This is a genomic window from Burkholderia sp. RF2-non_BP3, assembly GCF_001522185.1.
Classification (GTDB): domain Bacteria; phylum Pseudomonadota; class Gammaproteobacteria; order Burkholderiales; family Burkholderiaceae; genus Burkholderia; species Burkholderia diffusa.
Map to the genome: position 1 here is coordinate 1 of NZ_LOSU01000010.1, position 55177 is coordinate 55177.

55 protein-coding genes and 1 pseudogene (1 of these 56 cut by a window edge) are annotated in these 55177 nt (G+C 67.3%); 34 read left to right on the plus strand and 22 right to left on the minus strand.

The window, feature by feature from the left end; translation table 11 throughout:
- On the plus strand, positions 1-687 hold a 687-nt coding region (locus WS45_RS03590), incomplete at its 5' end, for an AAA-associated domain-containing protein (RefSeq protein ID WP_179950350.1).
- Positions 688-714: 27 nt separating this feature from the next.
- Here the strand turns inward: WS45_RS03590 and WS45_RS03595 are convergent.
- Entirely contained in the window at positions 715-1593 is an 879-nt protein-coding gene (locus tag WS45_RS03595; protein ID WP_059526560.1) for a MurR/RpiR family transcriptional regulator, read from the minus strand.
- 343 nt (positions 1594-1936) lie between these two features.
- Here WS45_RS03595 and ggt point away from each other — a divergent pair, with 343 nt between their 5' ends.
- Together ggt and WS45_RS03605 are read left to right on the plus strand one after the other, a co-directional pair.
- The gene (gene ggt, locus WS45_RS03600) at positions 1937-3688 is read left to right on the plus strand and encodes a gamma-glutamyltransferase (RefSeq protein ID WP_059698241.1); all 1752 of its coding nucleotides are present in this window, start codon (positions 1937-1939) and stop codon (positions 3686-3688) included.
- A 230-nt stretch (positions 3689-3918) separates the two neighbouring features.
- Positions 3919-5247, plus strand: coding sequence for a dicarboxylate/amino acid:cation symporter (locus WS45_RS03605; RefSeq protein ID WP_059526554.1), 1329 nt, complete (start codon positions 3919-3921; stop codon positions 5245-5247).
- Here WS45_RS03605 and WS45_RS03610 read toward each other — a convergent pair.
- Both WS45_RS03610 and WS45_RS03615 read right to left on the minus strand, forming a co-directional pair.
- Positions 5244-5633, minus strand: a complete 390-nt coding sequence (locus WS45_RS03610) for a DUF3331 domain-containing protein (protein WP_059526553.1) — start codon at positions 5631-5633, stop codon at positions 5244-5246. The genes WS45_RS03605 and WS45_RS03610 overlap by 4 nt on opposite strands.
- A 44-nt stretch (positions 5634-5677) precedes the next feature.
- On the minus strand, positions 5678-6970 hold the full coding sequence (locus tag WS45_RS03615) for an NAD(P)/FAD-dependent oxidoreductase (RefSeq protein ID WP_059698245.1): 1293 nt from the start codon (positions 6968-6970) through the stop codon (positions 5678-5680).
- A 148-nt stretch (positions 6971-7118) separates the two neighbouring features.
- Between WS45_RS03615 and WS45_RS03620 the strand changes: the two genes are divergently transcribed.
- The gene (locus tag WS45_RS03620; protein ID WP_059698452.1) at positions 7119-7772 is read left to right on the plus strand and encodes a TetR/AcrR family transcriptional regulator; all 654 of its coding nucleotides are present in this window, start codon (positions 7119-7121) and stop codon (positions 7770-7772) included.
- 22 nt (positions 7773-7794) lie between these two features.
- Here WS45_RS03620 and WS45_RS36010 read toward each other — a convergent pair.
- Positions 7795-7923, minus strand: a pseudogene (locus WS45_RS36010) (LysR family transcriptional regulator); the annotation flags it as partial.
- Complete coding sequence (gene soxR, locus WS45_RS03625) at positions 7919-8395, minus strand: redox-sensitive transcriptional activator SoxR (RefSeq protein WP_059526547.1); 477 nt, start codon at positions 8393-8395, stop codon at positions 7919-7921. The gene soxR and the pseudogene WS45_RS36010, both read right to left, overlap by 5 nt.
- A gap of 79 nt (positions 8396-8474) precedes the next feature.
- Here soxR and WS45_RS03630 point away from each other — a divergent pair, with 79 nt between their 5' ends.
- The 4 genes from WS45_RS03630 (at position 8475) to WS45_RS03645 (ending at position 16190) form a co-directional block, all read left to right on the plus strand.
- Positions 8475-9671, plus strand: coding sequence for an efflux RND transporter periplasmic adaptor subunit (locus WS45_RS03630; RefSeq protein ID WP_059698247.1), 1197 nt, complete (start codon positions 8475-8477; stop codon positions 9669-9671).
- Positions 9672-9684: 13 nt separating this feature from the next.
- Complete coding sequence (locus tag WS45_RS03635; RefSeq protein ID WP_059698249.1) at positions 9685-12858, plus strand: efflux RND transporter permease subunit; 3174 nt, start codon at positions 9685-9687, stop codon at positions 12856-12858.
- The gene (locus tag WS45_RS03640) at positions 12855-14351 is read left to right on the plus strand and encodes an efflux transporter outer membrane subunit (protein WP_059698252.1); all 1497 of its coding nucleotides are present in this window, start codon (positions 12855-12857) and stop codon (positions 14349-14351) included. Before WS45_RS03635 ends, WS45_RS03640 begins: the two co-directional genes overlap by 4 nt.
- Positions 14352-14672: 321 nt before the next feature.
- Positions 14673-16190 carry a purine-cytosine permease family protein gene (locus WS45_RS03645; RefSeq protein ID WP_257140270.1) on the plus strand — a complete coding sequence of 506 codons (1518 nt, stop codon included), beginning with the start codon at positions 14673-14675 and terminating at the stop codon, positions 16188-16190.
- Between the two features lie 138 nt (positions 16191-16328).
- On the opposite strand, the gene WS45_RS03650 is transcribed toward WS45_RS03645, so the two are convergent.
- Positions 16329-17084: a glucose 1-dehydrogenase gene (locus WS45_RS03650; protein ID WP_059698256.1), complete on the minus strand. Its 756-nt coding sequence runs from the start codon at positions 17082-17084 to the stop codon at positions 16329-16331.
- 40 nt (positions 17085-17124) lie between these two features.
- On the minus strand, positions 17125-17658 hold the full coding sequence (locus WS45_RS03655) for a VOC family protein (protein ID WP_059698258.1): 534 nt from the start codon (positions 17656-17658) through the stop codon (positions 17125-17127).
- A 153-nt stretch (positions 17659-17811) separates the two neighbouring features.
- Between WS45_RS03655 and WS45_RS34705 the strand changes: the two genes are divergently transcribed.
- Together WS45_RS34705 and WS45_RS03660 are read left to right on the plus strand one after the other, a co-directional pair.
- Positions 17812-17973: a hypothetical protein gene (locus WS45_RS34705; RefSeq protein ID WP_156437026.1), complete on the plus strand. Its 162-nt coding sequence runs from the start codon at positions 17812-17814 to the stop codon at positions 17971-17973.
- Between the two features lie 233 nt (positions 17974-18206).
- Positions 18207-18818 carry a cysteine hydrolase family protein gene (locus tag WS45_RS03660; RefSeq protein ID WP_059698261.1) on the plus strand — a complete coding sequence of 204 codons (612 nt, stop codon included), beginning with the start codon at positions 18207-18209 and terminating at the stop codon, positions 18816-18818.
- 161 nt (positions 18819-18979) lie between these two features.
- Here the strand turns inward: WS45_RS03660 and WS45_RS03665 are convergent, their stop codons facing one another.
- Positions 18980-19456 carry a nuclear transport factor 2 family protein gene (locus tag WS45_RS03665; RefSeq protein ID WP_059526523.1) on the minus strand — a complete coding sequence of 159 codons (477 nt, stop codon included), beginning with the start codon at positions 19454-19456 and terminating at the stop codon, positions 18980-18982.
- Between the two features lie 253 nt (positions 19457-19709).
- Here WS45_RS03665 and WS45_RS03670 point away from each other — a divergent pair, with 253 nt between their 5' ends.
- Entirely contained in the window at positions 19710-20096 is a 387-nt protein-coding gene (locus WS45_RS03670; RefSeq protein ID WP_059698263.1) for a winged helix-turn-helix transcriptional regulator, read from the plus strand.
- Between the two features lie 265 nt (positions 20097-20361).
- On the opposite strand, the gene WS45_RS33020 is transcribed toward WS45_RS03670, so the two are convergent.
- Positions 20362-20736 carry a YXWGXW repeat-containing protein gene (locus WS45_RS33020; protein ID WP_082721829.1) on the minus strand — a complete coding sequence of 125 codons (375 nt, stop codon included), beginning with the start codon at positions 20734-20736 and terminating at the stop codon, positions 20362-20364.
- Between the two features lie 614 nt (positions 20737-21350).
- On the opposite strand from WS45_RS33020, the gene WS45_RS03675 reads away from it, so the two are divergent.
- A complete protein-coding gene (locus WS45_RS03675; RefSeq protein ID WP_059698265.1) occupies positions 21351-22433 on the plus strand; it encodes a porin in 1083 nt (360 codons plus the stop codon).
- A 175-nt stretch (positions 22434-22608) separates the two neighbouring features.
- Here WS45_RS03675 and WS45_RS03680 read toward each other — a convergent pair whose 3' ends face one another.
- On the minus strand, positions 22609-23007 hold the full coding sequence (locus tag WS45_RS03680) for a GreA/GreB family elongation factor (protein WP_059698267.1): 399 nt from the start codon (positions 23005-23007) through the stop codon (positions 22609-22611).
- Between the two features lie 513 nt (positions 23008-23520).
- Here WS45_RS03680 and WS45_RS03685 point away from each other — a divergent pair.
- Complete coding sequence (locus WS45_RS03685; RefSeq protein WP_059698269.1) at positions 23521-23850, plus strand: DUF4148 domain-containing protein; 330 nt, start codon at positions 23521-23523, stop codon at positions 23848-23850.
- Positions 23851-24003: 153 nt separating this feature from the next.
- Here WS45_RS03685 and WS45_RS03690 read toward each other — a convergent pair whose 3' ends face one another.
- Positions 24004-24465, minus strand: coding sequence for a CBS domain-containing protein (locus WS45_RS03690; protein ID WP_059468448.1), 462 nt, complete (start codon positions 24463-24465; stop codon positions 24004-24006).
- A 177-nt stretch (positions 24466-24642) separates the two neighbouring features.
- Between WS45_RS03690 and ribA the strand changes: the two genes are divergently transcribed.
- Together ribA and WS45_RS03700 are read left to right on the plus strand one after the other, a co-directional pair.
- Complete coding sequence (gene ribA, locus WS45_RS03695; protein WP_059698271.1) at positions 24643-25293, plus strand: GTP cyclohydrolase II; 651 nt, start codon at positions 24643-24645, stop codon at positions 25291-25293.
- 263 nt (positions 25294-25556) lie between these two features.
- A complete protein-coding gene (locus tag WS45_RS03700) occupies positions 25557-26126 on the plus strand; it encodes a GNAT family N-acetyltransferase (protein ID WP_257140275.1) in 570 nt (189 codons plus the stop codon).
- Between the two features lie 21 nt (positions 26127-26147).
- On the opposite strand, the gene WS45_RS35575 is transcribed toward WS45_RS03700, so the two are convergent.
- The 4 genes from WS45_RS35575 to WS45_RS03715 all read right to left on the minus strand — a co-directional run bounded on the left by WS45_RS35575 (position 26148) and on the right by WS45_RS03715 (position 28803).
- Positions 26148-26360 (minus strand): hypothetical protein, encoded by a 213-nt coding sequence (locus WS45_RS35575; RefSeq protein ID WP_156443173.1) that lies wholly within the window; start codon positions 26358-26360, stop codon positions 26148-26150.
- Positions 26361-26727: 367 nt separating this feature from the next.
- A complete protein-coding gene (locus WS45_RS03705) occupies positions 26728-27489 on the minus strand; it encodes a hypothetical protein (protein WP_179950351.1) in 762 nt (253 codons plus the stop codon).
- A gap of 52 nt (positions 27490-27541) precedes the next feature.
- Positions 27542-28150 (minus strand): acyl-homoserine-lactone synthase, encoded by a 609-nt coding sequence (locus WS45_RS03710; RefSeq protein ID WP_059526508.1) that lies wholly within the window; start codon positions 28148-28150, stop codon positions 27542-27544.
- Positions 28151-28359: 209 nt separating this feature from the next.
- On the minus strand, positions 28360-28803 hold the full coding sequence (locus WS45_RS03715) for a DUF4902 domain-containing protein (RefSeq protein WP_059698277.1): 444 nt from the start codon (positions 28801-28803) through the stop codon (positions 28360-28362).
- A gap of 73 nt (positions 28804-28876) precedes the next feature.
- Between WS45_RS03715 and WS45_RS03720 the strand changes: the two genes are divergently transcribed.
- On the plus strand, positions 28877-29596 hold the full coding sequence (locus tag WS45_RS03720; protein ID WP_059526503.1) for an autoinducer binding domain-containing protein: 720 nt from the start codon (positions 28877-28879) through the stop codon (positions 29594-29596).
- 45 nt (positions 29597-29641) lie between these two features.
- Here the strand turns inward: WS45_RS03720 and WS45_RS03725 are convergent, their stop codons facing one another.
- From WS45_RS03725 to WS45_RS03745, 5 genes are all read right to left on the minus strand, one after another.
- Entirely contained in the window at positions 29642-30349 is a 708-nt protein-coding gene (locus tag WS45_RS03725) for an MgtC/SapB family protein (RefSeq protein ID WP_059526501.1), read from the minus strand.
- 331 nt (positions 30350-30680) lie between these two features.
- A complete protein-coding gene (locus WS45_RS03730) occupies positions 30681-32228 on the minus strand; it encodes a TolC family protein (RefSeq protein ID WP_059698279.1) in 1548 nt (515 codons plus the stop codon).
- Positions 32215-34284, minus strand: coding sequence for an FUSC family protein (locus tag WS45_RS03735; protein ID WP_059698281.1), 2070 nt, complete (start codon positions 34282-34284; stop codon positions 32215-32217). The genes WS45_RS03730 and WS45_RS03735 overlap by 14 nt, the downstream gene beginning before the upstream one ends.
- A complete protein-coding gene (mdtN, locus tag WS45_RS03740; protein ID WP_059526486.1) occupies positions 34265-35314 on the minus strand; it encodes a multidrug transporter subunit MdtN in 1050 nt (349 codons plus the stop codon). The genes WS45_RS03735 and mdtN overlap by 20 nt, the downstream gene beginning before the upstream one ends.
- On the minus strand, positions 35311-35601 hold the full coding sequence (locus WS45_RS03745; RefSeq protein ID WP_059698283.1) for a hypothetical protein: 291 nt from the start codon (positions 35599-35601) through the stop codon (positions 35311-35313). The genes mdtN and WS45_RS03745 overlap by 4 nt, the downstream gene beginning before the upstream one ends.
- A gap of 502 nt (positions 35602-36103) precedes the next feature.
- On the opposite strand from WS45_RS03745, the gene WS45_RS03750 reads away from it, so the two are divergent.
- Positions 36104-37252, plus strand: a complete 1149-nt coding sequence (locus WS45_RS03750) for a metallophosphoesterase (protein WP_059691860.1) — start codon at positions 36104-36106, stop codon at positions 37250-37252.
- A gap of 6 nt (positions 37253-37258) precedes the next feature.
- Here the strand turns inward: WS45_RS03750 and WS45_RS03755 are convergent, their stop codons facing one another.
- Positions 37259-37843 (minus strand): malonic semialdehyde reductase, encoded by a 585-nt coding sequence (locus WS45_RS03755; protein ID WP_059526477.1) that lies wholly within the window; start codon positions 37841-37843, stop codon positions 37259-37261.
- A 252-nt stretch (positions 37844-38095) separates the two neighbouring features.
- Here WS45_RS03755 and WS45_RS03765 point away from each other — a divergent pair, with 252 nt between their 5' ends.
- The 3 genes from WS45_RS03765 (at position 38096) to WS45_RS03775 (ending at position 40565) form a co-directional block, all read left to right on the plus strand.
- The gene (locus WS45_RS03765; protein ID WP_059698288.1) at positions 38096-38701 is read left to right on the plus strand and encodes an alpha-ketoglutarate-dependent dioxygenase AlkB family protein; all 606 of its coding nucleotides are present in this window, start codon (positions 38096-38098) and stop codon (positions 38699-38701) included.
- 317 nt (positions 38702-39018) lie between these two features.
- Positions 39019-39225 (plus strand): hypothetical protein, encoded by a 207-nt coding sequence (locus WS45_RS03770; protein ID WP_044843168.1) that lies wholly within the window; start codon positions 39019-39021, stop codon positions 39223-39225.
- Positions 39226-39620: 395 nt separating this feature from the next.
- Positions 39621-40565, plus strand: a complete 945-nt coding sequence (locus tag WS45_RS03775; RefSeq protein ID WP_059698290.1) for an IclR family transcriptional regulator — start codon at positions 39621-39623, stop codon at positions 40563-40565.
- Between the two features lie 113 nt (positions 40566-40678).
- Here WS45_RS03775 and WS45_RS03780 read toward each other — a convergent pair whose 3' ends face one another.
- Positions 40679-41758: a porin gene (locus WS45_RS03780; RefSeq protein ID WP_059698292.1), complete on the minus strand. Its 1080-nt coding sequence runs from the start codon at positions 41756-41758 to the stop codon at positions 40679-40681.
- A gap of 449 nt (positions 41759-42207) precedes the next feature.
- On the opposite strand from WS45_RS03780, the gene WS45_RS03785 reads away from it, so the two are divergent.
- The 14 genes from WS45_RS03785 to WS45_RS03850 all read left to right on the plus strand — a co-directional run.
- A complete protein-coding gene (locus WS45_RS03785) occupies positions 42208-42525 on the plus strand; it encodes a non-heme iron oxygenase ferredoxin subunit (protein WP_006758060.1) in 318 nt (105 codons plus the stop codon).
- A gap of 1 nt (position 42526) precedes the next feature.
- On the plus strand, positions 42527-42838 hold the full coding sequence (locus WS45_RS03790; RefSeq protein ID WP_059526461.1) for a recombinase-like helix-turn-helix domain-containing protein: 312 nt from the start codon (positions 42527-42529) through the stop codon (positions 42836-42838).
- 54 nt (positions 42839-42892) lie between these two features.
- The gene (locus tag WS45_RS03795; protein WP_059691865.1) at positions 42893-43963 is read left to right on the plus strand and encodes an aromatic ring-hydroxylating dioxygenase subunit alpha; all 1071 of its coding nucleotides are present in this window, start codon (positions 42893-42895) and stop codon (positions 43961-43963) included.
- Entirely contained in the window at positions 43956-44726 is a 771-nt protein-coding gene (locus WS45_RS03800; RefSeq protein ID WP_059698294.1) for an SDR family oxidoreductase, read from the plus strand. Before WS45_RS03795 ends, WS45_RS03800 begins: the two co-directional genes overlap by 8 nt.
- A 34-nt stretch (positions 44727-44760) precedes the next feature.
- Complete coding sequence (locus WS45_RS03805; protein WP_059526452.1) at positions 44761-45288, plus strand: cupin domain-containing protein; 528 nt, start codon at positions 44761-44763, stop codon at positions 45286-45288.
- An 18-nt stretch (positions 45289-45306) separates the two neighbouring features.
- Positions 45307-46203, plus strand: a complete 897-nt coding sequence (locus tag WS45_RS03810; RefSeq protein WP_059698296.1) for an alpha/beta fold hydrolase — start codon at positions 45307-45309, stop codon at positions 46201-46203.
- Positions 46200-47057, plus strand: a complete 858-nt coding sequence (locus tag WS45_RS03815) for an IclR family transcriptional regulator (protein ID WP_059698298.1) — start codon at positions 46200-46202, stop codon at positions 47055-47057. The genes WS45_RS03810 and WS45_RS03815 overlap by 4 nt, the downstream gene beginning before the upstream one ends.
- On the plus strand, positions 47054-47851 hold the full coding sequence (locus WS45_RS03820) for an SDR family oxidoreductase (RefSeq protein WP_059526445.1): 798 nt from the start codon (positions 47054-47056) through the stop codon (positions 47849-47851). Before WS45_RS03815 ends, WS45_RS03820 begins: the two co-directional genes overlap by 4 nt.
- On the plus strand, positions 47844-49514 hold the full coding sequence (locus WS45_RS03825; protein ID WP_059526441.1) for a thiamine pyrophosphate-binding protein: 1671 nt from the start codon (positions 47844-47846) through the stop codon (positions 49512-49514). The genes WS45_RS03820 and WS45_RS03825 overlap by 8 nt, the downstream gene beginning before the upstream one ends.
- Entirely contained in the window at positions 49507-50334 is an 828-nt protein-coding gene (locus WS45_RS03830; protein ID WP_059698300.1) for an aspartate dehydrogenase, read from the plus strand. The genes WS45_RS03825 and WS45_RS03830 overlap by 8 nt, the downstream gene beginning before the upstream one ends.
- Positions 50335-50423: 89 nt before the next feature.
- Positions 50424-51914: an aldehyde dehydrogenase gene (locus WS45_RS03835; protein WP_059526435.1), complete on the plus strand. Its 1491-nt coding sequence runs from the start codon at positions 50424-50426 to the stop codon at positions 51912-51914.
- An 18-nt stretch (positions 51915-51932) separates the two neighbouring features.
- Positions 51933-52895 carry a VOC family protein gene (locus WS45_RS03840; protein WP_059698302.1) on the plus strand — a complete coding sequence of 321 codons (963 nt, stop codon included), beginning with the start codon at positions 51933-51935 and terminating at the stop codon, positions 52893-52895.
- On the plus strand, positions 52892-54136 hold the full coding sequence (locus WS45_RS03845) for an NAD(P)/FAD-dependent oxidoreductase (RefSeq protein ID WP_059698304.1): 1245 nt from the start codon (positions 52892-52894) through the stop codon (positions 54134-54136). The genes WS45_RS03840 and WS45_RS03845 overlap by 4 nt, the downstream gene beginning before the upstream one ends.
- 28 nt (positions 54137-54164) lie before the next feature.
- Positions 54165-55177: the 5' portion of an MFS transporter gene (locus tag WS45_RS03850; protein WP_059698306.1), read on the plus strand. It continues 388 nt past the right edge of the window; the window shows 1013 of its 1401 coding nt (coding positions 1-1013); it begins with the start codon at positions 54165-54167; its stop codon lies off the right edge, out of view.

The window sequence follows — 55177 nt, forward strand, 5'->3', positions numbered from 1 at the left end:
ATCGAGGAAGCGGTGTTCATGTGCGACCGGATTCTCGTGCTGTCGTCGAACCCGGGCCGCGTGATCGCCGAAATCAAGGTGCCGTTCAAGCATCCGCGTAACCGGCTGGATCCCGATTTCCGCAAGCTCGTCGACGACATCTACGCGAAGATGACCGCACGCCAGACCGGCGAGGCGACGAAGAAGGGGCTTGAGCTCGGCAGCTGGATGCCGCGCGTGTCGACCAACCTGATGGCTGGCCTGATCGAGACGCTCGCGATGGCGCCGTATCACGGTCGCGCCGACATGCCGGAAATCGCGCGCACGCTGCATCTGGAAGTGGACGAACTGTTCCCGATCGCAGAAGTGTTGCAGTACCTCGGCTTCGCCGACGTGCGCGAAGGTGACGTGTTCCTCACGCCGCCCGCGCGCGTGTTCGCGGAGTTCGGCACGCAGGAGCGCAAGCTGATGTTCGCGGATCACCTGCTGAAGCACGTGCCGCTTGCCGCGCGAATCAGGAAGGTGCTGAACGAGCGCCCCGGCCATCGCGCGCCGCGTGTGCGTTTCGAGCAGGAACTGGAGGATTTCCTGTCGGACGAGGCGGCCGAGGAAACGCTCGACGCGGTGATCGACTGGGGGCGTTACGGCGAAGTCTTCTCGTACAACGACAAGACGGAGGTGTTCAGTCTCGAGGATGTCGAGAGCTGACGCCCGCGCCCGAGTGATGGCCGACCGTCATTCGGGCAAATCCCACTGATTCGCATCCTGCTCGCTGCCGCCCGTACTCAGCCGCTCGATCTTTTCCATCCGCTGCCGCGCCAGTTCGGGAAGCCGGTTCGTCACGCCGATCACCAGCGCTTCGGCGAGCGCGAGCGCCGGCACATTGGTCTGCAGCATCGCGAACGGACGCCCCTGGATCCGCAGCACGATCTCGGCGAACGCGCTGATCGGCGAGCGCCATTCGTCGGTGATCAGCAGTATCCGCGCGCCGAGCCGGTGCGCGGCCTGCGCGAACCGGATGCTGTCCTTCTGATAGCGGCGAAAATCGAAAATGACGAGCACGTCGCCGGGCCCCATGTCCGTCAGCGAGACCGACGCGAGATTCACGTTCGGCTCGACGTATTGCACATGCGGGCGCGCATACGCGAGCGTGAAGGAAAACAGCGACGCGAGCGGGGCGGTATAACGTCCGCCGCCGCAGAACACGCGGATATCCGGATCGGCCAGCAGCGTCACCGCTTCGTCGAACGCCGCCGCATCGAGTCCTTCGATCGTGGTGGCGAGCGATTGCGAAAGCCGCTGGAAGATCGCCGCATGGCTGTCGCGCATTCCCGATTCCGAGTGGAAGGCGTCCATCCGCGCGAGCGGCGAATTCATCGCGGTGTCGATCTCGTCGTGCAGCGCCTGCTGAAACGACGGGTAGTTCGGAAAGCCGATCCGCACGACGAAGCGAAACACGGTCGGGTCGCTGACTTCGGCTTGCTTCGCGAAGCTCGCGATCGGCCCGAGCCCGAGGCTCGGATAGCGATCCAGCAGCGCGTGCGCGACCTTCTGTTCCGACGGCGTGAAGCTATCCATCTGGGATAGCAGCAACGCCCTGATGCTTGTCCCCATCGGGCACTCCGGCTTGCTCTTATCTGAATGAACGACAAACGGCAGACATGCGTCTGCCGGCGACTCCATGCATGTTAGCCCATCGGCAGGCCGCCAATCGCGTGAGGCAGCAGATTAGAGGGACGTATCACTCCGGGCATCAAACATTCATATGTGTAATAAAACGAACATCCCACGCGGTCGATCAGCGCGCAATCTCGCGCATAAGCTGAGTGATAACCCTAGGTTTTGAGATCAAAATGCCGATGTATGATCGCGACCTCGCCGGAATGTATCGTTCATTACATGCCGGATCAGCAACGTCGACCGGCAAGGCCCGGTCATTCGTCTGGAGGATTCCGTCATGAGGCGGCTCGTCGTACTCACCCTGTTGTCGGCCCTGAGCGCAGGCGCGCTCGCCGCTTCGGAACCCGCGGTGGAAGCGAAGAACGGCATGGTCGTGTCGTCGCAGCACTTCGCGTCGCAGATCGGCGTCGACATCCTGAAGGAAGGCGGCAACGCGGTGGACGCCGCCGTGGCGGTCGGCTACGCGCAAGCGGTGACCAACCCGTGCTGCGGCAACATCGGCGGCGGCGGGTTCATGACCCTGCACCTGGCGGACGGCCGCGACCGCTTCATCAACTTCCGCGAGACCGCGCCGGCCGCGGCGTCCGCGAACATGTATCTCGATGCGAACGGCAACGTCATTCCAGACGACAGCCTGTACGGCTATCGCGCGGTCGGTGTGCCGGGCACGGTCGCGGGTCTCGACCTCGCGCAGCGCAAGTACGGCAAGCTGACGCGTCGGCAGGTGATGGCGCCGGCGATCCGGCTCGCGCGCGACGGCTTCGTGCTGACGCGCGGCGATACGGACATCCTCGACACGACGATCGATCGTTTCAAGAAGGACCCGGAAGCCGCGCGCATCTTCCTGCGCCCGGACGGCACGCCGCTGCAGCCGGGCGACCGCCTGGTGCAGAAGGACCTGGCGCGCACGCTCGAGCGTATCGCGGAGCAGGGCCCCGACGCGTTCTATCACGGCGAGATTCCGAAGATCGTCGAAGCGGCCGCGAAGCGCGGCGGCGGGCTGATCACGGCGGCCGACTTCGCGTCGTATCGTGCGCAGGACATGGCGCCGCTGACCTGCACGTATCGCGGCTACGAGTTCGTGTCGGCGCCGCCGCCGAGCTCGGGCGGCGTGACGATGTGCGAGACGCTGAACGTCCTCGAAGGGTATGATCTGCGCAAGTTCGGCTACCAGTCGGCTTCGGTGGTCCACTACATGACCGAGGCGATGCGCCACGCGTACGAGGATCGCAACACGCTGCTGGGCGACCCGAACTTCATCGACAATCCGGTCGCGAAGCTGACGAGCAAGGCGTATGCGGCCGAGATCCGCAAGCAGATCAGCGGCGACACGGCGACGGCGTCGGTCGATGTGCAGCCGGGTGTCGGCGTGCACGAAAAGCCGGAGACGACCCACTATTCGATCATCGACCGCGACGGTAACGCGGTGTCGACCACGTACACGGTCAACGGCCGCTTCGGCGCCGTGGTGATCGCGCCGGGCACGGGCTTCTTCCTGAACGACGAGATGGATGACTTCACGGTCAAGGTCGGCGCGCAGAACCTGTTCGGCCTCGTGCAGGGCACGCGCAACTCGATCGCCCCGGGCAAGCGTCCGCTGTCGTCGATGGCGCCGACGATCGTGAAGAAGGACGGCAAGGTGTTCATGGTGGTCGGCTCGCCGGGCGGCTCGCGCATCATCACGATCACGCTGCAAACTGTGCTGAACGTGATCGACTATGGAATGACGCCGCAGGATGCGGTCGGGGCGCCGCGCATCCATCATCAATGGCTGCCGGATCAGGTTTATTTCGAAACCCGCGGCCTGTCGCCCGACACGCTCGCGATCCTGCGCAACATGGGCTACAAGATGGTCGAGCAGACGCCGTGGGGCGCAGCGGAGCTGATCTTGGTCGGCCTGCCCGGCACCGAGGCGGCGAGCCGTCAGAGTTCCGGCAACGACTCGTCGGTGTCCGGCAACGTGCGCGTCGGCTACATCTACGGCGTCAACGATCCGCGCCGGCCGGCCGGCTCGGCGATCGGCTACTGACCTGAGCGGATGAGATTCGATTTGATTGCATCAGGCTGAACGGTTGCCCCGGCGTTCGCCCTCGCGCGAGCGCCGCGGCGGCGACAGCGCGTCCGTTCGCGGACGTTCGCAGTATCGAGCGTGGCGGGTGCCAGGAGTCCCGGGCCCGCCTTGCTCGCAACGTGCGCCGTGGCACGGCATCGGCACGCGTATTTTTTCTTTCACTCCTGCACCGTGCGTCGAGTTCCGTTATGAACAAACGAATGTCTGCGGCAGTCTGGATCCTGCTCGCGATGGCGGCCGGCATCTTCATCGGCTACATGATCTACACTCAGTTTCCCGACAAGCAGGCGGCGACCGAAATCGCCGGCTACATCTCCCTCGTGTCCGACGTGTTCCTGCGGCTGATCAAGATGGTGATCGGGCCGCTGGTGTTCTCCACGCTCGTCGTCGGTATCGCGCACATGGGCGACGCATCGTCGGTGGGGCGCGTGTTCGTGAAGGCGTTCGGCTGGTTCGTCACCGCGTCGCTGATCTCGCTGCTGCTCGGGCTGTTGATGGCGAACCTGCTGCGCCCCGGCGAGAACCTCGGCCTGCCGCTGCCGGACATCGGCGCATCCGCGCATCTCGCGACGTCCAAGTTCACGCTGAAGGATTTCGTCAGCCACATGGTGCCGAAGTCGATCGCAGAGGCGATGGCGAACAACGAGATCCTGCAGATCGTCGTGTTCTCGATGTTCTTCGGCGTCGCGCTGTCGGCGCTTGGCGAGCGCGGCAAGATCCTCGTGGCCGCGATCGACCAGCTGGCGCACGTGATGCTGAAGATCACCGGCTACGTGATGAAGCTTGCGCCGCTCGCGGTGCTGGCGGCGATGGCCGCGACCGTCGCGGTCAACGGGCTGTCGGTGTTGCTGAAGTTCGCGGTGTTCATGGGCGACTTCTATGTCAGCCTGTTCCTGCTGTGGAGCACGCTCGTGATCGCCGGCCTGCTGTTCCTCGGCCGCCGCGTATTCAAGCTGCTGGTGCTGATCAAGGAAGCGTTCATGCTGTCGTTCGCGACCGCGAGCTCCGAAGCCGCGTACCCGAAGATCCTCGACGCGCTCGACCGGTTCGGCGTGCGACGCAAGATCTCGAGCTTCGTGATGCCGATGGGCTATTCGTTCAACCTCGACGGCTCGATGATGTACTGCACGTTCGCGTCGCTGTTCATCGCGCAGGCGTACAACATTCATCTGTCGCTCGGCACGCAGATCACGATGCTGCTGGTCCTGATGCTGACGTCGAAGGGGATGGCCGGCGTGCCGCGCGCATCGCTCGTCGTGATCGCGGCGACGCTGCATCAGTTCGATATCCCGGAAGCCGGGCTGCTGCTGATCCTCGGCGTCGACACGTTCCTCGACATGGGCCGCTCGGCCACCAATGCGGTCGGCAATTCGATCGCCAGCGCGGTGGTCGCGAAGTGGGAAGGCGAGCTGATGTCGGAGTCCGAAGCACTGGCGCATGCCGCGCATCTCGATGCGGAACTGGAACGGCAGAACAGCGAACCGGCCTATGGTGCCGGTCAGGCGACGTCCGTTTAAGCGGCACACGCCTCGTCGATGAACGCCGCCAGCACCATCGCGGCGGCGTTGCCCGGCGCCGAGCCGAGCAGTTGCGGCGCATACACGCTGTCGCCGGGCGCGATCGGCTGCCCCGACAGCGCACAGACGCCGCGCTTGCGCGTCGTGAACAGCCGCCACTTCTGATACCCGTAGTGGCCGGTGCACGCGTCGCGCCACGAAATCATCACGGTGTCGGCCGTGGGACGTTCGAGCACGCTGATCGTCGGCTGGCTCGTCGCGTCCCACGACGGCAGGCGATCGCGCGTGATGCTGCGCCGTCGCGGTGCGGCCCATGAGACGGACGGCATGTCGAAGCTGCCGATCGCGGCGACCGTCTTGAGCCAGGCTACTGCACTGTTGCTCATCTTTGTTTCCCTCGAAACGTTACGCGATGCCGCGACGTGCGGCATCACGACAGGCGGATACGCGGCTGCACGCAGCCGTTGATCCGTTCGGCGATCCACAGCAGCGTCGCCTTGGAAAATCCGTGCAGCGCCTGCTGGTGGCGCCGATACAGCATCAGATGGCTGAATTGCGCGAAACGCCCCTGGATGAAGCCGCCGCGAAAGAACCCGAATTGCCCGAGTGTGCCGAACGCGTCGTAGTCGCTGATCGACACGAGCGCGCCGAAGTCGTGGAACGCGAACGGCGGCAGCGGTTTGCCGTCGAGCCATGCGGGCAAGTGCTTCGCGAGATGCTCGGCCTGCTGGGCCGCGACCTGCGCGGTGGGCGGCAGCGGTCGCTCATGGCCGTCGGGCTGCAGGCTCGCGCAATCGCCGATCGCGAACACGTGCTCGTCGGCCGTGGCCTGCAACGTGGGCCCGACCAGGATCTGGTTCGCGCGGTTCGTGTCGAGCCCGCCCAGCGCCTGCATGAAATCGGGCGCCTTCACGCCGGCCGCCCACACCATCAGATCTGCTTCGGCAAACGAACCGTCGCCATAGTGGAAGCCGTTCGCATCGGCCGCCGTCACGCGCGTCGACGTCAGCACATGAAAGCCGATCTGTTCGAGCCGTCGCTGCGCCGACGCGGAAATCCTCGGCGGAAACGCGGCGAGGATGCGCGGGCCGCTTTCGAGCAGCGTCAGCCGCAACCGTTCGCGCACCGTCTCGTCGCCATATGCCTGCGCCACTTCCAGCAGCCGGCTCAGTTCCGCTGCCAGCTCCACGCCCGTCGCGCCCGCACCGACGATCGCGACGCGCAACGGCTCGTCGCGCGCGATGCTGCGAAACACGCGCATCCGCAACGCTTCGTTGAAGGTTTCGGCTTGCTGCTGGCTGTCGATGAAATAGCAGTGCTCGCGCACGCCCGGCACGCCGAAATCGTTGGCCTGGCTGCCGAGCGCGAGGATCAGCACGTCGTATTCGAGCTCGCGCGCGTCGATCATTCGTTCGCCGTCCTGCGAGCGGATCTCGGCGAGCTGCACGCGGCGACGCGCACGATCGAGCCCCGTCAGTTCGCCGGGCTGGTACGTGTAGCCGTGATCGCGCGCATGGGCGAGGAAGATCACCTGCTGTTGCTGCACGTCGCGCGTGCCGGCCGCGATCGTGTGCAGCATCGGCTTCCAGATATGGGTCGGGCTGCGGTCGACGACGGTGACCTGGGCGCGCCCGGTGCGGCCGAGACGTTCGCCGAGGCGGGTCGCGAGCTGCAATCCGGCGATGCCGCCGCCGGCGATCACGATGCGAGTAGGGGTTGTCATGGATAAATCATCACGTGATGAATAATGTATGATCCTAGCGCTTCCCGGCTTTGCATGTCAACGGAGCGGGGCAGGCGACCCGGTTCTGGCGATGTGGAACCGGGGCCCGAACGCGGGCATTCGATTCATTCAACGGGAGCAGGAAAACGTGGCTGAAGTCACTGAGCGCGCGCCGTCGAAGCGGCGTACGCGGGGGCGGCCGCTGGCGGAGGCGTCCGTCGGTCCGGACGTGATATTGCGGGCCGCGCGTCGCACGTTCGCGAAGCGCGGCTACGATGCGACGAGCGTGCGCGAGGTCGCGCGCGAGCTGGGCATCGACGCTGCGCTGATCGCCCACCATTTCGGCGCGAAGGAAACGTTGTGGCTGGCCGTCGTCGAGCAGATCGTCGATCTCGCCGAGCCGCTGTTCGATGCGTTGCGCGCGCTGCGCACGTCGTCATTGCCGCATCGCGAGCGCGTGCGGCGCGCGATCGAGCTGTGCGTCGATCACGAATTCGAGGAGCCGGACATCGGCATGTTCTTCTCGACGGCGGCGACCGAAGAGGGCGCACGGCTCGACTGCCTGCAGCAGCGGATCGTGCGCCCGTATCACGACGCGATGTTTCCGCTGCTGGCCGACGCGGTCGAGGCAGGCGAAATCCGCGCGGTCGATCCCAACGTGCTGTTCTTCATGATCGCGAGCGCGGTCGGCACGACGGTGTCGTACAGCCACATGATGCTGGAGTTCACGTCGCTGCCCACGCGGCAGGATGCGTTCCGGCAGGCCGTGCTCGACGTCGCGCTCAGCATTCTGCGCGTCTGAGCGCCGCGCGCACGACGCGCGGTCACGTTGCCTCCACCAGCCCCAGTGCGTCGATCGCGTGCCGCGCGCTCTCGCGCAGCGCGTCGACGAGCGGCGACGGCGGGCGGTAGGCGATCGCCAGTTCGTATGCGAGCGGCCCGCCCGCGTCAGTCGAGATCGGGCGGCGCGTCGCCGAGCCAGCGCCGCGCGCCGGGCCCGTTGCGGCCCGCGCGGTCCTCGGGGTTGGTCAGCTTGCAGCGCTTCAGCGACAGGCAGCCGCATCCGATGCATTCGTCGAGGTTGATGTAGAGCCGCTGCAGTTCCTCGATCCGGTTCGCGACGCGCTGCTTCCAGCCGCGCGACAGCCGCTGCCAGTCCTTGTTGGTCGGCGCGGTGTCTTCCGGCAGGCTCACGAGCTGTTCGGCGATCTCGTCGAGCGAATAGCCGATCTTCTGCGCGAACACGATGAACGCGATCAGCCGCAGCACCGCACGCGAATAGTGACGATGGCTCGAGCCGTTGCGGTGCGACTTGATGAGCCCGCGCTTCTCGTAGAAGCGCAACGTCGATGCCGGCACACCGCTGCGCGCGGCCACTTCGCGGATCGACATCAGCGGCCATTGCGGGGTTTCGTCGATACCCATGACGCCCTCCGGGAAAGCTTGACTTGAAGTTAACTTCAACTTTTATGCTACGCGGCAGTTTAACCCGTCGCGAGGCATCATGCTCCTCTTATCCCTACGCAGGACGTCGCCTTTGGGCGCGGCCTGCGCATTGCTGCTGGCGTTGTCGGGCTGTCACGACGGCAAAGGCGAATCGTCGGCCCATCCGCTGCCCGAAGTCGGCGTGACGACCGTCGCGCCGCGCACGATCCGCCTCGCGGACGAATTCAACGGACGCGTCGAAGCGGTCGACGCGGTCGAGCTGCGGCCACGCGTGAGCGGCTATCTGCAGCGCATCGCGTACAAGGAGGGCGACCTCGTCGCGCAGGGCGCGGTGCTGTTCGAGATCGATCCACGCCCGTACCGGATCGCGCTCGACCGCGCGAACGCGCAGCAGCAGCGGGCGCGCGCGGCCGCGAGCCTCGCCGATGTACAGCTCAAGCGCGTGCGGACGCTGATCGATGCGCATGCAACCTCCCAGGAGGAACTCGACAACGCGCGCGCGACCGCGGAGCAGGCGCGCGCCGACCTGCAGGCGGCCGACGCGGCCGTCGCCGACGCGAAGCTCAATCTCGGCTTCACCGAAGTGCGTGCGCCGATCGCGGGGCGCGTCGGCCGTGCGATCGCGACCGCCGGCAACCTCGCGCGTGCGGACGACACGCTGCTGACGACGGTCGTGTCGCAGGACCCCGTCTACGTGTATTTCGACTGCGACGAGCAGAGCTACCTGCGCTACAACGCGCGGCGCGCCGACCCGAAGCATCGAGCGATCGGCGCGGATCCGGTGCGCGTGGGCCTCGCCAACGAGACGGGCTTCCCGCATGCGGGCACCGTCGATTTCCTCGACAACCGGCTCGATCCGCAAACCGGCACGATCCGCGCGCGCGTGCGGCTGCCGAACGCGGATCACACGTTCACGCCGGGCCTCTATGCGCGCGTGCAGCTCGTCAGCGGCCGCGACCAGGATGCGCTGCTCGTCGACGACAAGGCGGTGCTCACCGATCAGGATCGTAAGTACGTCTACGTGATCGGCGCAGGCGACAAGGCGATGCGTCGCGACGTGACGATCGGCCGTGTGCTGGACGGCGAGCGGATCGTCGAAAAGGGGCTGCAGTCGGGCGATCGCGTGGTCGTCGACGGCGTGCAGCGGATCTACTATCCGGGTGCGCAGGTGAAGCCGAAGGCGTTGCCCGCACGCGCGGATGCGGGCAGCAGCACGCAGGCCGTGGCCGACGCCGGCGCGCCGGCCGCGCAATAACGGGAGACCTGCGATGGATTTCTCCCGATTCTTCATCGACCGGCCGATCTTCGCGGTCGTGCTGTCGATCGTCATCTTCGCGATCGGCCTGATCTCGATCCCGATGCTGCCGGCCGGCGAGTATCCGGAAGTCGTGCCGCCGAGCGTCGTGGTGCGTGCGACGTACCCTGGCGCGAACCCGAAGGAAATCGCCGAATCGGTCGCCGAGCCGCTGGAAGAAGCGATCAACGGCGTCGAAGGGATCATGTACATGAAGTCGGTCGCGGGCTCGGATGGCAGCCTGCAGGTCGTCGTCACGTTCCTGCAGGGCGTCGATCCCGACACGGCCGCCGTGCGCGTGCAGAACCGCGTGAGCCAGGCGCTGTCGCGTCTGCCCGACGAGGTGCGCCAGTACGGCGTGACCACGCAGAAACAGTCGCCGACGCCGCTGATGTACGTGAGCCTCTATTCGCCGGACAACAGCCGCGATTCGCTGTATCTGCGCAACTACCTGACGCTGAACGTGAAGGACGAGCTGTCGCGCCTGACCGGCATCGGCGACGTCGGCGTGTACGGATCCGGCGACTACGCGATGCGGCTCTGGCTCGATCCGAACCGGCTCGCATCGCGCGGGCTGACCGCGAGCGACGTGATCGCCGCGGTGCGTGAGCAGAACGTGCAGGTATCGGCCGGCCAGCTGGGTGCGGAGCCGACGCCGAAGAAGAACGATTTCCTCGTGTCGATCAACGTGCGCGGCCGGCTGCGCACGGTGCAGGAATTCGGCGACATCGTGCTGCGCAATGGCGACGACGGCCAGGTCGTGAAGCTGTCCGACGTCGCGCGCATCGAGCTCGGTGCGGGCGACTACACGCTGCGCTCGTATTTCAACGACCGGCATTCGGCCGTGGTCGGCATCTTCCTGTCGCCGGGCGCGAACGCGCTCGACGTCGCGAAGTCCGTGTATGCGAAGCTCGACGAGCTGTCGAAGCGCTTCCCGCCGGGCATCGCGTATCGCCCGGTGTGGGACCCGACCGTGTTCGTGCGCGAATCGATCCGCGCGGTGCAGCACACGCTGATCGAGGCCGTCGTGCTGGTCGTGCTCGTCGTGATCCTGTTCCTGCAGACCTGGCGCGCGTCGATCATTCCGCTCGTCGCGGTGCCGGTGTCGGTGGTCGGCACGTTCGCATGGCTCTACCTGCTCGGCTATTCGATCAATACGCTGACGCTGTTCGGGCTCGTGCTAGCGATCGGGATCGTCGTCGACGATGCGATCGTGGTGGTCGAGAACGTCGAGCGCAACATCGCACAGGGGCTGAGCCCGCGCGACGCCGCGCATCAGGCGATGCGCGAGGTGTCGGGGCCGATCGTCGCGATCGCGCTCGTGCTGTGCGCGGTGTTCGTGCCGATGGCGTTCATGTCGGGCGTGACCGGCCAGTTCTACAAGCAGTTCGCGGTGACGATCGCGATCTCGACGGTGATTTCCGCGGTCAATTCGCTCACGCTGTCACCCGCGCTCGCCGCGAAGCTGCTGCGCCCGCACGGCGCGCCGAAGGATGCGCTCACGCGTGCGCTCGACCGCGCATTCGGCTGGCTGTTTCATCCGTTCAACCGCGTCTTCGAGCGCAGTTCCGGTCGCTATCACGGCGTCGTCGCGCGCACGCTGAAGCGGCGCGGCGCGGTGTTCGCGGTCTATGCGGCGCTGCTCGCGGCGACCGCGCTGCTGTTCAACGCGGTGCCGGGCGGCTTCATTCCCGTGCAGGACAAGTTGTATCTGTTCGCCGGCGCGAAGTTGCCGGAAGGCGCGTCGCTCGCGCGCACCAGCGCGGTGACCGAGCAGATGACGAAGATCGCGCTCGGCACCGACGGCGTCGAGATGGTGCCGGCGTTCGCCGGACTGAACGCGCTGCAGGGCGTGAATACACCGAACATCACGAACTCGTACGTAATCCTGAAGCCGTTCGACCAGCGTCACCGCAGCGCCGCGCAGATCAACGCGGACCTGAACGCGCGCTTCGCGGCAATCGGCAGCGGCATCACCTATGCGCTGATGCCGCCGCCGATCCAGGGCCTCGGAAACGGTTCGGGCTACTCGCTGTATCTCGAGGATCGCGGCGGGCTCGGCTACGGCGAATTGCAGAAGGCGTTGACGGCATTCCAGGCCGCGGTCGCGAAGACGCCAGGGATGAGCTACCCCGTCAGCGCGTACCAGGCGAACATCCCGCAGCTCGAGGTGAAGGTCGACCGGCTGAAGGCGAAGGCGCAGGGCGTCGCGCTGACCGATCTGTTCAGCACGCTGCAGGTCTATCTCGGCTCGATGTACGTGAACGACTTCAATGCATTCGGCCGCGTGTACCGCGTGATGGCGCAGGCCGATGCCGGTCACCGGCAGACGGCCGCCGACATCGCGAACCTGCGCACGCGCAACGCGAAGGGCGAGATGGTGCCGATCGGCTCGATGGTGACGGTCGCGCCCGCGTACGGGCCGGATCCGGTCGTCCGCTACAACGGCTATCCGGCCGCGGACCTGATCGGCGACGCGGACCCGAAGGCGATGTCGTCGTCGCAGGCGATCGCGAAGCTGCAGCAGATCGCGAAAGACGTGCTGCCGCCGGGCATCACGCTCGAATGGACCGACCTCAGCTACCAGCAGGTCACGCAGAGCAACGCGGCGATCGTCGTGTTTCCGCTCGCGGTGATGCTCGTTTTCCTGGTGCTCGCGTCGCTGTACGAAAGCTGGACGCTGCCGCTCGCGGTGATCCTGATCGTGCCCGTGTGCATGTGCGCGGCGCTGTTCGGCGTATGGCTGTCCGGCGGCGACAACAACGTGTTCGTGCAGGTCGGTCTCGTCGTGCTGATGGGTCTCGCGTGCAAGAACGCGATCCTGATCGTCGAGTTCGCGCGCGAGCTCGAAATCCAGGGCAAGGGCGTGATCGACGCGGCGTTGGAGGCGTGCAGGCTGCGGTTGCGGCCGATCGTGATGACGTCGGTCGCGTTCATCGCGGGCTCGGTGCCGCTGCTGATCGGCAGCGGCGCGGGCAGCGAGGTGCGCGCGGCCACCGGCGTCACCGTGTTCGCGGGGATGCTCGGCGTCACGTTGTTCGGGCTGTTCCTCACGCCCGTGTTCTATGTGGCGATCCGCAAGCTCGCGGGCGGCACGCCGGCCGTGTGGAGCGAACAGCATGGCACCCTCGAAGGAGAAAACCGATGAGCGCCGCTTTTCGTCTTTCCGCGCTCGCGATGTCGGTGACGCTCGCCGCGTGCGCGGTCGGCCCCGATTTCAAACGGCCCGACACCGCGGCTGCCGCGCGCTTCGCACGCGACGCGCATCCGGCCACGCAGGATGCGTCGTCGCCGGACGCGTCGGCGGCTGCCGATGCCACGTTCTGGCGCGGCTTCGGCGACCCGGCGCTCACGCAGTTGATCGACGCGGCGCTCGCGGCGAACCAGGACCTGCAGGTCGCCGTCTCGCGCTACGACGCATCGAACGCGCTGCTGTCGCAGGCCACGTTCGACCGCTATCCGACGATTACCGCGAGCGGCCGGATCGGCCACCAGCTGACGAGCGAGGACCAGGCGTTCGGCGCGCCGCGCAGCCAGCGCGATACGCCGATCTCCAATGTCGGGATCAACGCGGCGTGGGAACTGGACCTGTTCGGCCGCGTGCGCCGGTCGATCGAGTCGCAGCGCGCGGAAACGGCCGCGAGCGCGGCCGACGTGCGCGCGGTGCGTGTCGCGATCGCGGGCGAGGTCGCGAGCACGTACGTGGATCTGCGCGGCTCGCAGGAGCGGCTACGGATCGCGCGCGAGAACGCCGACAACCAGAAGCAGACGCTCGCGCTGATCAATGCGCGCGTCGGCGCGGGGCGCGGTTCCGAGCTCGATGCGGCGCGTGCGCGCGCGCAGTTCGAATCGACGACGTCGCGGATCGCCGTGTACGAAGCGGCGATCGGCGTCGACGAGCACCGGCTCGCGGTGTTGACCGGACAGACGCCGAATGCGCTGATCGGCCGGTTCGACATGCCGAACGCCGACGCATCGAAAGGCACGCCCGTGCCGCTGCCGCCGCTTGCCGCCGACATCGATCCCGGCACGCCGGGCGACCTGCTGCGCAGGCGCCCCGATGTCGCGGCTGCCGAGGCGCGGCTGCATGCGGCGACCGCGCGGGTCGGCGTCGCGACGGCCGACCTGTTTCCGCGCTTCACGCTGTCGGGGCTGCTCGGCAGCGCGACGAGCAGTTATGGGTTCTTCCGTGCGGGCAGCGACACGAACCTGATCGCGCTCGGCGTCGACTGGTCGTTCCTCGACGTCGGCCGCGTGCGCGCGCGGATCGCGGCGAGCGACGCGGAGGCGGCCGGCCAACTCGCGCAGTACCGGCAGACCGTGCTCGGCGCACTGGAGGAAACCGAGAACGCGCTGCTGCGCGTCGCCCGCACGCGGGACGAGACCGCCCACCTCGTGCGGGCGGCGGACGACAGCGCACGCGCGGCGCAGCTCGCGCAGACGCGCTTCTCGGCGGGCGCGATCGACTATTACGAAGTGCTGGACGCACAGCGGACGCTGCTGCAGGCGCAGGACGCGGCGGCCGACGGGCGGATGCGCAGCGCGGCGTCGACGGTCGCGCTGTACAAAGCGCTCGCGGGCGGCTGGCCGGCGGGAACGGCGCAGGCCGCACCGCGGCCGCTCGCGCGAACGGTGCCGTAGTACGCCGGGCCGCGCGGCAGGCGGGCGCGGTGCGTCTGCCCGCCGTTCAGCAGGGGGGAGCGCCGGGATGCGGTTCCGCTGTCCGCTGGCGGCGGAACCGCGCTTCGCCGTCGTACCTGCCTCGCATCGCCCGCACTGCATGCGCGGCGCGGCACGCGACCGAATCCCGGCCGCGAAACATTGTTCTCCTTCGTCGTAAACGTCTCGAATGCGTGATATTTGCGCCGCCCGATCCGGTTTAGAGTGGCCGCAAATTGATGACGATGTGTCGTATGGCCGAAGTCGCAGGCCGTACCGATGCACCAGAGGAGTTGGAGACAAATGGCTGAAGGCAGGATTACGCAAGTTGAATCGTTCGGTTTCGAGCGGATTCCCGACGCATCGCGCTATGCACGTCCGATCGATCTGTTCCGGTTGCTGTTCGGCGGCTGCAATACGTTTTCCACGTCGGTGCTCGGCAGCTTCCCCGTGCTGGTCGGGCTGTCGTTCAAGGCGGGCGTGTGCGCGATCGTGCTCGGCGTGCTCGCCGGCACCTGCATCCTCGCGCCGATGAGCCTGTTCGGTCCGCGCAACGGCACGAGCGACCCCGTGTCGTCCGGCGCGCATTTCGGCATCCACGGCCGGATCGTCGGTTCGTTTCTCGCGCTGCTCACGTCGATCGCGTTCTTCTCGCTCGCGGTGTGGAGTTCAGGCGATGCGCTCGTCGGCGGCGCGCACAACATGGTCGGCGTGCCGGTCAACGGCTTCACGCTCGGCGCCGCGTACATGGTGTTCGCGGTGCTCGTGCTGATCGTCTGCATCTACGGCTTTCGCTTCATGCTGTGGGTCAACAAGATCGCCGTGTGGGCGGCGAGCCTGTTGTTCGTCGCCGGCCTGTTCGCATTCGCGGGAATGTTCGACATGAACTACGCGGGCACGCTGAGCCAGGGCAGTGCGGGTTTCTGGGCCGCGTTCGTCGGCGCGGTGCTGGTCGCGTTGAGCAACCCGGTGTCGTTCGCGTCGACGCTCGGCGACTGGGCGCGCTACATCCCGCAACAGACGCCGAAGCGGCGCGTGATGGGCGCAGTGTTTGCCGCGCAGATCGCGACCTTCGTGCCGTTCTTCTTCGGCCTCGCGACCGCGACGATCATCGCGTCGAAGGCGCCCGCGTTCATCGCGTCGAACGACTACGTCGGCGGGCTGCTCGCCGTGTCGCCGCGCTGGTTTCTGCTGCCGATGTGCCTGATCGCGATCATCGGCGGGATGTCGACCGGCACGACCGCGCTGTACGGCACGGGCCTCGACGTGTCGAGCATGTTTCCGCGCGTCCTGAACCGTGTGCGTGCGACGCTGCTGATCGGCACGATCGCGATCGCGTTCATCTTCGTCGGACGTTTCTGGTTCAACCTCGTCGAAAGCGTCGCGACGTTCTCGACGCTGATCGACACGTTCAGCTGCCCGTGGATGGCGATCATGGTGATCGGCTACGTGACGCGTCGCGGCTTCTATCTTGCCGACGACCTGCAGGTATTCAATCGCGGGCTGCGCGGCGGCCACTACTGGTTCACGCACGGCTGGAACCTGCGCGCGATGGGCGCGTGGCTGCCGGCGGCGTTCATCGGGCTGTCGTTCGTGAATCTGCCGGGCCAGTTCGTCGGGCCGCTCGGCGCCCTGGCGGGCGGGCTCGATCTCAGCGTGCCGGTGTCGTTGCTGGTCGGCGGATTGCTGTATTTCGTGCTGCTGACGATGCATCCGGAAGCGGACGGCGTGTACGGCCCGAACGGACGCTTCCTGGTGCGCGGCGGCGGGCAGGCGGCGCGTGCTGTCGGCGCGCCGGCGATCCAGCCGAAGGGGTATTGAGCGCCGCATCGTTTGCTGCTTCGTTTCGGAAACCATCGTGCCGCCGCGCGGGAAAGCCGCCGGCGGCATGGTCGTTTTCGGACGCGTGATGGTCGGTGCGGATGAGCGGCCGGACCTGCCCGTCGACCCCGCCGCGGATCAGCGGAACGTGCTGCCCGCGAGCATTCCGCCGTCGACGATGAATTCCGAGCCCGTGCAATACGCGGATTCGTCGGACGCAAGAAACAGCACGAGGCTCGCCACTTCGTCGGGTTTGCCGATGCGCGCGATCGGCAGCCCGCTGTAGATCGACGACGGTTCAAAATCTGCGTATTCCGGCGGGCGTGCCATCACGGTGTCGATGCCGCCCGGATGGACCGAGTTCACGCGGATTCCGTAGCGGCCGAACTCGAGCGCGGCGGCCTTCGTCATCCCGCGTACGGCGAACTTACTCGACACGTACGCGCTGCCGCCGGCCACGCCTTCCATCCCGGCCGTCGACGACACGTTGACGATCGAGCCGCCGCCCGCGTCCTTCAGCGCGGCCAATGCCGATTTCATGCCGAGCCAGCAACCGACCTGGTTCACGTCGATCACCTTGCGATAGTCGTCGAGCGAACAGGAATCGATCGGCACGAGCTTCAGGATCGCCGCGTTGTTCACGAGGATGTCCAGGCGGCCGAAGTACGTGAGCGTCGCGCGAACGGCGGTGTGCCAGTCGTCTTCGTTAGTCACGTCGAGATGCTGGTAGCGTGCGGCGTCGCCGAGTTCGGCCGCGACGCGTTGGCCGGCGTCGTCCAGCACGTCGGCGATCACCACGCGTGCGCCTTCGGCGACGAACCGGCGTGCCTCCGCCTCGCCCTGGCCGCGGGCACCGCCCGTGATCAGCGCCACCTTGCCTTCGAGTCGTTTCATCGTGTTGCTCCTGTGAGTGAAGGGGGACGCACGAGCCCGCTCATGCGACGGCCGACGCGTCGATGATGCGGACCGGATCGGCGTCATCCCATGCGCGTGCTTCGGCGATGCCGCGCGCGATCATGTCGCGCATGCCGGCGCCTTCGATCACTTCGACGCGCACGCCGGGGGCGTCGGCGTCGTCGAGGTAGGCGACGCGCGTGGCCGGGTTGCGCGCTTCGAACACGACGCGCAGGCCGCGCGCCGTGAGCCGCGCCACCGCGGCATCGAGATCGTCGACCACCCATGCGACGTGATGCAGGCCCGCGAGCGGTTGCCCGTGCGCGTCGCGGTATGGCGACGGCGCATCGTTCGTCACGTGGATCAGTTCGATCTGCACGTCGCCGAGATACGCGAGCCCGACATCCATCGTGACCGTCACCACTTCACCGAGGTAGCGGCCGTCGAGACGCACGTCGTGGAACACGGTCCACGGGCCCGCATCGTGGCGGGCGCGCCTGCGCGCGATGCTGCGGTCGAGATCGGCGACCACATAGCCGATCTGGTCGACGGGACCGAGGACGGGGGCGGTCATGGTGTCTCCGTGGCGGGGGCGCGAGCGTACGCGGCGCCGTTCGATTCGGCATGCGGGATGCGACGAATGACGGCCATGATGGCAATAAACCTGGCGCTTCGTGCCATCCAAACGGACTAGCCGCGGGGACGCGGCGCGGTGGGGGAGAAGCGAGTGGGCGCGTCTGCGCGTTATCGCGCGTTCGGGGCCTTGACCGTCAGCCGGCAGTTTTCGGGCGAGCCGCTCACGAACCTGCTGCCCGTATTCGGAGAGACCGGGCTGTTGTGGATCGGCGACTCGGGCTTCCTGCTCGGCTTCGTGATGATGGTGCGCTAACGGTGCGCGGCCGCGCTGTCGTAGACGGCTGCGCGCAGGTTGGCCCGATCCTGTCGGACGTTGTCCTGCGGGCCGCTGTCGCGCGGGGCCGCACGGCACGACACTGGCGCCTCGCGGTCACGGCAGGCCAGCCCACGCACGGTGGCGACCTGCCGCAAGGCTGCGTGCGGTGGCGCGGGCCTTGCCGGGCCGCCGTTTCGTTCGATGTGCCAACCTTGAGTAGAGAGCGACCCATGCAACATCCGACCATCCGTACCCTGGCCGGCGCGAGCGCGCCGACGTCGATCGATGCCGCCCGCACCGCGCTGCTGGTGATCGATTTCCAGAACGAATATTTCAGCGGCCGCCTGCCGATTCCGGAAGGGCCGCGCGCGCTGGGCAATGCGCGACGCGTGATCGCGTTCGCCGATCGCGCCGGCATCCCGGTATTCCACGTCCAGCACGTCGGCGCGGCCGGCGGCCCGCTCTTCGCCGACGGCAGCGACGGCTTCCACTTTCATGCGGACCTGCAGCCGGCGCCGCATCACGCGGTCGTGAAGAAGACGTCGGTGAGCGTGTTTCCGACGACGGACCTCGACGCGCGCCTGAAGGCGGCCGGCATCGACACGCTGATCGTCACCGGGCTGATGACGCATGCGTGCGTTGCCGGCGCGGCCCGCGATGCCGTGCCCCTCGGCTACGCGGTGATCGTCGTCGACGACGCGTGCGCGACGCGCGACCTCGATGTCGCGGACGGCGGCACGGTGCCGCACCGCGACCTTCATCGCGCCACGCTGGCCGCGCTGTCGGACACGTTCGGCGACGTGCTGACGACAGGGCAGGTGCTCGCGCTCGACGTCGCCTGATGCGCGCGGGCGGGCTCGAGCCGTGCGCAGACGGACGACGGCCCTGGGCGGTCGGGCGGGCGTGGCGGGCATGGCGGCGAAGCCCGATGTAGGGGCGTTCGCGCGTGCCGGGCAGCGCCGTGTCGCGAAGTCGGCCGCGCATCGGTGCACGGCCCGCCCGATCAGAACATCGTGTTCGCGTTCGCGGCCTTTTCGGGCACCGACTGGATCACGTCCCAGTGCTCGACGATCCTGCCGTCCTTCACGCGGAAGATGTCGACCACCGCGTCGCCGCGATCGCCCGGCCGCTCGGTCGCATGCACATGCAGATAGACGAGGTCGCCATCGGTCGAGCTGCGGACGATCTGCGCGCGTGATTCGGGGTTCTTCTGGAACGCTCCGACGAAGTACGACACGAACGGCTTCTTGCCGTCGGGCACGTGCGGGTTGTGCTGCTTGTAGTCGTCGGCGACGACGGCGGCAGCCTCGACCGCTTCGTGCTTGTTGAAGAAGCGGTCGTAGAACGTCAGCACGAGCTGGCGGTTGGCTTCCTCGGCGGCCAGGTCGCGCGTGACATGACCGGCGGCCGGCGCGGCGGTCGATGCGGCAAGCAGGACGAACGCGGCAACGGCGCGGACGGGGGAGCGGAGCGGTGACATGTGGCGGATTCCTTGTCTGGGGATTCGTGGGTGGGCGCACGGTGCGCGACCGCGGATGACGCCGATCGTCATCGTCGGCGGGCGAAGGAGTGCCGACTGTGCGCATCCGCATGCTTCGCAGAACTTGAAAATCCGTGCGGCCATCGAGTCGATCGAATGGTACAGTTGCCGCGACCCCGTCACAAGAAGTCACCGCGGTGTGAGCAGGTCACGCCGCGGTGACCGTGCATCGCCCGTGAAAGAGAATCCCGTCATGCCGTTTACGTCCGCCGACGAATCCGTCGAATTCGATCAGCCGTGCCCGATCCGCGATGTGCTTGATCGCATCGGCGACCAATGGAGCCTGCTCGTGCTCGAGGCGCTGTCCGGCGGCACGATGCGTTTCAATGAACTCGCCCGCGCGATCGGCGACGTATCGAAGCAGATGCTGTCGCGCACGCTCAAGCGGCTCGAGCAGGACGGCTTCGTCAGTCGCACTTTGTATGCCGAGGTGCCGCCGCGCGTCGAATATGCGCTGACGGACCTCGGGCGTTCATTCCTGACGCCGATGGACGCGATGATCCGCTGGGCCGACGAACATCATCGTGCGATATGCGCCGCACGTCGCCGTGCGTGTGCGCTGGAGAGCAACGGGCGTTGAGCGGAGTGCGTCGCGCGGGCGTGTGGCGATCCGCGACTGTATGCGTGTGTTGCGGCAGCATCGGATGATTTCGTTATCCGAATGTTTTGAGCGAATTGCTTGCGCATGTGGCGTCGCGAGGGGTGCGACGCACGCGCGGCGATCGGCGTATGACGGATATGAACTGTCGTGGCGGGGCGATCCGCCTTCGCTCGGTCGGTCGATTCGTTCGACAAGGCCGTGGAAGCAGCGGCACCGCGCCGGGCCGATGGCCGGCGCGGGCGACTTATCGCCAGGTACCGTCGACGTAGACCCATACTCGCCCCTGGCGACGCCAGTATCCAGGCACCCACCTGCGCCCGGGGCGGCGCGCGACCCAGCGTCCGGGCACCCATATATAGCGGCCGCGCTGCCAGCGCCAGTAGCCGTCGGTCCAGATATAGCCATGCGGCCGCGGCGGCGGTGGCCGGCGATCATGTCGCAGTGCGGGCGGCGCGAAGCCCGGGCGATCGGAATAAGGCGGCCTGCCGGGGCCTGGAGGCGGCCCGGCAGGCCGATACCCGGGCGGCGCGGGTTGGGCCGAGGCGGTGCGCAGCCAACCGCCAGTGGCGGCGACGGCCGCGGTCAGTCCGATGGCGCGCAACAGCGAGCGTCGATTCATGGCGAGTCCTCTATCTAATATGTATTCGGGCTGCCTTACGTTAGCTGGCTGGTCGCGGGGCCGGGTTACGCGGGGCGTTAAGGCTGTTACCGCATGTCACGACGACCTGCGGGCAGCCGGAGGCGCCCGCCACCGATCCCACTCTGCCGGCGCTGATGGTCCAACAGGGGGCGGCAACGGCTGCACCGCCGCGTGTTTACAGTTTGGTCGCAGCGTTTTAGGCGGGCAGGCCCAATATTTGAGACTGATTCGGGTAAAAGTTACCGGTTTTGCGTGGTTCCATCGATTCCGCTTGTTGTTTCTATGCAACCGTCAAGACGATGACACGAAAGAATGGTGCGATGAAAGCCTCCAAAAAGCATCCGTCAATAAGTCAAAAAAAGACGTTAAAACAAATACTTATAAGGTGCGCCCCCTTTCATTATTTCTAGTTCTGGAAAAGCTTATTTCTTTATTTGCAGATCGCGGCCCTAGGGTACACCCCTAAACTCACGGTTCCCAAACGGGCAACTATCCGGGCGCGGCCAGAAGGACCGATGGCGTTCCCGGGCGGTTGCAGACCGTTTATGAACAAGGTCGCGAGACCTGCCTCTTTTTAGAAGGGAGCTCCACGAATGAACAAGACTCTGATCGTTGCAGCAGCTGCAGCATCGTTCGCTACCGTCGCTCACGCGCAAAGCAGCGTCACGCTGTACGGCGTGCTGGATGCAGGCATCACCTACCAAAGCAACGTCAACGGCAAGTCGCTGTGGTCGATGGGCTCGGGCATCGACCAGAGCCGTTTCGGCCTGCGTGGCTCGGAAGACCTCGGTGGCGGCCTGAAGGCAATCTTCACGTTGGAAAGCGGCTTCGGCATCGGTAACGGCAAGCTGGGCAACAACGGCGGCATGTTCAACCGCCAAGCATTCGTTGGCCTGTCGAGCCAGTACGGCACGGTCACGCTGGGCAAGCAGTACGACGCAACGCAAGACTACCTGGCGCCGCTGACGGCAACGGGCACGTGGGGCGGCACGTACTTCGCGCACCGCGGCAACAACGACCGCCTGAGCACGAACGGCGACGTCGCACTGAACAACTCGGTCAAGTTCACGAGCGCTAACTACGCTGGCCTGCAGTTCGGCGGCACGTACTCGTTCTCGAACAACCAGAACTTCGGCAACAACCGTGCTTACAGCGGCGGTCTGTCGTACCAGTTCCAAGGCCTGAAGCTGGGTGCAGCGTACTCGCAAGCCAACCTCGGTGACGGTACCAACGCCAACGGCGCGACGAACATCGCTTCGCAAGGCCGTATCCGTACGTACGGTGCTGGTGCTGGCTACGCATTCGGCCCGGCACAAGTCGGTGCTGCATGGACGCAATCGCGTATCGATAACGTCCCGGGCCTGACCGGCGCGTTCCGCACGGACAACTACGAAGTCAACGCAAAGTACAACCTGACGCCGGCTCTCGGCCTGGGCGCAGCTTACACGTACACGAACACGAAGGTCGACGGTGGCAGCTCGCACTGGAACCAGTTCGGCGTGCAAGCTGACTACTCGCTGTCGAAGCGCACGGACGTGTACGCACAAGCTGTGTACCAACGTGGTGCGAAGGGCAACGCGATCGGCACGTCGATCTACAACGGCGACAACACGACGCCGGCAAGCTCGTCGATCAACCAAACCGCAGCAACGGTTGGTCTGCGTCACCGCTTCTAAGCGTGACGGCTGGGTAACCAGCTACGCAGCATCGAAAAAGGCGCCTTCGGGCGCCTTTTTTTCGTCTGTGGAGCGAGGTGTCGGCGATTCGCATCCTCCGGATGCAAAAAAGCGAGGCGTGTGCCTCGCTTTTCTCGTTGTGCGCAGTTGCGGGGCGATACCCGCCGGAGATGGCTCAGCGCGTGTATTCGCCGTTGGCTTCCGGTTGAAACACGATCGCCGCGACCTTCATCAGCTTTTCAGCGCCGCTCGGCTGCAGCACCTTCACCAACTGACCGCGTTGCGTGCCCAGCAGCGCCATGCCGACCGGCGAGAACACGTTCAGGCGCCCGAGTTCGAGATTGGCGGCATCCGGATAAACAATCGTCCAGGTGGCCTGTTCCTTGGACGCTTCGTCGAGCAGTGTGATCTGCGAGTTCATCGTGACGACGTTCGACTTGATGGCGTCGGGCTGCACGATGTCCGCGCGCTCGAGCAGCGTGTCGAGCATCGTCTGGAAGCGCGGGTTGTGTTCGGCGTGCTTCTCGAGACGAGCGACGTCGAGTTCGGTCAACTGGTAAAGGCGTTGTTTCATGGCAGTTCTCCAAATGATCGGCATGGGGCAGGCGTGGCGTGCCTATAGGGATCGCCCGGAGCCTGTCTGACCTGGCTCCGGGAGGAGGCCGTGCTGTCAGATCAGGCGCCGGGCAGGGGCGAGCGGTGCCTGGGCCGTGCGTCGAAGGCAGGGGTGCGCCGGGTGGCCGGCGCGCGCGCGCACGCCGGACGGGCCGGACAGCGAAAGCGAAAGAGGCGTGGGCGCGTGCATGGTGAATGGGGTATCGAAAGGCGAATAAAACCTTTCGATTCTACAACACAACCTTCCAAGTCGGTGATCAGGCTGTCGGCTTTTCGTCAGGCATTGTTGTGGAAATGATTGAAGTAATCGCGATCTTGCGCGACGACAGCCGTCTATTTTTTCCGAAAATGCAACGCTGTATGTTCAAACCAAGGGTTTCCCCTTGGTATCGCGAGCACTACACTTGATCCATCGCTTCAGACAGTCCCGCCGGAAGCGACGCCAAAAGAGAACATATTTCGGAGGTCCATCATGAAGTCGATCATCTACGCAGCGATCGCTGCATCCGTCCTTGCCGCCCCGATCGCATCGTTCGCGCAGTCCGAGCAGGGCTTGACCCGCGATCAGGTCCGGGCCGAACTCGTGCAACTCGAACAGAACGGCTACAAGCCGCTCGCGAGCGATGCGCAATATCCGCAGAACATCCAGGCCGCAGAACAACGGAGCCAGCCGAATCAGCCGATGCTCGCCCAAGCCGACACGAGCGGCTATGGTGCGGTGGCGACGAGCGCAGGCCAGTCCGGCCGCCGCATGACGCGTGAAGCCCCGAATCCCGTGAACTCCGTCTACTTCGGCAACTGAACATCCCCGGGTCTGCCCGCGCACAGCATGTGACCGACGGGGCGCACGCCACTCGCGCGCGTCCGCGTCAGCAGAGCAGAACCTCCGTCGCCGCATTCCGGCGGCTTTCCCGCCCAGACGCTCGCGCGTTTGGGCCTTTTTTGCTGGGATGGGTCAGGCGGACGTGACCGTCGGTGTGCCGTGGATGTAGTGTTCGAGCTGGCTGATCGTGAATTGCTGGTCGGCAATCACACTCTTCACGAGGTCGCCGATCGAGATCAGGCCGATGAGCTTGCCGTCCTGCAGGACGGGCAAGTGGCGCATCCGGTGTTCGGTCATCAGCGCCATGCACTCGTCGGTGGATTGCGACGGCTCGACGTAGCGCACCTTGGCCGTCATGATTTCCTCGACGCGGGTGGCCTTCGACGAACGGTCCTGCAGCACGACCTTGCGCGCGTAATCGCGCTCGGTGACGATGCCCGCGATGTCGTCGCCGTCCATGACCAGCAATGCGCCGATTCCCTTTTCCGCCATCAGCTTGATGGCGTCATAGACGAAATCGGCTTTCGTGACGGTGTAGATCGTGCGGCCGGAATCCGGCTTGGCTTTGAGAATTTGCGCGACAGTCGTGCTCATTTGCTTTCTCCGTGTGCGGGACGATGCAGGGAAGGCAGGGCGTGATGCGCGGCACCCGACGGGCCCAGTATAGCCGGGCCCGTTGCGGCAGTCGCGTGACGTTTCCAGATTAGCGGTAAACTCCGGTCACGCACCATCCACACAATTCCTACATTCCTGATCGTTTCGATTGAATTCATGATGTCTTCGCGTCCCCAATCGCCCACGCAGGGCAATGGCCAGGCCGACGAGTGCGTGACGCTCGTCGCCACGGCGTCGCTGCCCACGCGCTACGGTACGTTCACGTCGTACGCCTTCCGCGTATCGGGCAGCGATGCCGAACATCTCGCGCTCGTGATGGGTGACGTCACCGGCGAGCAGTCCGTGCTGACGCGGCTTCATTCCGAATGCCTGACAGGCGACGTGTTCGGTTCCTACCGCTGCGATTGCGGCGAGCAACTCGACCTCGCGCTGCGTTACATCGCGGCGGAAGACCGCGGCGTGCTGCTGTATCTGCGCGGCCACGAAGGGCGCGGTATCGGCCTGAGCAACAAGATCCGTGCATACGCGTTGCAGGAGCAGGGGCGTGACACCGTCGAGGCGAATCTCGACCTCGGCTTGCCCGACGACGCCCGCGAATACGACTCGGCCGCAGCGATCCTCCGGATCCTCGGCGTGACGTCGGTGCGACTGATGAGCAACAACCCGAAGAAATTCGATACGCTCGTGAAGCACGGCATTCCTGTCCGCGAACGCGTGGCGCTCGCGGTACCCGTACGCGAGGAAAACGAGCGTTACATCCGGACCAAGCAGGCGAAGTTTGGGCATTACTTCGAGGAAAACGAGTAATCGCATTCGACGCGCTGGCGCCTGAGCGCGGGCGTCGTGCGCTCATTCGGCGAACGACGGGCGGGACGACGCGTCGCGCTGCATTCAATTCCTGTCGCCGGTTCTTGCGGCCGTCGACGTTCCTTGCCGGCGCAGGTGGCGCTCGCGATTGACTCGTCTCGCCGCTGCGCCTTCGGGCTTGTTCGTTCGCTGCGAGAATTGCGTGCGCACGGGCCGGCGCATCCCGTGCCTTCTGCATGTCCCGATCTCGGTTGAACCCGCCAGTGAAGATTGAAACCGAACGTTTGACTTTGCGTCGCTGGCGACCGGACGATGCCGGTGCGCTGGCTGCAATGCATGCGGATCCCGATGTGACCGCGTGGCTCGCGCGTGGCCCGATGTCCGTCGATGAGGCGGAGGCCACCATCGTGCGCTTCGAAGCGCATTTCGATGCGCACGGTTTCGGTGTGTGGGCGATCGAGCGTCGTGCGGATGGCGCGTTGATCGGGCTTTGCGGTTTGTCGCGCGAAGTTCGCGACGAGCACCCGATGGCGCCGTGTGTCGAGATCATATGGCGCCAGGCCCGCTCATCGTGGGGGCATGGACATGTTGGCGAAGCGGCCGCCGCGGTATTGGCCGACGGATTCGGCCGGATCGGGCTCGGCGAAATCTTCGCGTGGACGGCCGCCGCCAACTTGCGATCGCGGCACGTGGCGCAGCGGCTCGGGATGGCGCGACAGCCCTTGCGCGATTTCGATCATCCTGCGTTGCCGCGGGGACATGCCTTGCGGCAGCATGTGGTGTTCGTCAAGCACGCAACGTCCGTTCGTCTCGACGGCCACGTCAGCACGTAACGGCACGGGCATCCGTGCCCGTCACGCCACTCCGCGCAGCACGATCCGGTAGCCGTCTGCGTCCTCGAATGTCTGTCCAGATGCATCCAATACAGATTGAATGACGACACTCGCATGAAGCCGTGCGCGGCGGCGCATGCGCATGCATCCAAGCATCTCGAACGCGTCGCGGTACTTGCGTTTGATACTGGCGAAGTCGGCAACGGGACGGGCAATACACAGGTGGGCGTGCATGACGACATCGGCTGTGTGTAAGCCGTTCGCCGATGGTAAGCCGCTGGGGCAGGCCCGCGCGAGCTGCGCGCGGATGATAGGGCGCTTTGATGCGGCCCTCATAAATCACGCAGGCAAGAAAAAGCCCGCTACTGGAGCGGGCTGAATCCATGTTTGGAGACATGGAGGAGACGGATGTAACTTTAAGGGAAAACCCGAGGGCTGGCAAGCCCTAGTTGTAATTGTGCAACGCAGCGCTGCCGGACCTTCCCGACAAGGGGGGAGCGGCGCGCCATCCAGTCCGTGCAGGTGTCCCGCAGTGTCCTGCCGAAAAAACGGTGTCCCTCGGTGCGGCGGCCTTCGCGTAACCGCGAAGCCGCCGGCGCATTCACATTCCGCCCGCCCGCGCGTGCGCGGCAAACGCGCCGAACCGCTCCTGCGCGACCGGCACCGCGTACTTGTCGCGCATTTCCGTCTCGATCCACGCGCAGGCCTCTCGCGCGCAGTCGGTCAGTGCGTGCCGCGTCGCGTGTCCGTCGATGTCGTAGACGAAGCGCACGCCCACCTCATCGTCGGTGACTTGCCGCTGCAGCTGCTTGAGCTGCAATTGCGGCCCGTGCCGTTGCGACAGCGCGCGCAGCTCGTCGAAGTGATATTCGAGCCAGTCGGCGAAGAACAGCGCATCGCTGTGGCAGCGCAGACGGAACGCCGCACTGCGCGACGGATGCTGCGCGGCGCTGCCGACGGCCTGCGGCTCGCCGTTCGGCGCCATGGTCGCATCGACGGGCGCAAGCGGCTGCCCGATCTGCCGGTATGGTTCGCGGTCGCGCAGCGCGTGCCACAGCAGTTCGTCGCCGGCGGCCCCGGACGGCTGCATCGTCAGGTCGTGCCGGCCGTCGCCGACAGCGGCGACGTCGCGGATCACGAGGCGCAGCGAGCAGAGTGGCTCGTCCGCAACCAGCAGCGTCGCCGCGCGCGGCAACCCGCACACGAGCGGCGCGACGCCGGCCGCCCGGAATACGAGCCCGTGGCGATCGAGCCGCACGAGCGGCAGCGGCCGCGGAAAGGACGGGTAGGTGACTGCGATGCGGGCGCCGCCGGCACCCGTCAACCCGGGCATCATCGCGCGAAAGACCTGAGACTGGTCCACGGTGGTTCTCCTTCGTTACGATGCCGCCCGGCCGGACTACGCGCGTTCCGGCTCAGGCGGCGATGGCCTGCCGGGTGGCCCGTCCCGGCTCGATTCCAAGTGCGGCAAACGTTTGCGGATCGATATCGATCCAGCACGCGACAACCAGACGACCGTCCACCGGTTTCGGGGGGCCTGCCCGGTGCGCGTGCACGCCGATCCGGCGGAACAGCCTTTCCATGCTCGCGAACGTGACGCCGATCAGCTGCCGCGCGCCCAGTTGCGCCGCGCATTCGACGACTGCGGCGAGCATCGGGCGGACGGCCCACTCGGCATTGCCCGGACCGCCTTCGTCGCCGGTCGCCGCGAACCGCGACAGCTCCCAGACGGCTGCCGATTGCGGCAGCGCGACGTCGTCGGCGATCAGGTCGGCGAACAGAGACTTCAGCAGATACGGGCGCGTGGTCGGCAACAGGCGCGCACATCCGCACACTTCGCCGCCGGCGTTTCTCGCGAACACGTAGACGGTATCGTCGCGATCGAACTGGTCGCGCTCGAAACTTTCGTTCGCCGACGGAAGCGCCCAACCGAGCTGCTCGACGAACACGCGGCGCCGATAGCGCCCGAGATCCGCTGCAAGTTCGTGTGGCAACCGCCCTTCCTCGTGAACGAAGGTCCGCATGGTGTCCTCGGATCTGTACTTTGGTATGCACGCATTACATCGCGCGTCCCGAGGGGGCGGTAACTGGTAACTCTTACAGGGTGAGGGGAGGCCGATACCATTCGACCGGTGGTATCGGTTTCTTGATCGGCGGGATTGAAATACGGGCGGCTTTTGCTTATAAAGAGCGCCAGTCTTGCGGAAATGTCAGAGGAAAGCGCGGCCGGTTGTCACTGGAGCGTGGGACCGGCATGATAGGCGTCGTTGCGACCGAGCAGCGACGACGCGACCGCGGCCGGCCAGTCGACGTGCGCGAGCCGCGCGGCAAGCACGGCGGCGGTGCGGAACATGCCGAGGTCGGCGCCGGTGGCATCGACGGCCATGATGTTGCTGCGAACGTCGTCGCCCGCGATCACGAACGCGCCCGTCGCGCGCTCGAGATACCAGTCCCAGCCGACCGTCAGGTATGCGACGCCGGCACTGGCCGGGCGATGCCATTCGGTATAGCCGGCCAGGCGCGCGTCGATGGCGCTGTCGCGCAGTTCCGCGAGCAGCGATGCATCGAGGCCGCTTGCGACGTGGTCGAGTACGAGCGCGGCCAGTGCGCTTTCGGACAGGCGCACGTAGCCGTCCGGAGACGGGCCGCGGACCGGATGCAACAAAGGTGAAGTCATGCGCGGAATGTATCAGCCCCGAACCGGTGCTGGCACCTGACAGGTATGACAGCGTAACGTTGTCGGAGAACGAATGGAACTGCGCTGGCAGGATGCCTACCAACAATTCAGCGCCGCGGAAGACGAGCAGCAGCTCTTCCAGCGGATCGCCGCTTATTCTAAACGCCTCGGCTTCGAATATTGCTGTTACGGCATTCGCGTGCCGCTGCCGGTGTCGAAGCCGGCCGTCGCGATCTTCAATACTTATCCGGACGGCTGGATGGCGCACTATCAAGCACAGAACTACATCGAGATCGATTCGACGGTTCGCGACGGCGCGCTCAGCACCAACATGATCGTGTGGCCGGACGTCGACCGGATCGATCCGTGCCCGCTGTGGCAGGATGCGCGCGATTACGGGCTGTCGGTGGGCGTCGCGCAGTCGAGCTGGGCGGCGCGCGGCGCGTTCGGGCTGTTGAGCATCGCGCGTCATGCGGACCGGCTCACGCCGGCCGAGATCAACATGCTGACGCTGCAGACCAACTGGCTCGCGAACCTGTCGCATTCGCTGATGAGCCGCTTCATGGTGCCGAAGCTGTCGCCCGAGTCGAGCGTCACGCTGACCGCGCGCGAGCGCGAGGTGCTGTGCTGGACGGCCGAAGGGAAGACCGCGTGCGAGATCGGCCAGATTCTCTGCATCTCGGAGCGCACGGTCAACTTCCACGTGAACAACATCCTCGAGAAACTCGGCGCGACCAACAAGGTCCAGGCGGTCGTCAAGGCGATCGCGGCCGGACTCATCGATACACCCTGACCCGGCGCTGGCGGCGGAGCGGTCGTACCGCGCGGCGGCCGCCGCTCACTCCATCATCGGCTCCGCTTCCTTCGCGGTCCAGCTCACGCTGGAAATGCTCTTCTCCATGCTCATCCGGCTCGCGATCTGCTCGAGCTTCTGCTGATCCTTCGGGTGCAGCTTCAGCGTCGCGGTCACCTTCAGGCGGTCCGGCTGCTCGGGCACGTCCTCGCTCGTCAGGCTCTGGAACGACAGCGGCTTCGCATACATCGCGTTCGACAGCAGCGTGCGGATGTGCACTTCGTCGTCGGCCAGGCAGATCACGGTGATCTGGTATTCGCGCACGAGGTCGGCGTTCGACACGGGGGTTGCGTTGATCGCCTGGCTGACGCCGCGCAGCACCGTGTTGGTGAGCAGCACGACGCCCGTGCCGGCCAGCGCCGGCACGAAGTGACCGGAGCCGGCCAGCACGCCGACGGCGGCCGAGCACCACAGCGTCGCGGCCGTGTTGATGCCCTGGATCGAGCCCTTGTCGCGCATGATCACGCCGCCGCCGAGAAAGCCGACGCCCGACACGACGTATGCGGCGATCTGCGTGACGCCGGCCACGCCGTTGCCGGTCAGCACGCCGAGCGTGACGAACAGGCAGGCGCCGCTCGCGACGAGCGTGATCGTGCGCAGGCCCGCCGTGCGTTGCCGCATCTGGCGTTCGAGGCCGATCGCGACGCCGCAGGCGAACGCAGTGAAAAGACGGAGTGCGAAATCGAGAGTCATGTTTGTCCTGCCGTGCCAAGTGCGCATGCCGGCCCGCGTCGCGGCGGCGCGAGGCCGAACGCGGCACGAAGGCCGTCATCGCGCGGTACTGTACCGCGCGAATGCGTCATTCAGTGTGAAACGGGGGGCGTGCGGGCTCGCGGAACGCGAGCCGCGGCAGGAGAACTGCGTCGGACAGGCGTTCAGGTGGCAAGCGGCGCACGCAACGGAGTGCTGCAACTGTCCACGATGGTTCCTGAAGGAAGAATGGGCGGCATTCTAGTGGGCCGCCCGCGCAGGCGTCAACCCGTCCGGCGGCCGGACGCGAACGGCCGGTGCGTCACGGCAACGGTCATTGCGACGCGCCGATCGTCCCCGTCGCGAGCGCGAGCGCGGCGGCAGCCGACAGCGCGCCGGCATAGCTGTCGACCTCCGCGTTGCGGGCCGCGAGCAGCTGGCTTTGCGCGATCGTCGCATCGGTGATCGAGCCGACGCCGTTGCGGTACGCGGTCAGCGCCGCGTCGTAGCTCGTCTGCGCGGCATCGACGAGCGCCTTGGCCGCGTCGTGCGATGCGAGGCTCGTCTGCACCGCGTTCTGCGCGGCGACGACCTGGCGGACGGCTTCCTCCTTGGTCCGCGTGAGGCGTGCGGACGCGCTTTGCGCATCGTTGCGCGCCTGCATCAGCACCGCCGAGCGCAGGCCGCCGTCGTACAGCGGGATCGTCACGCCGAGGAACACGCCGCCGCCGTAGCGGCTGCCGTTCAGGTTCACGGTCGGCGCCTGGTCGCCGATCGCGGGCAGCGCGGTGATCGCCGTGCCGCCGCTCGCATACGACGTCGAGGCCGACAGGAAAATTTTCGGCATGAACGCGGCTTGCGCGGCCTTGATCTTCGCGCGGTTGGCCTGCTCGAGCGCATACGCGCCCTGCAGGTCGGGGCGGCGCGCGATCGCGTCCGACACGATCGCGTCGACCGACGAAGCGAGCGCGGGCGGCAGCGGACGCTTGGGCAGCGCGGCGATCGACGGCTTCGACAGCGGCGAGATGCCGAGCGCGGAAACCAGCGCGAGGTAGCCGTCGCTTTCCGCGCCGTTCGCCTGCACGAGCGCGAGATTCGCCTGCGCGCGATTCTGCGTCGCCTGCGCGAGTTCGACGACGGTGCCGACGCCTTGCCTGAGCCGCGCGCGCGACGCCGCGAGGATCGCGTCGGCGTTCACCAGGCCCTGCTGCGCGCTGGCCGCGCGCGAGCGGGCGGCATCGTAGCGGTAATACGCGACGGTCACGTCGTGAATCACCTGCTGGTGCACGGCCGTGAACGCGACGTTCGACGCGACCGACGCCTGCTCGGCCGCCTCGACGCGCGCCGCGCGCCCGCCGAAATCGAACAGCAGCCATTGCAGCGACAGCGCCGAGATCGTGCCGTGCACGGTCGTGTTGCTCGACGCGTCGCCGAGGAGCGTCGACGTCGAGCCGTGACTCGTCTGGTACGCACCCATCGCGGTCGCGGACAGGTTCGGCAGGTACGCGGCCTTCGCGATGCCGACCGCGAGCGCGGCGTTGCGCGCGTCGTTCCATGCGATGCGGGTCAACGGGTTCGTCGATTCGGCGAGATCGATCAGCTCGGGCAGCGTGTACGGATGCGCGGTGTCGAGCGCGGCGGGCGGCGACACCGACGCGAGCGCGGGCGAGGCCGGCAGCGTGTAGTCGTGCGGCGCGCGTTGAGCGGACGCAAGCGGCGGCGCCGGCATGATGTCTCCGGCGGCCGACGTTTGCGGCTGCCACGGGCGGTCGGGCGCCTCCGGCGCCAGATCGACCGACGACGTGGCGCAACCGGTCAGCGCGATGGCGGTCGCGAGCACGGTGGCGGCGATCGGCGCGGCCGGCGGTTCAGGGACGCGCATGAGGGGCAGGCTCCTTCGGGGTGGCTGGACGCGCGGCGTCGGCGATGTGCGCGAGCCGCGTGTCGATCAGGTCGAGCAGCGCGTCGCGTGCAGGATCGGTGGAGGTGGCGGCCGGCGCGATTGCTGCGCCTGCCGTCGACGACGGTGGCGCCGAAGCGGCGTCGGCAACCGGGGCGCCGTCGCGCAGTTCGACCACGCGCGCGAGCCGCGCGCCGATCGCCGCATCGCCCGGCGTGCGTTCGGCGAGCAGGAACAGCGGGCCTTCGAGCGCGCCGAGTTCCGCAAGTGCGCGTCGCCGTGTCGCGAGCCACGCGGCGGCGGGGCGCACCCACGACGGTTCGTAATGGATCAGCCCGAGTTCCTGCGCGATCGCGCCGTGGCGCGCGAAGGCTTCAGCGGCGAGCGCGCGGCGTTCGGCCGGCTGCACGACCTGCGCGATATGGCGCCACTGGTCGAGCAGCGCCGCGAACGCGACGTCGATCTGCTTGCCGATGCTGACGGGCCAGATGCGCGTGAATACGAGATACACGACGACGTTGCCGAGCAGGATGCCGATCGTGCGATCGCGCGCGAGCGTGAGGTCGAAGCCGGGGCCTGCGCCCTGGATCACGCACAAGAAGAACGCGAATGCGACCTGGAAGCCCGCGTACGCGATGCGCGGCGAACCGAAGGCGACCCACGCGGACAGCCACGCGCCGACGAACACGAGGGCCATCAGCTCGCCGATCGACGACAGCGCCGGCACGACGAACACGAGCGCCGTGGTCCCGATCAGCGCGCCGACGATGCAGCCGGCGATCCGCAGCGTGAGTTTCTCGACCGTTTCGGCCGTCGAGCCGAGCGACACCATGTAGCAGGTGATGAAGCAGGTGTGGATGCCCGACCAGTCGAGCTGCGAATACAGCAGGTAGCAGAACATCGCCGCGACGGTCGTCTTCAGTGCGTAGCGGATGTGGTCGGGGTTGGTGCGGGCGTCCGGCAGGAAGAAGCCGCCGCGTGGCGCGGGCGGTGCGGCGGGCGCGTTCGTCGGCGAAGCGGATGCGTCGGTCGGTGCCGTGGTCGGTGTAGCCGGTGTGGCCGGAGCAGTCGGCTCGGCGAAATGCGTGACGGCCGCGTGCAGGTCGGTTGCGATGACGCACGCGAGCGGCGGCAGCGTATCGGCCGGCGGCAGAGCGAGCGTCACGTCGACCGGATAGCCGCCCTGTTCGAGGATGCCGGCCATTTCGTCGAGCGTCGCCGCGGCCGGTTCCGCGAATGCGGTGGGCAGCTTCGCGTCCGGTTCCCGGTCGGCGAGCGCGACCGCGACGAGCAGTGCTGTGCTCGACGCGATGGCCTGTCGTAGCGCCGGTGCATCCGCAGCTCGCGTCGAGCCTTCGAGCGTCGACAGCTTGAGCCACGTGAGCAATTGCTTGTCGCCTTCACGCAGGCTCGCGTCGAAGGCCGTGCGTGCGTCCTCGTCGCCGCGCAGCCGCCGCGCGGCGAGCCGCAGCCGTTTCGCGAGCTGCGCGAGCGCGAGCTTGCGCGGCGACGGCGCGATCAGCAGGTTGACGACGATCGCGACGCCGACCGGAATCGCGACCATCAGCCATGCATAGAGCAGCGCGCGCGTCGCGGCTTCGCCGACCGGCGCGAGGCCGAGCTCGTCGAGCCCGAAGCCGACGATCATCGCGAGGATCGCGCCGACCGGGCGCAGCTTGCTCGCCGACGTGAGATACAGCAGCCCGACCGACAGCACGGCCATGCACGCGACGCGCAGCACCGAATACTCGATGCTGAAGATCGCGACGCCGATCACGAGCGCGATCACGACCGTGACGAGCAGCAGCATCGCGACCGCGAGCACGACGCTCGTCACGCGGTCGGCGCGATTCAGGAAGAACACGACGTAGGCGGAGATCGCGGCTTCCGGCGTGCCGTAGCCGCTCGTCACGAGCACGACGAGCGCGCAGATCAGCGCGACCCGCACGGCCATCGCGGCGCGCCCCGGAAACGGCGCGAGCAGTCGCAGGACTTCGCGCGGGCCGGGCGAGCGGACTTCAGCGGCAGGCTGAGCCATGCCGGACCTCGACGATCGCGCTCGCGCCGACACGCACGAGCTTGCCGTCGGGTTCGTCGAGCTTCACGCGCACCGGGAAGCGCTGCGCGACGTGCACCCAGTTCACCGAGCGCTGCACGATCGGCAGCGTGCGCGGCAGGTTGATGCGATCGCTGTCCGCGATGCCGGCGCCGATGCCGACGACCTTGCCCGTCAGCGGGCGGCTGCGGTCGATCATCGAATAGACCGTCGCGCAGTCGCCGACCGCGATGCGGTTCAACGACGTTTCGCGGAAATTGCCGACGGCGAACCATTCGCTCGCATCGATCAGCGTGAAGATCGACTGGTTCGGCGCGAGGGTTTCGCCGGCGAGCACGGTCAGGCCCGTCACGAGCCCGTCGTGCGGCGCGCGCACGACCGTATCGTCGAGCGCGTGCTGCGCGCGGGCGAGCGCGGCTTCGCGCGCATGGAGCGTGGCGATCGCGTCGGCGTCGTCGCCGATCGTCTGCGCGGACGAGCGCTGCTGTTCCTGCGCCTGCGCGAGCGACACGGCCGCGTCGCGCTGCCGGACCTTCGCCTGGTCGAACTGCTGCGCGCTGACGTAGCCCTGCGCGGCGAGCGGCGCGAGCCGGTTCACGTCGCGCGTCGCGAGATCGTGATTCTGCGTCGCGCGCTTGACCTGCTCGGCGGCCACGGCCGCGTTCGAGCGCTCGCCGATCAGCGACCGGCGGCGCGTGTCGAGCGACGCGCGCGCGAGCTCGAGATCGGCCTGCGCCTGCGCGACCGTCAGCCGGTACGGCACCGGATCGATTGCATACAGCAGGTCGCCTTTCGCGACGCGCTGGTTTTCGTGTACCGCGAGCTGCACGATGCGGCCGCCGACGGGCGACGCGACGTGCACGACGTCCGCGTCGATCGATGCGTCGTCGGTGGACGGGTAGGCCGTCGTGCGGTGATACGCGTACGCGAGCGCCGCGATGCCGAGCGCGACGATCGCCAGCGCGATCACGCGGCCTTTCGTGGACGGGCGGGCGATGCCGGCGGCCTTCATGCGAACGGACCCGTGCCGGCGAGCCACACGATCACGGCGACCACGAGCCCGATCGCGGTGCAGACGGCGAGCTGATAGGGCACGGTAGCGGCCCAGCCGGTCGCGACGAACACGCGGTGCGCGACGATCGCGCCGACGATGCCGACGATCGCGCTGACGAGCCAGAGCGGGAAATACGCGCCGAACAGGACGTACGACGGCGCACCGCGCGACGTGCAGCCCGCGAGCGGCAGGGCTGGCACCAGGGCGGCGGCGCGCAGGGGCGCGCGCGGCGTTGTTTTTCTCATGGTGTGACGAGCTCGACGTTGGGGGTGAATGCCGGGCGCGGCGCAATGCGGTCCGTCGCCGCGACGACGATTCCGCGATACGGAGCCGATCATAAATCAGCGCGATGCGGTCCGCCAGCGATGCCCGGCGTGCCTGCAGCACGCACGGGGTTGCCCGGTGGGCGCTTCGGTGCGATCGATGGCGGTTCGCGATTCTGCCAGCGCATGACCCGGCAGGGCTGCTGGCGGACTGTAAACGATCGTCAGACGAAACCGGGCCGATGCCGTTTGTCTGCCGATGAAGCGGGAATCGGCGAGCCGAATGCGGAATTGACGCGCAGTCGCGGACGAATCCGCGTTCGGGCCGCGCGGTGCGTCCGCCTTGGCCGTGACCGGTCGTGCCGGCCGGTATCTGTGTACCATCGTGCGAAGAGCGCGACGCGTGACGTGTGACGAGGCCTGACGGCGCGGTCCCGTCCGATGCGCGGCGCGGAAGCGGTACCGCAACGAGGAAGAGTGTTCCATGCGAAGTTTCTTTGTCCGGTTCATTGCGATCGGCGTGCTGTTCCACTTGTACGTCGGGCTGCGGATCATTCCCGACGCCTTCGCGTCGCCGCTCGCGCGCACGATCGCGGCGCTGGTGCTGGCGAGCTTCGTCGTGCTGATTCCGGTCGGCATGTTCTCGCGCCGCTTCGACGAAGGCTGGCCCGCGACGCTGGCCGGCTGGGCCGGTTCGATCGCGATGGGCTTCTTTTCGTCGCTGCTGGTGCTGACGTTCCTGCGCGAGCCGGTGCTGCTCGGCGTCGTCGCATGGCGGCATCTGGGGCATGACGGCGCCTGGAGCGGCGCGGCATCCGACACGGCGCTCGGCGTGCTGGCGGGCGCGGTGCTGATCAGCGCGATCGGATTCGTCGGCGCGCGCCGCACGGCCGCGGTCAAGCGCGTGTCGATTCCGGTCGACGGGCTGCCGGCCGCGCTCGACGGGCTGACGATCGTGCAACTGTCGGACATTCACGTCGGGCCGACGATCAAGCGGCCCTATATCGAGCGGATCGTGCGCGCGGTCAATGCGCTCGAGGCCGATCTCGTCGTCGTGACGGGCGACGTGGTCGACGGCTCGGTCAAGCGGCTGCGCGAGCACACGGCGCCGCTCGGCCGCATGCAGTCGCGGCACGGCAGCTTCCTCGTGACGGGCAACCACGAGTATTACGCCGGCGCGCACGCATGGATCGACGAGTTCCGGCGGATCGGTTTGACGGTGCTGCTCAACGAGCACGTGCTGATCGAGCATGACGGCGCGCGCGCGGTGCTCGCGGGCGTCACCGATTTCACGGCGGGCGGGTTCGATCCCGAACATCGCAGCGACCCCGAGCAGGCGCTGGCGGGCGCGCCGCACGACGTCGCCACGAAGATCCTGCTCGCGCACCAGCCGCGCAGCGCGGAAGCGGCGAGTCGCGCCGGGTTCACCGTGCAACTGTCCGGCCATACGCACGGCGGCCAGTTCCTGCCGTGGCCGCCGTTCGTGCGCCTGCAGCAGCCGGTGATCGGCGGGCTGAACCGGTTCGGCGCGATGTGGCTCTACACCAGCCGCGGCACCGGCTACTGGGGGCCGCCGAACCGTTTCGGCGTGCCGTCCGAAATCACGCTGATCCGGTTGGCGCGCGGCCGCTAGCGCGCGTCAGACGATGCGCGCGATGTCGTCGAAATCGAAGCGCGGGCTGCGCGGGAACAGGCCCGCCGGGTCGCCGTAGCCGAGGTTCACGAGGAAGTTGGTGCGGATCGCGGTGCCCGCGAAGAATTCGGCATCGACCTTGGCGGCATCGAAGCCCGACATCGGGCCCGCGTCGAGGCCGAGCGCGCGCGCGGCGAGGATCAGGTACGCGCCCTGCAGCGACGCGTTGCGGAACGCCGTGGCTTCGATCAGCGCGTCGTTGCCGGCGAACCAGCTGCGCGCGTCGGCATGCGGGAACAGGCGCGGCAGGTGCTCGTGGAATGCGAAGTCCATGCCGACGATCACGGTGACGGGCGCGGCCATCGTCTTCGCGAGATTGCCTTCGGACAGCGCCGGTTTCAGGCGCGCCTTCGCTTCGGCCGACTTGACGAACACGAAGCGCGCGGGGCTCGAGTTCGCCGACGTCGGGCCGAATTTCGTCAGGTCGATCAGCCGGTGCAGCAGCGCATCGTCGACGGGTTTGTCCTGCCATGCGTTGTGGGTGCGCGCGGTGCGGAACAACTGGTCGAGGGCGGAATCGGAGAGCGTCATGGCGGGTCCTGGAAGAAATCGGCCGGGTCGCGCCGGCCGGCATTGCGGAAGAACGCAGCGTCCTGGATAAGGACGCGCTGCGACACGGCGCGATGATAGCGTGGCACGCGAAAACGCACCGGCTTCGCGATCGGCGATTCGAGCGCTTGGGCGTGTGACGCGCCGGAATGACAGCACATGGCGACGCGCGTCGCCGTTGGCTACCATGCAGACATGGTTCGCCCGCATCGTTCACTCCTGCCTGATTCCGACATGTCGACGCCCGATCTTTTCGCCGATACGCCCGCGCCCGACGTGGACTGGTACCCGGACTGGCTCGCGCCGGCCGAGGCCGATCGCGTGCTGGCCGCGCTGATCGACGAGGTCGCGTGGCGGCAGGACACGATCCGCACGCCACGCGGACGCATTCCGCTGCCGCGGCTCACCGCGTGGCAGGGCGAGCCCGACGCCGTCTACGTGTATTCGGGAATCCGCAACGTGCCCGCGCCGTGGTCGCCGGCCGTGCTCGACCTGAAGCGTGCCGTCGAGGCGACCTGCGGCGCGCGTTTCAACAGCGTGCTGCTCAATCGTTATCGCAACGGGCAGGACAGCCTCGGCTGGCATGCGGACAACGAGCCGGAGCTCGGCGACGCGCCGGTGATCGCGTCGGTGAGCCTTGGCGCGATGCGCGTGTTCGACCTGCGTCATCGTGCGACCGGCGTCGTGCATGCGTACCGGCTGACGCACGGCAGCCTGCTGGTGATGCGCGGCCGCACGCAGGCCGAATGGCAGCATCGCGTGCCGAAGGCGCCGGCCGTGCTGGGCGAGCGGGTCAACCTGACGTTCCGGCGGGTGGTGACGGCCGAGGCGGGCCGGTAAGCGCGCCGATCAAATGATTCGCTACCCGGGGTCGCGACCCGTTTTTAAACCGATCCGATTGATCTGCCGTCCATGCGGCACGTTACCGCAGACGTCGCGTACGCGCGGCGGAAATAGGCCCGTGAGGCCCGTGCCATAAGGATTTCAGGTGGATTTCATCGACCGCCGGGTTCTGATAGGCAGGTGTAAGCCCTGATGGTGCGTCGCAACATTCCTTGACTAGACTGTCGAATGGCTGAAACGCGCCGCGAACCGGCGCATCTTTTCGACATGCCCGACGCGTGGCCGATGCGACGCGCAGGGCAGGAGCAGAACCCTTGACCGTACTGGACTCATCCCTCGAACCCTCGCTGCACGTCTTCGAACAAGACGGCGGATGGCAATGGGCGCTGACGGTGAAGCGGGCATCCGGCGTCGGTGTGAAAGTCGTCGCATTCAGCACGGACGGCTTCCGCGGCGAAGCCGATGCCTATGCCGCCGGCCAGCTCGCGCGCGCCGAGTATGACGCAGCAGTGACGGCCTGAACGCCGTCGCGCCGATCCCGTTCGCGGGTCGGTGCGGTCGTGCATTGCCGGTCGCTTTTCTTCCTTCTTTCCGATTTCCCCGTTTCCCTCGCTTCGCCGATGCACGTCACGCATCGCGTGGCGTGCCTGCGTGGCGCCCGTCGCGCAAGCCGCCGCCACGTTCGCCGGTCGCGGATGCACCCGGCGACGTTCCGGTGGGCAGTCCTGTCTATCGCTGTTATTCTTTCGATCGCATCAGGCTATATGCCGCCCCGGCGGTCCGGTCGGGCGCATCGGGCCGTCGGCCGCGTGAGCTGGATCGTGTTGATCCGGTCCGGTCGAAAATCCATAATCAAGCATTGCGGGTCTTTCGTGAACGCTTCCATTCCGTCCATGTGCAGAGGGTCAATCCAACGATGAGCGGCGCATCGAAACCGCCGGCGAAGCCGGCAAGCGCGCCGCGCGCGACAGCGGGCGACGACGTCGACCACGACGCGCCGAAGCAGGGCGCGGGCGACGACGAATCGTCGGGCGGCGCGTCGTCGTATCTGGTCCCGGGCCTCGAACGCGGGCTGCGGATCCTCGCCGAATTCTCCGCGCGCGAGCCGGTGCTCGGCGCGCCCGAGCTGTCGAAGCGCATCGGCATCCCGCGCACGACCACCTTCCGCCTGCTGCAGACGCTCGAGGCGCTCGGCTTTCTCGAGCGCGTGAACGGCGACCGCTATTTCCGGCTCGGCGTCGGCGTGCTGCGGCTCGGCTTCGAATACCTGAATTCGCTGGAACTGACCGATCTCGGCACGCCCGTGCTCGAACGGCTGCGCGACGCGACGGGCCTGTCGACGCACCTGCTGATCCGCGACCAGCGCGATGTCGTGTTCGTCGCGAAGGCGCAGAGCAACACGTCGATGTTCGGTTCGGTGAAGGTGCACGTCGGCACGCGGCTGCCCGCGCACGCGACCGTGCACGGCCATGTGCTGATGGGCGACCTCACGCGCGACGCGTTGCGCCAGCTGTATCCGGAAAAACGGCTCGAACAGTTCACCGAGCGCACGCCTGGCACCGTCGACGAGTTGTACGAGCGCGTGCGTCACTATGCGCGGCTCGGCTATGCGGTCAGCGAGGCCGCGTTCGAGAGCGGCATCTCGGCCGTGACCGCGCCCGTGCGCGACCATTCGGGCGCGATCGTCGCGGCGATCACCGCGACGGTGCCGCGCTCGGAGATCGGCGAGACCGGCGAGAAAGAGCGGCTCGTCGAAGCAGTGTGCGGTGCGGCGGTCGACCTGTCGCAGCGCCTGAACTACCGGCCGCTCGAAAGCGACCCGACGTTCGCGCATGCGCGCCACCGGGTCGCGATGTTCTGATCCGCCGCACGGGCCGCGTCGTGCGGCCTTATCGATCCATCGCCAACGAAAAAAGAGCAGCCCGCGGGCTGCTCTTTTCGTTTCCGGCCTCGGGCGCGTGCGCCCGTCGCCGCTCAGAACGAATGGTGGATGCCGGTCAGCACGATCACCTGGTTCGCGGTGCTCGACGCGCCGGCCGTGAAGAACGCGGCCTTCGCGCCGCCCGAACCGTGCTCGTACAGCACGTTCGCGTACAGCTGCGTGCGCTTGGACAGCGAATAGATGTCGCCGAGCTCGACCTGCGTCCAGCGGCGGCCGGCCAGCGTCGTGGTCGCCGCGCCGCCCGCGATCGTGTTGAACGCGCTGCTGCGGTAGTTCACACCCGCGTCGTAGCTCTGGAACGTGTCGGAAAACCCGTTCGACTGCATCTTCGTGCGCGTGTAGAGGCCGTGCACGAGGAAGTCGCCGAACTGGTAGGACGCGCCCGCGCCGATGTTCTCGACCTTGTTCGCGAGGTAGCCGTTCGCGGTGTTCTGCCCCTGGAACGACGTGATGCCCGTCTGGCCGATCAGGATCGAGCGGTCGTGCTCGTTCGAATACACGGCCGACGCCTTGAACGGCCCGTTCGCATAGTTCAGCGCGACGCCGACCGACTTGCCGGTCGAGAAGTTCGTCGTGTTGCCGAGCGCCATCGTCGCCGCGGCCGAGAAGCCGGCGAAGCTCGGCGAACGGTACTTGACCGCGTTGTTGTACGGCACGTTGCCGGTCGCGGCGAGCCCGTCGATGTTGCCCGGGTGGAACGCATACCAGCTCATCGCGAGATACGCGGTGCTGAGCGGATCGAGGTAGTCGAACGACAGCGGCGTCTGCCGGCCGAGCGTCAGCGTGCCGTAGCGGTCGGAGCTGAGACCGACGAACGCCGCGCGGTTCCAGATCGTGTTCGCGGTCGCGAACTGGCCGTTGTTCGTATAGAAGCCGTTTTCCAGCTGGAAGATCGCCGACAGGCCGCCGCCGAGGTCTTCCTTGCCTTTCAGGCCCCACCGGTCGGGCTGCGTGTTGCCCTGGATCATGGCCCACTTCGCATGGCCGCCGACGTTGTTCACATAGGCGACGCCGGCATCCATGCTGCCGTACAGCACCACGCTGCTCTGTGCCCAGGCGCCCGAGGCCGCGCCCATTCCGATGATTGCTGCTGCTACCGCATGCTTGACCATTTGATCTCCTGACTCTCCAAACCTGATGAGAAACGTGCCGTGGCGGCGGGCACGAGGACGGCCGGCCGTCGCGCGCTTTCTTCACCACCGGCGGGCATTTTTGTGTTCCATATAAGGAACAGTGTGCCTCTGATGGAATGGAGTATAGAGGTGTCACGCAAAGTATCAAAAATAAATTTATCGGGCCGGATGGGCTTGAAGACGATCCGCAACAGCAGTTCGAGAATCCTGGAAATCGGGCTTAAACCCCCGCAATAAAACAAAAAATCACAATTGACGCGGGTGGCGGGGCCGACCGTCGACCGGGCGGTCGGTGTTTTCCCTAGGACGTGCAGCTTTTTGTTTTACTCGTGGAAAGTCGCTCCTATAATCACCATCCATAAACTGCTGTTCCGGATATGGAACAAATCCGGAGCGAACCGAGAGTCGATCAGAAGGAAGGGTGTGAGATGTCTGAACAATGGGTTTGCGCCGGGCACGCCGGCGCGCTGTCGGAAGACACGCCGATCGAGTTCAAGCGGACCGACGGCGTCGAAATCGGGATCTACCGCGTCGGCGACGAGGTGTATGCGCTCGAGAACGTGTGCCCGCATGCATACGCGCTGCTGACGCAGGGGTTCGTCGACGAAGGCACGGTCGAATGTCCGCTGCACGAGGCCGTGTTCGACATCAAGACGGGCGAATGCCTGAAGGGCCCGGGCGGGCGCGCGCTGAAGCAGTACGCGGTGCGGCTGGCCGGCGAGGAAATCCAGATCAAGGTGGAATGACATGAAAGAAGCGACCGTCAACTTCAATCCCTTCCTGAAGCCGTGGGTGGCGCCGCAGCCGAACAACGTCGCCGGCAAGGGGCAGATCGAGATCCCGGGCCAGGTCGAGAACCGCGTCTGGCAGAACCGCAAGGCCGAGCCGACCCAATATGAAAACGACCTCGGCGATGCGCTCGAACGCGTGTTCGAGAGCGGCGCGACCGAGCTGGACGATGTCGTCGCGGGCCTGAACCGCATCGGCTTCCGCGCGCCGGACGGCACGGCGTGGACGCCCGAGCGCTTCCGCGCCGAAATGGCCTCGCTGGCGGAATGAGCGCGCGCGCCGCGTGACCGCCGACCCGACGACAACCGCATCCGGAGCACACTGATGACGTCCCCCGCACAACACGAAACACAACACGACCCGGTCCGCGACTATCTCGATCGCGGCATCAAGAACTACTGGTATCCCGTCGCCCCGAGCTGGCAGGTGTCGAACGCGCCCGTCGGCCTCACGCGCCTGTCCGAGCAGATCGTGCTGTGGCGCGATCACGAGGGCAAGGTTCACGCGCTGGAAGATCGCTGCCCGCACCGCGGCGCGCGCCTGTCGCTGGGCTGGAATCTCGGCGGCAACATCGCCTGCTGGTATCACGGCATCGAAGTCGACGGCGGCGGCACCGTCAATCGCGTGCCGGCGGTCGCGAACTGTCCGCTCGAAGGCATGAAGTGCGTGAAGTCGTATCCGGTCGAGGAGAAGGCCGGGGCGATCTTCCTGTGGTTCGGCGACGAAGCGCACGGCGAGCCGGCGCCGCTGAACCTGCCGGAAGAACTGGTCGCCGACGAATACGGCCACTTCCTGTGCGTGTCGAACTGGAAGTGCAATTACCAGTACGCGATCGACAACGTGATGGACCCGATGCACGGCGCGTATCTCCACGCGACGTCGCACTCGATGGCCGAAGGCGACAAGCAGGCCGACATGCGCGTGCGCAAGACGGAAACGGGCCTGATGTTCGAGAAGATCGGCCAGCGCGACGTGAACTTCGACTGGGTCGAGCTCGGCGAAACGGGCTGCCTGTGGATGCGTCTCGCGATTCCGTACAAGCAGAAGTTCGGCCCGGGCGGCAACTTCGGGATCATCGGTTTCGCGACGCCGGTCGACGGCGACAACTGCCAGGTCTACTTCTGGCGCACCCGCAAGGTCAGCGGCTGGCAGCGCGACGTGTGGCGCTTCATGTACCGCAACCGCCTCGAGGGCCTGCACTGGGACGTGCTCGAGCAGGACCGCTACGTCCTAGAAAGCCTCGCACCGAACGCGCGCGATCACGAATACCTGTACCAGCACGACGTCGGCGTCACGCGCGTGCGCCGCATGCTGCGCACGCGCGCGCAGGAGCACCTGTCCGCGCTCGACGCGCACCGTGCGGCGCAGGCCGCGGCGGAGCCCGCGAATGGCTGAGTTCGCACCGGTGGTGTCGCTGCCGGGGCGCCGCGTGCTCGTCACGGGCGGCGCGCGCGGTCTGGGCGCGGCATTCGTGAAGGCGCTGGTCGCCGCGGGCGCGCAGGTCGCGTTCGGCGACGTGCTCGTCGAAGAGGGCCGTGCGCTGGCCGCGCAACTCACGCAAGCCGGCCACACCGCGCATTTCTTCGCGCTCGACCTGGCCGATCCGGCGAGCGTCGACGCATTCGTCGCGCAGGGCGCGGCGGTGCTCGGCGGCATCGATGCGCTGATCAACAACGCGGCGATCACGAACTCGGGCGGCAAGCTGTCGACGGAACTCGACGTGTCGACCTGGGATGCCGTGATGAACGTGAACGTGCGCGGCGTGTGGCTCGTCAGCAATGCGGCGCTGCCGCACCTCGCGCAGTCGGGGCGCGGCGCGATCGTGAACCTCGCATCGGACACCGCGCTCTGGGGCGCGCCGAAGCTGCTCGCGTACGTCGCCAGCAAGGGCGCCGTGATCGCGATGACGCATGCGCAGGCACGCGAGTTCGGCGCGCACGGCGTGACGGTCAACGCGATCGCGCCGGGGCTCACCGAAGTCGAGGCGACGGCCTACGTGCCGGCCGAACGGCACGCGTTCTACATGCAGGGCCGCGCGCTGACGCGCGCGCAGGTGCCCGACGACGTGACGGGCCCCGTGCTGTTCCTGCTGTCGGACGGCGCGCGCTTCGTGACAGGTCAACTGCTGCCGGTGAACGGCGGCTTCGTAATGAATTGAATTGAAGTTTTCACTCTGAATGAAGGAGAGGACGATGGCGGACGCAGATCTCGAACGCAAGTCGTGGGACCAGCCGGACGGCGCAAGCTTCGGCGACTGGATGGAAGGGCGTGTCGCGCGCTACGCGACGCGGCGCTACGACTGGGATGCGCTGAAGTTCCAGGCCGACTACGACCCGAAGTATCGCCGTGCGCAGATGCGCTACGTCGGCACGGGCGGCACGGGCGTCGCGAAGGACGTCAACACGGTGCCGGCCGGCAACTTCACGTTTTCGACGATGGTCATTCCGGCCGGCAACATCGGCCCGAGCCACATCCACATCGACGTCGAGGAAATCTTCTTCGTGCTGCGCGGCAAGATGAAGGTGATCTGCGAGCGCGACGGCGAGACCTGGGAAGCGATCCTCGGCGAGCGCGACCTGATCTCGGTGCCGCCGGGCGTGTATCGCACGGAAATCAACATCGGCGAGGAAGACGCGCTGATGTGCGTGATGCTCGGTTCGCCGAAGCCCATCACGCCGACGTATCCGCCGGATTCGCCGCTCGCGAAGATCAAGCGCTGAGACGGGGCGGAGCAAGCAATGAGTGTCATCGACAAACGTGAACGCGACCGCACCGCGGCGTTCGCCGCGCTGCTCGGGCAGTTTCCCGAACGGCGCTGCGCGGCCGGCGCGGCGGGCACGATCGGTTATCGCGAGGCCGGCGCGCAGCATGCGGGCCACGCGCTGCCCGTCGTGCTGCTGCACGGGATCGGCTCGGGCGCCGCATCGTGGGTGCGCCAGCTCGACGCGCTCGGCGCGTCGCGGCGCGTGCTCGCGTGGGATGCGCCCGGCTACGGCGTGTCGACGCCCGTGCGCGGCGCGTCGCCGACGGCCGCCGATTACGCGGCGTCGCTGAACGCGTGGCTCGAGGCACTCGGCATCGAACGCTGCGTGCTGGTCGGGCATTCGCTCGGCGCGATCGTCGCGGGCGGGTTGGCCCGCGCGATGCCCGCGCGGATCGCCGGCCTGCTGCTGATCTCGCCCGCGGGCGGTTACGGCAGCGCGCCCGCCGAGACGCGCGACGCGCGCCGCGATGCACGCCTTGCCATGCTCGAGGAACTCGGCCCGGCCGGGCTCGCCGAGCAGCGCAGCGGCAACATGTTGTCGGGTTTCGCGAGCGAGGATGCGCGGGCGTGGGTGCGGTGGAACATGGCGCGCATCGTGCCGGCCGGCTATGCGCAGGCCACGCATCTGCTCGCGAACGCCGATCTCGCGTCCGATCTCGCCGGCTTTCGCGGCCGCGCCGCGGTGGCGGTCGGCGCGAACGACGCGATCACGCCGCCTGCCGCGTGCGAGCGCATCGCAGCGGCCGCGCACGTCGGATTGCAGGTGATTCCGCAGGCCGGTCATGCGGGTTACGTGGAAGCACCGGCGGTTTATTCGTCACTGATCGACACGTTCTGCCGTCAATGCGATCGCCAACGGGGGCTGGAATGAGCGAACCGTTGCAACAACAGGATGCGGACGCCGCGAAGTCCGAGGCCAACTACGTGGTGCCGGGCCTCGAACGCGGTTTGCGAATCCTCGCCGAATTCTCGCCGCGCGAGCCGGTGCTCGGCGCGCCGGAACTGTCGAAGCGGCTCGGCATCCCGCGCACGACGGTGTTCCGTCTGCTGCAGACGCTCGAATCGCTCGGCTTTCTCGAGCGCGCCGACAAGGATCGCAACTACAAGCTCGGCATCGCCGTGTTGCGGCTCGGCTTCGAATACCTGAGCTCGCTCGAGCTGACCGATCTCGGCCTGCCGGTGATCGAGAGCCTGCGCGACGCGACCGGCTTCACGACGCACATCGTGATCCGCGACGGCCGCGACGTGGTGTTCGTCGCGAAGGCGCAGAGCCAGTCGCCGGTGTTCAGCTCGATTCGCGTGAACGTCGGCACGCGGCTGCCCGCGCATGCGACGACTCACGGTCACGTGCTGATGGGCGACCTGTCGCTTCAGGCGCTGCGCGCGCTGTATCCGGAAAGCACGCTGAACCGGATGACGAGCGCGACGCCGGAGACGGTCGATGCGCTGTACGAAGTGATCCGCGAGGATGCGCTGCGCGGCTACGGCGTCAGCAATTCGTCGTTCGAACGCGGCATTTCGGTGGTCACGGCGCCGGTGCGCAACGATACGCAGCGGATCGTCGCGTGCATCACGGTGACGGTGCCCCGGCCGGAGATCGACGCGACGCTGATCGCCGACGGCCTGATCGACAAGGTGCAGCGCGCGGCGGCGGAACTGTCGCGGCGGCTCAATTACCGCTCGGATGACGAGCACACGTTTATGAAGGCTTTAGGACTCCGATGATTGAGATCGATCTGACGGGGCAGGTGGCGGTGGTGACGGGCGGTTCGTCCGGCATCGGCCTCGCGACTGCCGAGCGGTTTCTGCAGGCCGGCGCGTCGGTCGCGATTTGCGGCCGTGACGGCGAACGCCTCGCGCGCGCGCAAGCGCTGCTCGGCGAGAAATATCCGGGCGCGCAACTGCTCGCCGTGCGCTGCAACGTGCTCGACGAAGCCGATGTGGCCGCGTTCGCGCAGGCCGTGTCCGACCGCTTCGGCCGCGCCGACATGCTGGTCAACAACGCGGGCCAGGGCCGCGTGTCGACCTTCGCCGACACGACCGACGACGCATGGCGCGAAGAGCTCGAACTGAAGTACTTCAGCATCATCCGCCCGACGCGCGCGTTCCTGCCGCTGCTGCGCGACGCGCAGGCGCCGACGATCACCTGCGTGAATTCGCTGCTCGCGCTGCAGCCGGAGCCGCACATGGTCGCGACGTCGTCGGCGCGCGCGGGCGTGCTGAGCCTCGTGAAGTCGCTCGCGACCGAACTCGCACCGCAGCGCATCCGCGTGAACTCGATCCTGATCGGCATCGTCGAGTCGGGTCAGTGGCGCCGCCGCTACGAAGCACAGGCGCAGGCCGGTGAAAGCTGGGAGGACTGGACGGGCGCGCTCGCCCGCAAGAAGAACATTCCGCTGAACCGCTTCGGCAAGCCTGACGAGGCCGCCTGGGCACTTTTTTATCTCGCAACGCATCTGTCGTCCTATACGACGGGCAGCCATATCGACGTTTCTGGAGGCTTTGCACGCCATGTCTAAAAAAACCACGGTTGGCGAGCTGATTGCCGCCTTTCTCGAGCAGTGCGACGTCAAGACCGCATTCGGTGTCATCTCGATCCACAACATGCCGATCCTCGACGCGATCAACTCGCGCGGCAACATCCGGTATGTCGGCGCGCGCGGTGAAGCCGGCGCGGTGAACATGGCCGACGGCCTGGCCCGCGTGTCGGGCGGCCTCGGCGTGGCGTTCACGAGCACGGGTACGGCGGCGGGCAACGCGGCCGGCGCGATGGTCGAGGCGCTGACGGCCGGCACGGCGCTGCTGCACATCACGGGGCAGATCGAGACGCCGTATCTCGATCAGGACCTGGCCTACATCCACGAAGCGCCGGACCAGCTCACGATGCTCGACGCGATCTCGAAGGCCGCGTTCCGCGTGCGCACGGTCGAGACCGTGCTGCCGACGATCCGCGAAGCGGTGCGCATCGCGCAGACCGCGCCGACGGGCCCCGTATCGGTCGAGATTCCGATCGACATCCAGGCCGCCGAAATCGAATGGCCGGAAGACCTCGCACCCGCGCACGTCGCGGTGCGCGAGCACGACGCAGCGCGCGTCGCGAAACTCGCCGACGCGCTGGCGGCCAAGCGCCGTCCGCTGTTGTGGATCGGCGGCGGTGCGCGCCACGCCCGTGCGGAAGTCGAACGCCTGGTGAAGCTCGGCTTCGGCGTCGTGACGAGCGTGCAGGGCCGCGGCGTGCTGCCGGAAGATCATCCGGCGACGCTCGGCGCGTTCAACGTGCATGCGTCCGTCGAGGCGTTCTACAAGACCTGCGACGCGCTCGTCGTGGTCGGCTCGCGCCTGCGCGGCAACGAGACGCTGAAGTACAAGCTCGCGCTGCCGCAGCCGCTGTTCCGCATCGACGCCGACGCGCTCGCCGACAACCGCGGCTATCGCAACGAGCTGTTCGTGCACGGCGATTCGAAGCGCGTGCTGGCCGAGCTGGCCGATCGCCTCGAAGGCCGCCTGTCCGTCGATCCGCGGTTCGCGGCCGATCTCGCGGCGGCGCGCGAGCAGGCCGTCGCCAGCGTGTCGGAAGGCCTCGGGCCCTACAAGACGCTGGTCGATACGCTGCAGGGCGCGGTGGGCCGCGACTACAACTGGGTGCGCGACGTGACGATCTCGAACAGCACGTGGGGCAACCGCCTGCTGAAGATCTTCGAACCGCGCGCGGGCGTGCATGCGCTCGGCGGCGGCATCGGCCAGGGCATCCAGATGGGCATCGGCGCGGCGCTGGCGGGTGCGGCGGCGAAGACGGTCTGCCTGGTCGGCGACGGCGGCCTGATGGTCAACGTCGGCGAGCTCGTGACGGCCGTGCAGGAAAACGCGAACGTGATGATCGTGCTGATGAACGACCAGTGCTACGGCGTGATCCGCAACATCCAGGACGCGCACTACGGCGGCCGCCGCTGCTTCGTGCAGCTGCACCAGCCGGATTTCGCGCAGTTCTGCGCAAGTTTCGGCCTCACGCACTACCGGATCTCGTCGCTCGACCAGGCCGAAGCGATCGTGCGCGAAGGAATCGCGAAGGAAGGGCCGGTGATGGTCGAGGTCGACATGTTGTCGGTCGGCTCGTTCGCATCGGCATTCGCGGGCCCGCCGGTGAAGAAGGAAGAAACGCCGTCGGAGCGGCAGTATGCGTAACGGCCAAGCCCGCGGGCATGCGCCCGTCGACATCGCGATGATCGGCTTCGGCGCGATCGGTGCGGCCGTGTATCGCGCGGTCGAGCATGACGCCTCGTTGCGCGTCGCGCACGTGATCGTGCCCGAGCACCAGCGCGACGCGGTGCAGCGCGAGCTCGGCGGCGCGGTGGAGGTCGTGTCGTCGGTCGACGCACTGGCCCGCCGCCCCGAATTCGCGCTCGAGTGCGCGGGTCACAGCGCGCTCGTCGATCACGTCGTGCCGCTGCTGAAGGCCGGCACCGATTGCGCGGTCGCATCGATCGGCGCGCTGTCCGACCTCGCGCTGCTCGACGTGCTGTCGCGGGCCGCCGACGAAGGCGACGCGACGCTGACGCTGCTGTCCGGCGCGATCGGCGGAATCGACGCGCTGGCGTCGGCGAAGCAGGGCGGGCTAGACGAGGTGCTGTACGTCGGCCGCAAGCCGCCGCTCGGCTGGCTCGGCACACCCGCCGAGGCGTTGTGCGACTTGCGCGCGATGACCGAAGAGAAGGTCATCTTCGAAGGCACCGCACGCGACGCCGCGCGGCTGTATCCGAAGAACGCGAACGTCGCGGCGACGGTCGCGCTCGCGGGCCTCGGCCTCGACGCGACGCGCGTGCGCCTGATCGCCGATCCGGCCGTCGCGCGCAACGTGCACCGCATCACCGCACGCGGCGCGTTCGGTGAGATGTCGCTCGAAATGAGCGGCAAGCCGTTGCCCGACAACCCGAAGACGTCCGCGTTGACCGCGTACAGCGCGATCCGCGCGCTGCGCAACCGCGCGGCCCGCTGCGTGATCTGAGCGGGCGACGCAGCCATTCGGGCCATTGAACGGCCGCCGGCGCCACGGCGCGGGCGGCTGCGCAGAGACAGATTTGTGGGACTTGTGACATGACTCCATTCGATACGAGCCTCGTACCCAACGGCGACATCCTGATCGGCGGCGAGTGGCGGCGCGGTCGCGGCGCGCCTTACGCGAGCATTTATCCGGCCGACCAGTCGCTGAACATGGAAGTATCGACGGCGAACGCGGAAGACGCGGCCGACGCCGTCGTGGCCGCCGACGCCGCATGGCGCCGCGCGGACTGGTCCGGCCTCAAGCCGCACCAGCGCGCGCTGGTGCTGTACCGGATCGCCGACCTGATCATGCAGCGTCACGAGGCGCTCGCGAACCTGCAGCGGCGCGACAACGGCAAGCCGATCGGCGAGACGCGCGTGCTGGTGGCGAGCGCGGCCAACACGTTCCGCTATTTCGCGGCCTGCCTGGAGACGCTCGACGAAGAACTGACGCCGTCGCGCGGCGACTACCTGACGATGAGCGTGCACGAGCCGATCGGCGTGATCGCGGCGATCACGCCGTGGAACTCGCCGATCGCATCCGACGCGCAGAAGCTCGCGCCGGCGCTCGCCGGCGGCAACGCGGTGGTGCTCAAGCCGGCCGAAGTCACGCCGCTCGTGTCGCTCGCGCTGGCCCGCATCTGCGAGGAGGCCGGCGTGCCGAAGGGCGTGCTGAGCGTGCTGCCGGGCAAGGGCTCGGTGATCGGCGACGTGCTGGTGCGCCATCCGCTCGTGAAGAAGGTGTCGTTTACCGGCGGCACCGAAGTGGGCCGCGGCATCGCGCGCATCGCGGCGGAAAAGCTGATGCCCGTGTCGCTGGAGCTCGGCGGCAAGTCGCCGACGATCGTGTGCGACGACGCGGATCTCGATCACGCGGTCAACGGCGTGCTGTACGGCATCTTCAGTTCGTCGGGCGAGGCGTGCATCGCGGGTTCGCGGCTGTTCGTGCAGCGCTCGGTGTACGACGAATTCATGAAGCGGCTGGTGGCCGGCGCGCGCAAGCTGCGCGTGGGCGACCCGACGCGGCCCGACACGCAGATGGGTCCGCTGATCACCGCGAAGCATCGCGAATCGGTGGAGCGCTACGTCGCGCTCGGGCTGGAGGAAGGCGGCCGTCTGCTGTGCGGCGGCGAGCGTCCGTCGGGCGACGGGCGCGAGGACGGCTTCTTCTACCAGCCGACGATTCTCGAAGGCTTGCCGAACAGCGCGCGTATCTGCCAGGAGGAAATCTTCGGACCGGTGCTGGTCGCGATGCCGTTCGACGACGAAGCGTCGCTGATCGCGCAGGCGAACGACAGCGTGTTCGGCCTCGCCGCCGGCATCTGGACGCGCGATTACAAGCGCGCATGGCGCATCGCGCGCGCGCTCGAGACGGGCACCGTCTGGATCAACACGTACAAGCTGTTTTCGATTTCCACGCCGTTCTCGGGCTGGAAGGAGAGCGGGATGGGCCGCGAGAAGGGCCGTCTCGGCATCCGCGAGTACATGCAGCAGAAGAGCCTCTACTGGGGCTTGAACGACGCGCCGCTGCCGTGGGCGAACTGAGCGAAGGGGAATGACGCAATGAGCATCTTGGGTATCGAGCAGATCACGTACGGTGTCGACGACCTCGCGACGTGCCGGCGCTTTTTCGCCGACTGGGGGCTGAAGGAAGTCGCGCACGACGACACGCGCGCACGCTTCGAAACGCTGAACGGCTGCACCGTGCTGGTCGTCAAGGCCGACGATCCGTCGCTGCCGCCCGCGTTCGAGGCGGGCCCGACGCTGCGCGAAGTCACGTGGGGCGTCGCGACGCAGCAGGAGGTCGACGCGCTGCGCGCGAAGCTGGCCGGCCAGCCCGGCTATTACGCGCAGGACGATGCGGTCGGGTGCATCGACCCGAACGGCATGGCGATCCGCATTGAGGTGACGCGCAAGCGCGCGCTCGACATCACCGGCTCGCCTTCGAACGTGTGGGGCCGGACGGCGCGGGTCGACCAGCCGAGCCCGATCTATGCGCGCGCCGAGCCGGTCGAGGTCGGCCACGTCGTGTTCTTCACGAACTGCCTCGACGCGCAGGAAAAGTTCTATCACGAGCTGCTCGGCTTCGAGACGTCGGATCGCTATCCGGGCCGCGGCGCGTTCATGCGCTGCGCGCCGCACGGCGGCCACCACGACCTGTTCCTGCTCGCGTTGCCGAACGGAAAGCGCGGCCTGAACCACGTCGCGTTCACCGTGCGCGATATCCACGAAGTGTTCGGCGGCGGCATGCACATCGACCGCTGCGGCTGGGAGACGCAACTCGGCCCGGGGCGTCATCCGGTGTCGTCCGCGTACTTCTGGTACTTCCAGAATCCGGCCGGCGCGTTGATCGAGTACTACGCGGACGAGGACGTGCTGACGCCCGAATGGCAGCCGCGCGAATTCGAGCCGGGCCCGACCGTGTTCGCCGAATGGGCCGTCGACGGCGGCCTCGACGGCAACACGCGCCGGCAGAAAAACGCGAAGGCGCCGGAAGGCAAGTTCATGACGGAGCGCAAATCATGACCGAAGCGCACACGCAAGCGCCGGCCGTGCCGGGCACGGTCGTCGTGGTCGGCGGCGGCCAGGCCGCCGGCTGGGTGCTGAAGACGCTGCGCGCGGAAGGGTTCGCGGGCCGCCTCGTGATGATCGCCGACGAGCCGCACCTGCCGTACGAGCGCCCGCCGCTGTCGAAAGCCGTGCTGGCGGGCGATGCCGACATCGAAACGGTGCGCGTCGTGCGCCCGGACGAATTCGACGCGCTGAACGTCGAGGCGTGGCAGCCGGAACGCGCGGCGTCGATCGACCGTGCGCGCCGCGTGGTGAAGACCGAAAGCGGCCTCGTGATCGAATACGACCGCCTCGTGATCGCGACCGGCGGCACGTCGCGTCGCTTGCCCGACGCAATCGTCAGGACGCCGAATCTGCACTACCTGCGCACGCTCGACGAAGCGGCCGCGCTCGGCGAGAAGCTGCGTGCGAGCCGGCGCGTGCTCGTGATCGGCGGCGGCTGGATCGGCCTCGAAGTCGCCGCGACCGCACGCAAGCTCGGCGTCGAAGCGGTCGTCGTCGAAGGCGCGCCGCGTCTGTGCGGGCGTTCGGTGCCGCAGATCGTGTCGGACTTCCTGCTCGACCTGCATCGCGCGAATGGTGTCGACGTGTGCCTCGGCGCGGCGCTCGCGTCGCTCGACGCGCAACCGGACGACGCGTCGAAGGTGCGCGCGACGCTCGCCGACGGCACGACGATCGATGCGGATTTCGCGGTGGCCGGCATCGGCCTCGCGCTGAACGCGACGCTGGCGAGCGACGCGGGCCTGGCGGTCGACGACGGCATCGTGGTCGACGAATTCGGTGCGACCAGCGATCCGGCGATCTTCGCGTGCGGCGACGTTGCGAACCATCACAACGGCTGGCTGAAGCGGCGCGTGCGGCTCGAATCGTGGGCGAACGCGCAGAACCAGGCGATCGCGGCCGCGAAGGCCGTGCTCGGCGTGCGCGCGCCGTACGCGGAGATTCCGTGGTTCTGGTCCGATCAGTACGACGTGAACCTGCAGATCCTCGGCGATCTGCCGGCCGACGCGCAGCTCGTCGTGCGCGGCGATATCGCCGCGCGACGCGCGACGCTGTTTTTCGTAGGCGATGGGCATGTGAGAGGTGTCATCGCCATCAACAACGCACGCGAGCTCAAGCTCGCACGCAAGTGGATGAACCAGGGCCGGGCAGTGGATACGGAAGCCCTGGCGGACACGACCAAAGCGCTTGCCTGACCGGCGAACGATCCAGGAGACACCCCGCATGAGCACTTTCGACAACGTCGTGGCCGGCAGGGCCACGATGGAAGCTGCCGCCTCCACGCCCGGCGCGATCATCGCGCGGCTCGAGCGGCTTCCGGCCAACGCGATGCAGATTCGCGCGCGCGTGCTGATCGGCACCGCCACGTTCTTCGACGGCTTCGACGTGATCACGATCGCGGCGACGTTGCCGCTGCTGATTCACAAGTGGGGGCTGTCGCCGACGCAGATCGGCATGCTGATCGCGTCCGGCGCGATCGGGCAGCTGATCGGCGCGTTCCTGTTTCCCGCGCTCGCCGAGAAGCATGGCCGTGTGAAGGCGATCGCGTGGAGTTCCGCCGTGATCGGCATCACGAGCATCGCGTGCGGTTTCGCGCCGACGTTCGAGGTGTTCGTGCTGCTGCGGATTTTGCAGGGGCTCGGTCTCGGCGGCGAACTGCCGGTCGCGGCCACGTACATCAACGAAATCACGCGTGCGCACGGCCGCGGCCGCTTCGTGCTGTTGTATGAAATCGTGTTTCCGATCGGTCTGCTGGTATCGATGGCGCTGGGTGCATGGCTCGTGCCGCGGTTCGGCTGGGAGATCATGTACTTCGTCGGCGGGCTGCCGTTGATCCTCGCGCTGGTGCTCACGCATCTCGTGCCGGAATCGCCGCGCTGGCTCGCCTCGCGCGGGCGCCTCCCGGAAGCCGGGCGCGCGGTCGGCGTGTTCGAATCGTCGGTGCGCGGCGAACTGCCGCCGGTCACGCAGGTGGCCGCGTACGACGAGATGGTCCGCCAGCACCCGAAGCGCCGGATGACCGACCTGTTCAGCGCCGCGTATCGCAAGCGCACGCTCGCGGTGGCGACGCTGTGGGCGACGTGCGGGTTCATCCAGTACGGGCTGTCCACGTGGCTGCCGACGATCTACAAGAACTTCTATCACGCACCGCTGCAGCTCGCGCTGAATCTCGCGGTGATCGGCTCGGTGATGGGCGTGCTCGGTTCGCTCGCGTCCGCATTGCTGGTCGACAAGCT

Excerpts from the sequence above, each read along its gene's own strand:
- WS45_RS03595 (WP_059526560.1), bottom strand. The coding sequence starts at position 1,593 with ATGGGGACAAGCATCAGGGCGTTGCTGCTATCCCAGATGGATAGCTTC.
- ggt (WP_059698241.1), top strand. The coding sequence starts at position 1,937 with ATGAGGCGGCTCGTCGTACTCACCCTGTTGTCGGCCCTGAGCGCAGGC.
- WS45_RS03605 (WP_059526554.1), top strand. The coding sequence starts at position 3,919 with ATGAACAAACGAATGTCTGCGGCAGTCTGGATCCTGCTCGCGATGGCG.
- WS45_RS03610 (WP_059526553.1), bottom strand. The coding sequence starts at position 5,633 with ATGAGCAACAGTGCAGTAGCCTGGCTCAAGACGGTCGCCGCGATCGGC.
- WS45_RS03615 (WP_059698245.1), bottom strand. The coding sequence starts at position 6,970 with ATGACAACCCCTACTCGCATCGTGATCGCCGGCGGCGGCATCGCCGGA.
- soxR (WP_059526547.1), bottom strand. The coding sequence starts at position 8,395 with ATGGGTATCGACGAAACCCCGCAATGGCCGCTGATGTCGATCCGCGAA.
- WS45_RS03630 (WP_059698247.1), top strand. The coding sequence starts at position 8,475 with ATGCTCCTCTTATCCCTACGCAGGACGTCGCCTTTGGGCGCGGCCTGC.
- WS45_RS03635 (WP_059698249.1), top strand. The coding sequence starts at position 9,685 with ATGGATTTCTCCCGATTCTTCATCGACCGGCCGATCTTCGCGGTCGTG.
- WS45_RS03640 (WP_059698252.1), top strand. The coding sequence starts at position 12,855 with ATGAGCGCCGCTTTTCGTCTTTCCGCGCTCGCGATGTCGGTGACGCTC.
- WS45_RS03645 (WP_257140270.1), top strand. The coding sequence starts at position 14,673 with ATGGCTGAAGGCAGGATTACGCAAGTTGAATCGTTCGGTTTCGAGCGG.
- WS45_RS03650 (WP_059698256.1), bottom strand. The coding sequence starts at position 17,084 with ATGAAACGACTCGAAGGCAAGGTGGCGCTGATCACGGGCGGTGCCCGC.
- WS45_RS03655 (WP_059698258.1), bottom strand. The coding sequence starts at position 17,658 with ATGACCGCCCCCGTCCTCGGTCCCGTCGACCAGATCGGCTATGTGGTC.
- WS45_RS03660 (WP_059698261.1), top strand. The coding sequence starts at position 18,207 with ATGCAACATCCGACCATCCGTACCCTGGCCGGCGCGAGCGCGCCGACG.
- WS45_RS03665 (WP_059526523.1), bottom strand. The coding sequence starts at position 19,456 with ATGTCACCGCTCCGCTCCCCCGTCCGCGCCGTTGCCGCGTTCGTCCTG.
- WS45_RS03670 (WP_059698263.1), top strand. The coding sequence starts at position 19,710 with ATGCCGTTTACGTCCGCCGACGAATCCGTCGAATTCGATCAGCCGTGC.
- WS45_RS33020 (WP_082721829.1), bottom strand. The coding sequence starts at position 20,736 with ATGAATCGACGCTCGCTGTTGCGCGCCATCGGACTGACCGCGGCCGTC.
- WS45_RS03675 (WP_059698265.1), top strand. The coding sequence starts at position 21,351 with ATGAACAAGACTCTGATCGTTGCAGCAGCTGCAGCATCGTTCGCTACC.
- WS45_RS03680 (WP_059698267.1), bottom strand. The coding sequence starts at position 23,007 with ATGAAACAACGCCTTTACCAGTTGACCGAACTCGACGTCGCTCGTCTC.
- WS45_RS03685 (WP_059698269.1), top strand. The coding sequence starts at position 23,521 with ATGAAGTCGATCATCTACGCAGCGATCGCTGCATCCGTCCTTGCCGCC.
- WS45_RS03690 (WP_059468448.1), bottom strand. The coding sequence starts at position 24,465 with ATGAGCACGACTGTCGCGCAAATTCTCAAAGCCAAGCCGGATTCCGGC.
- ribA (WP_059698271.1), top strand. The coding sequence starts at position 24,643 with ATGATGTCTTCGCGTCCCCAATCGCCCACGCAGGGCAATGGCCAGGCC.
- WS45_RS35575 (WP_156443173.1), bottom strand. The coding sequence starts at position 26,360 with ATGCACGCCCACCTGTGTATTGCCCGTCCCGTTGCCGACTTCGCCAGT.
- WS45_RS03710 (WP_059526508.1), bottom strand. The coding sequence starts at position 28,150 with ATGCGGACCTTCGTTCACGAGGAAGGGCGGTTGCCACACGAACTTGCA.
- WS45_RS03715 (WP_059698277.1), bottom strand. The coding sequence starts at position 28,803 with ATGACTTCACCTTTGTTGCATCCGGTCCGCGGCCCGTCTCCGGACGGC.
- WS45_RS03720 (WP_059526503.1), top strand. The coding sequence starts at position 28,877 with ATGGAACTGCGCTGGCAGGATGCCTACCAACAATTCAGCGCCGCGGAA.
- WS45_RS03725 (WP_059526501.1), bottom strand. The coding sequence starts at position 30,349 with ATGACTCTCGATTTCGCACTCCGTCTTTTCACTGCGTTCGCCTGCGGC.
- WS45_RS03730 (WP_059698279.1), bottom strand. The coding sequence starts at position 32,228 with ATGCGCGTCCCTGAACCGCCGGCCGCGCCGATCGCCGCCACCGTGCTC.
- WS45_RS03735 (WP_059698281.1), bottom strand. The coding sequence starts at position 34,284 with ATGGCTCAGCCTGCCGCTGAAGTCCGCTCGCCCGGCCCGCGCGAAGTC.
- mdtN (WP_059526486.1), bottom strand. The coding sequence starts at position 35,314 with ATGAAGGCCGCCGGCATCGCCCGCCCGTCCACGAAAGGCCGCGTGATC.
- WS45_RS03745 (WP_059698283.1), bottom strand. The coding sequence starts at position 35,601 with ATGAGAAAAACAACGCCGCGCGCGCCCCTGCGCGCCGCCGCCCTGGTG.
- WS45_RS03750 (WP_059691860.1), top strand. The coding sequence starts at position 36,104 with ATGCGAAGTTTCTTTGTCCGGTTCATTGCGATCGGCGTGCTGTTCCAC.
- WS45_RS03755 (WP_059526477.1), bottom strand. The coding sequence starts at position 37,843 with ATGACGCTCTCCGATTCCGCCCTCGACCAGTTGTTCCGCACCGCGCGC.
- WS45_RS03765 (WP_059698288.1), top strand. The coding sequence starts at position 38,096 with ATGTCGACGCCCGATCTTTTCGCCGATACGCCCGCGCCCGACGTGGAC.
- WS45_RS03775 (WP_059698290.1), top strand. The coding sequence starts at position 39,621 with ATGAGCGGCGCATCGAAACCGCCGGCGAAGCCGGCAAGCGCGCCGCGC.
- WS45_RS03780 (WP_059698292.1), bottom strand. The coding sequence starts at position 41,758 with ATGGTCAAGCATGCGGTAGCAGCAGCAATCATCGGAATGGGCGCGGCC.
- WS45_RS03785 (WP_006758060.1), top strand. The coding sequence starts at position 42,208 with ATGTCTGAACAATGGGTTTGCGCCGGGCACGCCGGCGCGCTGTCGGAA.
- WS45_RS03790 (WP_059526461.1), top strand. The coding sequence starts at position 42,527 with ATGAAAGAAGCGACCGTCAACTTCAATCCCTTCCTGAAGCCGTGGGTG.
- WS45_RS03795 (WP_059691865.1), top strand. The coding sequence starts at position 42,893 with ATGACGTCCCCCGCACAACACGAAACACAACACGACCCGGTCCGCGAC.
- WS45_RS03800 (WP_059698294.1), top strand. The coding sequence starts at position 43,956 with ATGGCTGAGTTCGCACCGGTGGTGTCGCTGCCGGGGCGCCGCGTGCTC.
- WS45_RS03805 (WP_059526452.1), top strand. The coding sequence starts at position 44,761 with ATGGCGGACGCAGATCTCGAACGCAAGTCGTGGGACCAGCCGGACGGC.
- WS45_RS03810 (WP_059698296.1), top strand. The coding sequence starts at position 45,307 with ATGAGTGTCATCGACAAACGTGAACGCGACCGCACCGCGGCGTTCGCC.
- WS45_RS03815 (WP_059698298.1), top strand. The coding sequence starts at position 46,200 with ATGAGCGAACCGTTGCAACAACAGGATGCGGACGCCGCGAAGTCCGAG.
- WS45_RS03820 (WP_059526445.1), top strand. The coding sequence starts at position 47,054 with ATGATTGAGATCGATCTGACGGGGCAGGTGGCGGTGGTGACGGGCGGT.
- WS45_RS03825 (WP_059526441.1), top strand. The coding sequence starts at position 47,844 with ATGTCTAAAAAAACCACGGTTGGCGAGCTGATTGCCGCCTTTCTCGAG.
- WS45_RS03830 (WP_059698300.1), top strand. The coding sequence starts at position 49,507 with ATGCGTAACGGCCAAGCCCGCGGGCATGCGCCCGTCGACATCGCGATG.
- WS45_RS03835 (WP_059526435.1), top strand. The coding sequence starts at position 50,424 with ATGACTCCATTCGATACGAGCCTCGTACCCAACGGCGACATCCTGATC.
- WS45_RS03840 (WP_059698302.1), top strand. The coding sequence starts at position 51,933 with ATGAGCATCTTGGGTATCGAGCAGATCACGTACGGTGTCGACGACCTC.
- WS45_RS03845 (WP_059698304.1), top strand. The coding sequence starts at position 52,892 with ATGACCGAAGCGCACACGCAAGCGCCGGCCGTGCCGGGCACGGTCGTC.